Genomic DNA, 56,617 nt, shown 5'->3' with positions numbered 1-56,617 from the left:
CTGGCGCTGGGTAAAACTCAAGGCAATCGCCTTGTCGAAAATCACCAAGCCGGTATGACTGCGATTCATCATTGCCATGAAGGTATCACCCAGCTCATCGGCCAGATGCTGCAGCAGCTCGGTGGATAGCACATGACGGCCTTCCAGCACCGGCCAGCCTTCATCGAACTGGAGCGAGCGGTACTTGAGCAGCTCAGCCATGTCACCGGCATAACGGGCGGCGAAACGGCCTTCCTTCCAGCGTTGTTGTTCGTTGACGAGCCATTGCGCGGTGTCGCTTTCGTTTTCTTTCCAGGAGTGGTCCTGCTCTTCCTCGGTGGCCAGGTTAACGGAGCCAACCGCCGGGATCGCGGCTTCCGCTCGCCACCGCTCAGCCGTTCGGGGCGTGAAATGCGTCTTCAGGTAAGCCGCCATGCCCTCGAGCATGGCGCCAGGTCCGGTCAGGTAGATCGTCACTTCGCTCTGGGGGCGGACTCCATCGCTGTAGTAGGTAGCGGCGGCCTGAATCAGCAAAGACGTGGTCATTTCCACTTCCGGCGGCAACTCACGCAAAGCACCAAATACCTGGCTCGCCGCCTGTTTTGCAACATCGGCCATGGCGTCGACATCGATAAAAGCAATGTTCTGCTCATCGGCCAGGCAAGCGGTGGCATCGACGATTTCATAGTTGAGCCTGAAACGATCGAGCACGGCCTTGAGCATCGCCGACCCCGGGTGGGCCATCAGAAATGCATTGCTCAGCGAGTTCCGTACGACAAGGGCACGCAGCTCGTTGGGACGAGCCAGGCGTTCCACCGGCGTGCGAAAAACCCGATTCAACTCGGGTTTGCTGTCCGCAAAGGCCTTGAGTGCCTCACGGCTTTCCAATGGAATCTGCTCCAGGTAGTCCATGTACTTGCTACGCAACGCCTGCCGGCCTGGCATCCATTCGGGGTTGCGATCAAGCAGCAACTGCAGCGTGCCCAGGAGCGCGTCGGTCTTGAAACCGCGAATGTCCACTGGGCCCAGTTTTTCCAGCAAGGGTGGCAGACCGTCGATGTCGGAATAACCGCCACCTTCGGTGAACAACGCTTCGGCGCGCACCACATCGGAGGCTGAGGCAAAATTGCCACGCAGGCTGATCTCGCGCTGGTAGATATCCTTCAGTTGAAGCGCTTCACCCCGGGCCAGATCACGCAAGGCCAGATTCCCTTCGGCCAGTGCCTGGAGGCTACGTCGGTTATCGGCCTTCAGGGTTTCGAGCCGCGCCTTGTCCTGACCATAGGCCCGAACCAACAAGTCCACCCTCGCGTCATCGGCACTGCCGCCGTTTTCCACCGCTTTCCTGATATGGGCATACATCTGTTGTTTGAGAACAATGACACGCTCTTCATAACGATCACCCAACTCAGATGCTTGGGTACTGTTCTCCCCACCGTTGAGCATGGCATCCGCCTTGGCGGCTTCGACAATAATCCGGTTGGTTTCATAGGCCAACAGCGCATCACTGTCATACCAGAGATAAAGTTGATGCGCCTCGGCGCTCATCACGCGCTTCCAGATATTGAGGTAGTCACGCTGAATAGCGCCAATACCTCCGCCGAGCCAGGCAAAGTGCAATTTTTTCGGCACTTCCGTGGCCGGTACTTTCAACTGCTCAAGACTGTTTTGCAGACGCGTTTCAAAGTTCTCCACCTGGTTTTGAATGTGCGCCAGGTCCACAGCAGCGGAGCCACCATCTGCTGCACGGCGCCGACGGCTGCCCTGCAATGCCGCCAGCGCCTGCTTGAGTAGCCCCAGCGGTTCCAACAAGTACGAGGCATCCTGCACGGCGATACAGCCGGAGTAATATCGGAGCACCGCATCATATTGATCATCGCCCTTGTAGGGCACTAATGCCTGTTCAAGATCCTTCTGTTTCAGTACACCCTTGAAATCGACATAACCATCCGTCGATGAAGACCTGCTTTCACTCATAACAACACTTCCATTTATCGTATATGAATACCGGAGCCACTCTCAGGCGACGGCAGCCCACATGTGCATCCAGCACCTGGGCATTTAAACTTTAAAGAATGCAACGCTCTCTATAAGCGCGGACGAAAGTAACCTAGCGCCTGGGTGCAACTCAACCAATAAGCAAACCAATAAATTTCCAAATAAAAAACCAACTTCATGTTACAGGCATAGCACGCCCGCAACTTGATGTCATAGACCGGTTAAATATAACCAAACCAATAAATAGCTAGTAGATTCGAGAAACGACGGCAGCCCGAACGGGCTGCCGGGTTGCGTCAGAGCGGCTTGCTGCCATACCAGCGCGGCGTGTACACCCACTGGCCACCGTCGGCACGGGGAAACACGCAGGTGGTCGAAGATCCGATTAGCACCATGGTGCGCATGTCCACCTGGTCCGGGGTCAACTGCCCCAGCGTCGTGACGCGCAGGGTCTGGCCCGGACGGCCAATGTCACGCCCCAGGACCACGGGCGTCTGCGCGGTTCGATGCTGGGCGACGATCTCCAGCGCCCGCCCCAGTTGCCAGGGCCTGGAACGGGAGATGGGGTTGTAGAAAGCCAGCGCGAGATCCGCTTGTGCCGCCAGGTCCAGGCGCTTCTCGATGATCGACCAGGGCTTGAGGTTGTCCGACAGCGACAACACGCAGAAGTCATGGCCCAGCGGCGCACCGGCCTGGGCGGCCGTGGCCAGGGAAGCCGAGACCCCCGGCAGGATCTGCAGGTCGACAGCGTGCCAATGGGCGTTAGTCGACTCATGCAGCGCTTCCAGCACTGCAGCCGCCATGGCGAACACCCCCGGATCACCGGACGACACCACCACCACGGAGCGTCCCTGGGCGGCCAGTTCGAAGGCGTGGCGGGCGCGTTGCAGCTCTTCGCGGTTGTCGGTGCAGTGCTGCACCTGATCGGGCCGAAATGGCCCGGCCATGCGCACATAGGTTTCGTAGCCCAGCACGTCGTTGGCGCGGTCGAGTTCGGCACGCACCGCCGGCACCATCAACTCGGCCGCGCCCGGACCCAGGCCGATCACCGCCAGGCGCCCCCGTGGTCGGCCGATGCGGTGCGGATCCAGGGGCTGTTCGGCCACCGCGATGGCCAGGCTGCCCATGCGCCGAATCGAGGCCGGCTGACCGAGGGCCTCGCTCAACCACTGTGCGATATCACCGCCGGCGCAAGCAAAGCGCAGCGGCACGCCCAGGCTCGCAGCGGCTTCGTGCAATGCTGGACGCGTCATGTCGCTGTCCGCCGCCAACACGCAAGCCAGCGATTGCACCGCGAGGCCAGCCTGTGTCAAGGCATCGCCAATGGCGGCTATGTCCGTCGTCCCGGCGTTCAGCGCCACCACGACGTTACGTGGATAGATACGTAATTCATCGACTGCGGGCACACCAGCAGCGCTGTCGATACGGATGGCCAGGCGCGCCTGTTGGTCCTGGGGCAAGTGCGCTTGATCCAGCCAGGGCGCGGCCCCTTCGATGCGCACCGGCTCACCGGCCAGCAGATCGGAAACAAAGCGCTTGCCCTGCTCCAGATCGTCGAGACGGTAGCCGCTCGGTGGATTGAGCAGGCAGGTGCCGAAACGCAATTCGCCACTGGTGGTGATCGCCGGGGCGACTTGCAGGGTGCTCGCTATTTCCCGGGCCATGACGTTGACCCCGCCCAGGCCACCGAGCAATGGCACCACGGCGCTGCCGTCCTCGGCCACTGCCAGCACGGCGGGCTCCACGCCTTTTTCCAGCAGCAGCGGCGCCAGGGTACGGATGACGATGCCCGCCGCGCACAGGGCGATGATGGGCGTGTCCTGCTGATAGAGCTCGCGCAACGTCGCGCCGAATTCCAGGTACTGACGGTCCGCGCCCTCGACCCGCCCGGCCAGGCCGTGGATCAAGGCGCCGGGATAGCACTGCTGGATCCGCCGGGCCGTTGCGAGGCTGCCCGGGCCGAGGATGACGATTGCCGGTGCCTTAGAGATCATCCCTGCCACCGTTCACCCGGCACGATGATCAACGAAAAATACGGCGAGGACATCGGTTCGACCTCATCCAACGGCACGATTTTCTGATTGGCCATGGTCGCCCGTTCGACGTACAACGCCCGGCTATCCAGGCCCAGTTCCCCGAGCACCTGGCGGACCTTGGGAAAATTGCGCCCCAGCTTCATGATCACCGCCGCATCGGCATCGGCCAGTCGGCGTTTGAGTTCGTCATGGGGCAGCACGCCGGAGAGCACCGACAGGCTCTGGTTGCGATACACCAGCGGCGCGCCGAGCACCGAGGCACCGCCCAGCATCGAGCAGACGCCGGGAATGACTTCGGCGTCGTAGCGCTCGGCCAGACGATCGTGCAGGTACATGTAGGAACCGTAGAAGAACGGATCACCCTCGCAGATCACCGCCACGTCGCGACCGGCATCCAGATGCACGGCCACCTGTTCGGCGGCGGTGTCATAGAAGTCGGCGATCACCTGCTCATAGGACAGCGGCGCCGGCAACACTTCAGTGGTGACCGGGTAGACCAGCGGCATCAGCGTTTGCGCCTCTTGCAGGTGCATTTCGATGATCCCGAAGGCGTTGCCTTTCTTGCCCTTGGCGACGAAGTAAGCCACCACAGGAGACTCACGCAACAGGCGCAGGGCCTTGAGGGTAATCAGTTCCGGGTCACCGGGGCCCACACCGAGGCCGATCAGACGTCCACGCTGCTGCATCATTCAATCTCCGTAGCGAGGGCATTGACGGCGGCCGCAGCCATGGCGCTGCCACCGAGTCGGCCTTGCATGATCACGAACGGCACGCCACGGCTGTTGGCCGCCAACATTGCCTTGGATTCGGCGGCGCCGACGAACCCCACGGGAAAGCCCAGGATCAATGCGGGTTTCGGTGCGCCGGCGTCGAGCATTTCCAGCAGGTAGAACAGCGCGGTGGGCGCATTGCCGATCACCACGACACTGCCTTCCAGATGCGGACGCCACAACTCCAGGGCCGCTGCCGAACGGGTGTTGCCCAATTCACGGGCCAACTGCGGCACGCTCTCGTCGCGCAAGGTGCAGATCACCGGGTTGTTGGCCGGCAGGCGGGCACGGGTCACGCCTTCGCTGACCATTCGCGCATCACACAGGATCGGCGCACCGGCGGCGAGCGCCTGGCGCCCGGCCGTGCCCGCGCCCTGGGAAAACTGCAGCCCGTCGACGGCCTCGACCATGCCGCAGGCGTGGATCACCCGTACTGCGAGTTTTTCCAGATCGGCCGGAATGCGCGCCAGGTTGGCCTCGGCGCGAATGATCGCGAAGGAGTTGCGATAGATCTCCTGACCGTCGCGGATGTAATCAAGCATCAAGTGGGACTCCGGGGGCGAGCGTCGAGCCATTGGCCGACCGCTTCAATAGTCAGATTGTGCGCCTGCAACGCGCCGAAACCCGGCTGCGTGGCCTCGCGAAAATACAGGTCGTAACGACCGGGGGCGACCGCCAGCAAGGTGACGGGCGCGATATGGGCCGCCGCACAGGAACGCGGGCAGCCGGACAAATGGACTTTCAGCGCGCCGTCCTGATGCTGCAGCAGCCCAGCCAACCGCCGGGCATCGGCTTTGGTATCTGCCAGGGCTTTACCGCAACCGCTGGAGCCCGTGCAGGCAACAAGCTGCGCCAACGGCTGGTCGACCGAGCACAGCAGGCCCAGGCCTTCGAGCCGCGCCAGCACCTCGTTTGCATCTTTGCCGCTGACGTTGGGCAGCAACAGGCTTTGCCAGGGCGTGAAGCGCAGACTGCCGTCACCCTTCTCCCGCGCCAGTCGCGCCGCGCCTCGTAGCATACCGGCGTCGAGCCGGCCAAGGGGCGCCGCAGCGCCGACGTAGAACCGATCGTCGTGCTGGAGGTGAATGCCAAGGTGCAGCCCGTCGCCGGCCGCGCTGCGCTGCCAATCGAGGCAAGATTGCACCGGCATGCGGTGGGCCAGTTGTGCAATCAGTTCACTCTGGGGGATTTCGGCCAGCAGATGACGCATGCGGGTCTGGTCCGGACGGGCCAGGTCGAGAAACAGCTCCAGCACCGCCACCACCAGGGCATGCCCCTGGGCCAGCGGCACGCTGCCGGCCGGTTGATCCAGCGGGGTGCCGGCCAGGCCGAAGGCCAGCCAGGGTTCGCCTCGCTGGAAAAAAGCGGACAGCCACAGGTCATGGGGGTGTTCAAGCATCGCCATGGCCTCGCCGCCATCCAATTGCACGGCGAACTTGGCCGACAGCTCATGGAAGCGATCATGGGTTTGCAAAGTGAACAGAATCTGCTCGGCCAATGGCCGGGTATCGACCCGCATCTGCCGGTCGATACCTGCCGACGGGCTGAGCATCAGGTTGCGCACGTCATCGCCGGCCGGTTTGCGCGGGCCAAGCCCGGCGGCCAGCAATTGCTCGATCAACGCCCCATGCCCGGGGCCAATGCCACGGATCTGCAGGTTGCCGCGGTTGGTCGCCTCGATCACGCCACCGGCGAACCCCTCGGCCGCCGACGCCACGGCCTCGGCCTGATCCGCACGGATGGCACCGCCGTCGAGCTTGATCCGACAGATCCCGCCATCCAGCGCCTGGACAACACGCAACAACCCCGGACAACCCGAGGGGCGGATGACGTTGGAGGATAGACGTTCGTTCAAGGGCAGACCGAAAGATAGACACGCCATGACGGCGAAGGACCGCCATTATGCCTGCTTTGCCAGGGGGCATGAAAAGCTTGCTGGTCGGATTGAGGGCAGTTGGATGACAAATATGTCCGTGACGGGGTCATTGTGAGATGCATGAGGACGTAGGCTTTTCGGAGTTTTCTTGTAGGTATTTTTACCTTTAAAAACAGGTACATAACTTGAAACCAACGCGCATTTGAACAAACCGGGAAACACCGCTTTATTCAAAGGGCAAGCATTTACCTCAACCCCATTCTCGATAAGGAAATCCGGAATGTCACACGCACAGAGCTACACCTACACCCCGGCGCAGGTCACTGCCGCGTACGATGAAATCATTGCCACGCTATTGAACGGCGTCACGACCGAGACGGTTCCCAAGATGTTGATTACCGCCGGATCGCAGGGCTCGGGCAAGACCTATCTGCTGGAAAAAAGCCTGCTGCCCTCCAAGCGCTACGACAACTACGTACGCCTGTATCTGCCCGAGTACCGGGAAAAACATCCGCAATACTCGCAGATGATCAAACATGGCGTGCTGCACGCCTATGAACATACGGAGACGTTTGTCCGGGAAGTCGGCGCGAAAATCTTCGAGAAGGCGTTCAACGACAAGTACAACATCATCATGGAATGTGCGTTCGACAGCTTGGATTTTGCCGCATTTCCACCGACGGCGACCGCCGCCGGGTATCAGTTCGAGACTCACATCATTGCCTGCAAGAAAGAATTTGCGCACCTGTCGAGTATCAAGCGGGCACTCAAAAGCCTGGAGAACCAGGAAATGGAAAGGTTTGTCTCGCTGGCAGCGCTGAATACGAGCCTGAGTAACGCCCAGGCAACCATCCTCGCTTTCGAGACGGCAGCCAAAGCGGTCAGCGGCTCGCAGATTTTCCTGTATGAGCGGGGATTCGGTCAGTTGAAAGAACGGATCCTGCGCGCTCAAAGCACCTATACCCTGGATACAAATGGTTCTTTGATCATCACTGGCCCCAAGGTGGTGTATGCCAGTACTTTTGAGAGCATCGTCAATAATCGCCTGCATCTTATTGGCGACCGTGAAGAAATGGTTAAGGCGTGTCACTTGGCATTGCAGAAAGCCCAGGCGAATGCTGAGCATGTGCCGGATTCAGTCGTTAGCGATTTGTATGCGTATATTCTTAAGTATGTTTACCGGTAGATGAGCCCGGCCTGGGTGTTGTTGTACATATCCGTTGCTGCGGTAACGGCTGCTTAGGGTTCCGCCCTTACGGCGGCTCACTTTTTTTCAGACGCCAAAAAAAGTAAGCAAAAAAGGCTTCGCCCCACCACTGGGCACCTCGCCAAGGCTCGGTGTTCCCTCACTCCGGCATTGCTCCGTGGGCCCGCCGCGAAGGGCCATCCATGGCCCAGCGCGGCTATCCCGGCATCCATGCCGGGATGCCCACTGCGCAATGCCTGCGTTCGGCCCTTGTGGTTAATGGGGCGTCCAAAAGCAAAAGCAAAAGCAAAAGCAAAAGCAAAAGCAAAAACGAGGCGGCCTGATGCTCCCGGCTGTACTCCTATCCAATTGTGGGAGCGAGCCTGCTCGCGATGGCGGTCTGGCTGAACCGCCGATGCTGGATCGGACGAAGCCTTAACCAAACACTCAAGGTATGATGACCACCCGGTTCGCGGGCATCAGCCTGCCAATCACACAGATCCAGTCGAGGAACACAGATGACGCCCTGGTTGACCGTAGTGGGCATCGGCGAAGACGGCTTCAAGGGCCTGGGCCGCGCCGCCCGGCATGCTTTGCTGCGGGCGTCGCGGATTGTCGGCAGCGCCCGGCAGTTGGCGCTGTTGCCGCGGTGTATTCGCGGCGAACGGGAGCTGTGGCCCAGTCCGTTTTCCCTGGAGCCGCTGCTGACGCGCCGGGGCGAGGCAGTGTGCGTGTTGGCGAGCGGCGATCCGATGTTCTATGGCGTGGGCGCTAGCCTCGCTAAACAGATTCCGGGCGAGCAGATGCAGGTCATCCCGGCGCCCTCGTCCTGTTCGCTGGCAGCGGCACGCATGGGTTGGCCGTTGCAGGACGTGATGATCCTGTCGCTGGTGGCGCGCCCCTTGGCCGTGCTCAACGCCCACTTATCCACTGGCGTCAGGCTGCTGTTGCTGAGCAATGACCGCCACAGCCCGGCCGCCGTGGCGACGCTGCTGCGCGAGCGTGGGTTCGGCCCCAGCGCCATGACAGTTCTGGAGCATCTGGGCGGTGACGCAGAACGCCGGATCGAAGGGTGCGCCGCGCAATGGTCCGACCCGGCCGTTGCGGACCTGAACCTGATCGCCGTCGAGTGCCAGGCCGAACCCTCGGCGCCTCGCCTTTCTCGCCTGGCCGGCTTGCCGGACAGCGCATTCGAGCATGACGGTCAATTGACCAAGCGCGATGTGCGCGCCATCACCCTCGCCCGCCTCGCCCCGATGCCCGGCGAATTGCTCTGGGACGTCGGAGCCGGCAGCGGCGCCATCGGCATCGAATGGATGCGCGCGCACCCGACCTGCCGAGCCCTGGCCATCGAGGCCGATGAAGGCCGCCAAGGGTTGATCGAACGTAACCGCGATACGCTCGGCGTGCCCGGCCTGCAGCTGATTCGCGGACGAGCGCCGCAGGCTCTCGAGGGACTGGAGCGCCCGGACGCCGTGTTCATTGGCGGCGGCGTTACTCGTGAAGGCGTGCTGGAAGCCTGCTGGGACCGACTCAAGCCCGGCGGCCGGCTGGTCGCCAATGCCGTGACCCTGCAAAGCGAGATGACGCTCATGAACTGGCGCGAACTCCATGGCGGCGAACTGACGCGTATCCATATCGCCCAGGCCCAACCATTGGGCGAGTTCGACACCTGGCGCCAGGCGTTACCGATTACCCTGCTGGACCTGGCAAAGCCCCTCGATGCGTGACGAAACCGCCGAACAACCCGCGCCCCTGCGCAGCGGCCTCACCACTGGCAGCTGCGCCACGGCCACCAGCCTGGCGGCGGCGCGCCTGTTGCTGCAAGGCCATTGCGCCGATGCCGTGGAGATCGTTTTGCCCAAGGGCAAACAGGTGCAGATGCGCCTGGAGTTCTGCCGGTTGACCGGCCAGGGCGCCGAGGCCGGAACGATCAAGGACGCCGGCGACGACCCCGACGTGACCCACGGTGCGCTACTGTTTTCCCAGTTGCGGCTGACAGCCGAACCGGGGGTGCGTTTCGTGGCCGGGCGCGGCGTCGGCACGGTGACGCGACCGGGCCTGGTGCTGGCGGTCGGTGAACCGGCGATCAACCCGGTGCCGCGCAAGATGATCAGCGATCACCTGGAGCGGCTGGCCGAAGCAACCGGCTATACCGGCGGTTTCGAAGTCACGGTCAACGTCGAGGGTGGTGAAGCCCTGGCCTTGAAAACCATGAATCCACGCCTGGGCATCCTCGGCGGCCTGTCGATCCTCGGCACCAGCGGCATTGTCCGGCCCTTCTCCTGCGCGGCCTACATTGCCTCGATCCAGCAGGGCATCGACGTGGCGAAAACCAATGGCTACCTGCACATCGCAGCCTGCACCGGCAATGCCAGCGAAGACACCATGCGCCGGGTCTACAACCTGCCGGAAATCGCCTTGATCGAAATGGGCGACTTCGTCGGCGCCGTGCTCAAGCACGTGCGCAAGGTTCCGGTGGACAAACTCAGCCTCTGCGGTGGCTTTGGCAAAATCAGCAAACTCGCCGCTGGACACATGGACCTGCACAGCCGTCATTCGAGCATCGACCTGCCACAGCTGGCCGACTGGGCCGCCGCAATCGGCGCCGACGAGGCTTTGCAGCAAGGCATACGCGGCGCCAACACCAGCCAACAGGCCTTGGCGATGGCCAGCGCCGCCGGTATCGCCCTCGGCGACGCGGTGTGCGAGCACGCCCTGGCCTTCGCCCGAAGCATCGTGCCGTCCCAGGTTCAAGTCGAAGTCTTCGCCATCGACCGCCAGGGCGGAATCGTCGGCCGCGCCGGAGCCTTTACATGAAACGCATCCTGCTGCTGGGCGGCGTCACCGAAGCCCTGGCCATCGCTCGCACCCTGGGTCCCCAACACATCTACAGCCTGGCGGGTGTGGGCCGTGTCCCCACTGACCTGACCTGCCAGGTGCGGGTCCGCGGCTACGGCGGCGCTGAAGGCCTGGCGCAGTTCATCCGCGACCAGGGCATCAGCCTGCTCTTGGACGCCACCCACCCCTACGCCGCCCGGATCAGCCACAACGCCGCCCACGCAGCCCGCGCCTGTGGCATTCCCTGCTGGGCCCTGCGCCGCCCGGCATGGCAACCCCAGCCCGGTGATGACTGGCGCGAAGTCGCCGACTGGGCCGAACTGACCGAGGCCCTGAAACCCTTCCAGCGCCCCCTCTTCACCCTCGGCCGCGAACCGCTGCAACACCTGCACGAAATTCCCCCGGAGCAATTCTGGACCCTACGCGCCCTGGACGTTTACCCCGGCAACGAACGCTGCGAAGTCATCGGCGCGCGAGGACCGTTCCACCTCGACGGCGAACGGGCGCTGTTCGAGCGGCGGCAGATCGATGTGCTGGTCAGCAAGAACAGTGGCAGTACGGCAACCGAGCCGAAGCTGGAGGTGGCGCGGGAGCGTGGGGTGCCGGTGTTGGTGCTGAGGCGGCCGGTGTTGGCGGGAGTGGATCGGGAATTCTGGACGCTGGATGAGATGCTGTCGGCGCTGTCGACGTTTGCACCCTGAGCCCCCTGGTAATTTTTAGCGAGTGTCAGGTCGAGCCTGAACCTGTGGCGAGGGAGCTTGCTCCCGCTGGGCTGCGCAGCAGCCCCAAAAAATATGAACGAGGCTCTCCTGACACACCGCAACATCGGGTTTCAGGGTCACTTCGCGCCCCAGCGGGAGCAAGCTCCCTCGCCACAACAGCGCTCATCTGGCGATCTGTTGCTACTGTTAACCCAAGCCCTGCGACCCTACACCGCACATGGCCTTTTTACTTCTGCCCCCCGATCAGGCTAAATACCGCCACCTGATCGCCCAACCGAGCGGATTCGCCCATGTCCCGACAACGGCTTGCATTTGCCTGGATCGCCTGCTTCGCAGTGCTGTTCAACATGCTGGCCATGCCGCTTTCCGGCAGCGGGATGGTGCAGAAGAGCGCGCCGGCCGAGCAATTGTTGTGGGGCAGCTTCTGTTCCTCCAGTGGCACGAAGATGGTGGCGATTTCCCTGGGCAAGCTCGAACAGGGCACGCCCCGCAACGACGATCACTCGACCATGCAGCATTGCTGGTGCTGCGCAGGCTCGGCGTCGTTGGTGGCGCTCACGGGACAGGCTCCGCGGCTGTATCTGGCCCCACAGCCTGCCCATCTCGACCTTGTCCACTCAACGTTCGACAGCCCCACCCCACGCCAGCAATGGCCGAGTCTCAACCCCCGCGCCTCGCCTCTGGTCTGATTCCACCGCATAAAACAATTGCGTCCTGAATCGTTCCGGAGAATCAACCATGTTGAACAGACTCATCCTGCTGGCTGCCCTGCTGCTTCCCGTCGGCTTTGCCCATGCTCATCAATACAAGGTCGGTGACCTTGAGATTGCCCATCCCTGGTCCCAGGAACTGCCGCCCAACGCGCCCACCGTGGCCGCGTATTTCGTGATCCACAACACGGGCTCAGAGGCGGACCGGTTGCTCAGCGTTGACACGCCGATTGCCGGCAAAGCCGAGCTCCACGAGCACGTGAAGCAGGACGACCTGATGAAGATGCAACCCGTGCCCACGGTTGCGATTGCCCCCGGCGCCACCGTCACCTTCGCCCCCATGGCGTACCACGTCATGCTGCTGGAGCTTGAGGACCGCAACCTACTGAAAGACGGTAAGCGCTTTGCCATGACCCTGCATTTCGAGAAAGCCGGGGATGTCACGGTCGACGTTGCGGTGCAGAAAAAAGCCCCCGACGGCACCAAGACCGAAGGCCACATGCACTGACAGCGGCCCATGGGTCTTCCCCGCGCCAGGCCTGACATGCCCCGCCGCCAGCCAATGAGTCTGGCACCCGGCAGCTGGATCAGCCTGTTCGCCATGCTGATGATCTTCATCGGTCCACTGGTTTCCCAGTCGATGCCGATGGATCAGCACATGTCTTCATCCATGCCTATGAGCATGGATATGGACATGAGCATGGACATGTCCGTTGCTCACGCCGGACATGAAGCACCGACAGCCGAACACGGCACGCCTCGGAACGAGCACCACGCGCTGTGGGAAAAATGCGGCTATTGCAGCTTGCTGTTCAATTGCCCGGCCCTGCCCGGCGGGCAGCCTCTCGCCGTTTTCGACACCCCAACGGCCAACACCTACACCAGCCCTTCCCCACGCCTGGGCCATGCCCGGCCATCCTTCTTCCCGGGAGCCCGTACCCGCGCACCGCCCCTCGACGCGTAGATCCGACACTTACCAACCCGGTCGCACAAGACAGCTCCAGGCTGCCCGACCGTGTCGTCTACGTTTGTTCGATGGAATCATCATGTCCAGGTTTTCTGCCGGCATCGCTTTGGGTACAGCCCAAGCCAACTGCCCTCCAAATGAGGCACGGGTGCGCTTTCACCCTGCCATTGCCGCCCTGTGCGGTCTGCTACTGACGTCTCACACGCAGGCCGATGAACACGAGCATCATGAAGGCCAGGTCGAGGAACTGAGCCCGACGGTCATTACCGCCATTGCACCCAGCTCACCGCTGACCGTGGTCACCAATCCCAAGGACCCGCGCCAACCGGTCCCGGCCAGTGACGGCGGTGACTACCTCAAGACCATTCCCGGCTTCGCCCTGGTACGCAACGGCGGTACCAATGGTGACCCGGTGCTCCGTGGCATGTTCGGCTCACGGCTGAATATCCTCACTAACGGCAGCACGCTGCTGGGCGCCTGCCCCGGTCGGATGGACGCGCCAACCTCCTACATCTCGCCGGAAACCTACGATCAGCTCACCGTGATCAAGGGCCCGCAAAGCGTGTTGTGGGGCCCTGGCGCGTCGGCCGGGACCATCCTGTTCGACCGCAAGCCGGAACAGTTCGGTGAATTGGGCACAAGGGTCAATGCCAGTGTGCTCGCCGGCTCCAACGGTCGCTTCGACAAAGTGCTGGACGCCGCTGCCGGCGGGTCCCTGGGCTACGTACGGGTGATCGGCAACACCGCCCATTCGGACGATTACCGCGACGGCAACAACGACACCGTACCGTCGCGCTACGACAAGTGGAACGGCGACGTCACCCTTGGCTGGACGCCGGATGCCGATACGCTGCTGGAGCTGACCGCCGGCAAGGGCGACGGCGAGGCGCGCTACGCCGGGCGAGGTATGGACGGCTCGCAGTTCAAGCGTGAAAGCCTCGGGCTGCGTTTCGAACGGTCGAACCTCGGCGGTGTGCTGGATAAGATCGAGGCACAGGTCTACTACAACTACGCCGACCACGTGATGGACAACTACACGCTGCGCACGCCTTCAGGCACCGGAATGATGGCCGGCCCCATGGCGTCCAATGTCGACCGACGCACACTGGGCGCGCGCATCAAGGCCACCTGGCGCTGGGCCGATGTGCAGTTGATCAGCGGCCTGGATGCCCAGACCAACGAACATCGCCAACGCAGCAGCATGGGCGTCGACACCTACAAGGAACTGCCGCGCACCAAGGACGCCGACTTTCACAACTATGGCATCTTCGGCGAACTGACCTGGTACGCCGCCGACCGCGACAGGCTGGTCACCGGTGCTCGGCTCGACCGGGCCTCGGCCAAGGATTACCGGCAGAGCATCGGCTCCGGCATGATGGCCCGACCCAATCCCACTGCCGACGATACCCGCGCCGATACTCTGCCCAGCGGTTTCGTCCGCTACGAGCACGATCTGGCAGACAGCCCCACGACGGTTTATGCAGGCCTGGGCCACGCGCAACGCTTCCCCGACTACTGGGAGCTGTTCTCGCCGGATAACGGCCCCACCGGCTCGCTGAATGCCTTCGATTCGATCAAGCCGGAAAAAACCACCCAGCTCGACTTCGGCCTGCAGTACAAGACCGAAACCCTCGAAGCCTGGGCCTCCGGGTATATCGGGCAAGTGCGTGACTACATCCTGTTCGACTACACCCCCGGCATGATGGGCAGCACCTCCCGTGCCGAGAACATCGATGCGCGGATCATGGGCGGCGAACTGGGTGCGGCCTACCGGCTGACCGAACGCTGGAAGGCCGACGCGACCCTGGCCTATGCCTGGGGCAAAAACAGCAGCGACGGCAGTGCGCTGGCACAGATGCCGCCGCTGGATGCACGCCTGGGCCTGACCTACAGCGAAGACCGCTGGAGCGCCGGAGCCCTGTGGCGGGTGGTGGCGGCCCAGCACCGGGTCGACGAGAACAGGGGCAACGTGGTGGGCAAGGATTACGGCAAGAGCTCGGGCTTCGGGGTCTTCTCCCTCAATGGTGCCTACCGCATCAACACGCATTGGAAGGTCAGCAGCGGCGTCGACAACCTGTTCGGCAAAGCCTACGCCGAGCACCTGAATCTGGCCGGCAACGCCGGGTTCGGCTATCCGGCCAGTGACCCGCAAGCCATCAACGAACCGGGGCGTACGCTCTGGACCAAGGTGGACATGAGTTTCTAACACGTTGCAGGCAAGGCCTGACACCTGACTCTGTGGCGAGGGAGCTTGCTCCCGCTCGGTTGCATGGCAACCGCAAAAAACGAGGACTGCTGCGCAGCCCAACGGGAGCAAGCTCCCTCGCCACAGGTCGGTGTCCAGCCTCACAACATAACAACCACATTTGCCAAGCGGAGCGCTTTTCGATGAGCCAACCGAAACCGAACTTCTACAACCTGGCCTGGCGCTGGCATTTCTATGCCGGGCTGTTCGTCGCGCCATTCATGGTGATGCTGGCCCTGACCGGCATCATCTACCTGTTCAAACCGCAACTCGATCCATTGATGTACGGCAGCCTGCTGAACGTACCGGCCGGCCATCACACGATGGCTGCGGACGACCTGCTCCAACAGGTCCGCCAGGCGTACCCCGAAGCCCAGGTAAAACAGTACTTGCCACCGGCCGACGCCGAACGTAGCGCGCAGTTCGTGGTGATCGACAAGGGCCGGGAGCTGAACGTCTTCATCGACCCATACCACGGCGACGTCCTCGGCGAACAGGACGCCAAGAACAACCTGCAAGCCTTGGCCAGAGCCATCCATGGCGAACTGTTGATCGGCACCGTCGGTGATCGGCTGGTGGAAATGGCCGCCGGCTGGGGTGTGGTGCTGATAGTCTCGGGGTTGTACCTGTGGTGGCCCCGTGGGCAATCATCCGCCGGGGTCCTGTGGCCGCGCTGGAACGTTCGTGGCCGGCTGTTCTGGCGCGACCTGCACGTTGTCATCGGCTTCTGGGGCGCGGCGTTGCTGCTGGTGATGTTGCTCAGCGGCATGACCTGGACCGGCTTCTGGGGCAAACAGTACGCCAATCTCTGGAATCGCTTCCCCGCCGCGATGTGGAATGACGTGCCCAAGTCCGATGCCGACGCCGGCAGCCTCAACAGCGCCCATCGCCAGACCGTGCCCTGGGCCGTGGAAAACACGCCGATGCCGATGTCCGGCGATCATGCCGAGCACATGGCCCACGGTGGCATGCATGAGGGCCCTGCCGCGCCGGCCATCAGCCTGCAAGCGGTGCAGGACCTCGCCGCCGCTCACAAGGTCGCACCTGGCTACAGCATCACCCTGCCAACCACGACCACGGGAGTCTTCACCATTGCCGTGTTCGCCGACGATCCGCGCAACGACGCGACTCTCCACGTGGACCAGTACACCGGCAAGGTCCTGGCCGATGTGCGCTGGGCTCACTACAGCGTCGTCGCCCGCGCCACCGAAACCGGCGTCATGTTGCACGAAGGCAAGATGTTCGGCCCGGCGAACCAGATCGTGGTACTGCTGATCTGCCTGATGATCCTGCTCAGCGCCGTGAGCGGCGTGGTGATGTGGTGGAAGCGCCGACCGCAGGGCAAGCTCGGCGTACCGCCCATGCGTCACGACCTGCCGACGTGGAAGACCGGGGTGTTCATCATGCTGGCCCTGGCGGTGGTGTTTCCGTTGGTGGGGGCGTCGCTGGTGGTGGTATGGATGATCGACCGCCTGTGGATTTCGCGCAGGATCCAGGACATCCGCAGTGATGCAATCTCTTGAGCGACGGTCAAGGCCGGAACAGATCGCCACAAGATCCCGGCTGAAGGACACCATTGCAGACGTGGAGTTTTTCCACGTCGATAACCTTGATGTCTTCGATCTCGTTGGGCGTGCCGCCGCCGTAGTCATTCCTGCATGTCACAGCGATCCGGCACCGCTCGTTGGCCTGTGGCTCGATCATCGGGCGAGGCGGGCGGCCGGTGTCCATCGCACTCACCGTTTCCTTGCAACTGAAGCTGATCGGGTTCTTCGCCCATGCCTGCTCACACGGATGCCCGGAGGCTACGGCCAAGCGAATGGCGACACACTCGAAGACCAGTGCGCCAATGAAAGTCACAAATCTGGTCGTGGTCATGGCGTTTCTTCCCTTTTTTGGGGAATAAGCAAGCTAACCTGCCTCGATCCCGGGGGCTACTGTCAGGTCTGACAGGTCCGTGCCGGCTTGCCAGGGGAGGGCTGGATACGCCCTTTGAGAAGGTTTCATCTTCATGCTGAAGACAGTGCGTTAACGGAAGGCGGCGCGAAACCTCTACAATCGCGCCCGCTGTCCAGCTGTAAACACAGTTCTTTGTAGGAGCGGTGTTTCAACCGATAACTTGAGTACACGCATGACCTCGCTGACCCTCTCTCACCTCGCCTGGACTCCTCTGGGCCATGGTCACTGCCATCACCAGTTCCAACTGCGTGACGCCACGTTGCAGGTGGCGGCCGGGGAGTTTGTCGGGTTGATCGGGCCCAACGGCAGCGGCAAGACCAGCCTGTTGCGGTGCGCCTATCGGTTCAGCCCGCCGGAGAGCGGTGAAGTGAAACTCGACCACTACAACGTCTGGCGCCAGTCGTCACGCTGGTGCGCGCAACGTATCGCCGTGGTACTGCAGGAGTTTCCCGACGCCTTTGGCCTGACGGTCGAGGAAGTGGTCGCCATGGGCCGCACGCCTCATAAAGGCCTGTTCGATGGCGATAACCACGAGGACCGGCGCCTGGTCATCCAGGCCCTGGAGGCGGCAGGGCTGCAAGGCTTCGGCGAACATGCGTTCGCTACCCTCTCGGGCGGTGAAAAACAGCGGGTAATCCTGGCCCGCGCCCTGGTCCAGCAACCGCAACTGCTGATCCTCGACGAGCCGACCAATCACCTCGACCCGCGCTATCAACTCGAACTGCTGCAATTGATCAAGCGCCTGGGAATCGGCACCCTCGCCAGCATCCACGATTTGAACCTGGCGGCCGCCTTCTGTGACCGGCTCTACGTCATCGAACACGGCCGCATCGTCGCCAGCGGCACTCCCAAGGATGTGCTGACCGCCGCGCTGCTGCACGACGTCTTCGGCGTCAAAGCCCTGGTGGATGAACATCCCCTTGCCGGCTACCCACGAATCACCTGGATAACCCAACCATGACCCTGCGTTCCCTGCTGCTCCTGCCGCTGCTGCTGTGCAGCGCCCATGCCCTGGCCGAATCCACCCGCTATCCGTTGACGATCCAGAGCTGCGACCGTCAGGTGACGTTCAACGAAGCCCCGCGGCACGCCGTCAGCCACGACATCAACATGACCCAGATGATGCTCGCCCTCGGGCTCAAATCGCGCATGGTCGGCTACAGCGGCATCAGTGGCTGGAAATCGGTGACGCCCGAAATGGCGAAGATCCTCGATGGCCTGCCGGAACTGGCGGCCAAGTACCCCTCGGTGGAAACCCTGCTCAACGCCAATGTGGATTTCTTCTTCGCCGGGTGGGACTACGGCATGCGGGTGGGCGGCGACCTGACGCCGCAGACCCTGCAACCGCTGGGCATCAACGTGTACGAATTGACCGAGTCCTGCGCGTTCGTGATGAAACGTCCGGCGGCTTCGCTGGAAGATACCTACAACGACCTGCGCAATCTTGGGAAGATTTTCGACGTCCAGGACCGCGCCGATGCGCTGATCGCCACGATGCAGGCCCAGGTGGCCGACGTCCGCAAACACCTGCCGACCGACCGGCCCCGAGTGTTCCTCTACGACAGCGGTGAAGACCGGGCCATGACCTCCGGCCGACTGGGCATGCCCCAGGCTCTGATCGACGCGGCGGGCGGGCGCAATATCCTTGATGGTCTGGAAACCAGCTGGACCCGGGTGAACTGGGAAAACGTGGTCGAGCAGAACCCCGAGGTCATCGTGATCGTCGATTACGGCGAAGTCAGCGCCGCGCAGAAACAACAATTCCTGCTGGACCATCCGGCCTTGCAGTCGGTGGATGCGATCAAGCACCGGCGCTTCATCGTGATTCCCTACGTCCAGGCCACGCCAGGCATCGACAACGTGGTGGCGGTGCAGACTCTGGCGAAGGGTTTCCACGACCGATGAACCCTCGTCGCTATGCCGGACTGCTGATTTTCCTCGGCGCGCTGATGCTGGTGTCGTGCGTGGTGTCCCTGGGCTTCGGGCCGGCGCGGGTGCCGGTGGCCGTGGTCTGGGACATCCTGCTGAACAAGGCCTTCGGCATGGGGGAGGTCTATTGGACGGCCGGCCAGGAACACATCGTCTGGCTGATCCGCGTGCCGCGCCTGCTGCTCGGTGCGCTGGTGGGCGCGGGGCTGGCATTGATCGGCGCGGTGCTGCAAGCGGTCACCCGCAACCCGCTGGCCGACCCGCACCTGCTCGGGGTTACCTCCGGCGCGACCCTCGGGGCGGTCATCGTGGTCCTGCATGTCGGGGAAATCGTCGGCCTGCTGACCCTGCCCCTCGCCGCGTTCATCGGCGCGCTGTTGAGCATGCTCTTGGTGCTGGCGATTGCCAGCCGTCAGGGTCGCCTGGAAAGCGATCGCCTGTTGCTGTGCGGCGTGGCGGTGTCATTCGTGATGATGGCGGCGGCCAACCTGCTGCTGTTCCTGGGTGACCATCGCGCCAGCTCCGCGGTGATGTTCTGGATGCTCGGCGGCCTGGGCCTGGCGCGCTGGGAACTGCTGGCGGTGCCCGCCGCCAGCGTCCTGTTGGGACTGGCTCTGTTGCTGGGCATGGCTCGGCCGTTGAATGCCCTGATGGCTGGCGAACAGACCGCCGTGACCCTGGGCCTGAACGCGGCGAAGGTGCGGTTGTGGATCTTCCTGATCGCGTCGCTGATGACCGGCGTACTGGTGTCCATCAGCGGCTCGATCGGATTTGTCGGGCTGATGGTGCCGCATATCGCCCGGCGCCTGGTGGGCGCCGAGCATCGTCGCTTGCTGCCGGCCTGCGTACTGCTGGGCAGCCTGTTCCTGGTATGGGTAGATGTGGCCGCGCGGACCCTGATCGCACCGGAGGACTTGCCGATTGGCGTGGCGACGGCGGCCATTGGCGGGCTGTTTTTCATCGGCCTGATGCGGCGGCGCTGAGCTTCAAGGCCTGCACATAACCCCATTGTGGGAGCGGGCTTGCTCGCGAATGCGGTGTGTCATCCGATGCATGTGTTGAATGACACACCGCTTTCGCGAGCAAGCCCGCTCCCACAGGGGGATCTTCAGTGGCCGCGACGCCCCAATGTGGCGCGCCAGGTCGCACCAGCCACCGCATGACGAGCACTCATGGTGCGCCACCCTGTCCAGCCTCTGCGCCACCCCTTGTTTCCGAGCCTCCCCCCAACCGGGCACATCCCTTGCAAAAGCCCCTTCAGCGTCCGCATCTGCCAACCAAGAAAAACTCATAAAGTCCACGGAGATCGCACAATGAAACGTCGTAGCTTGATCAAGGCTTTTACACTCTCGGCCAGCATTGCCGCGATGGGCATGGCCTGGACCGTCCAGGCCGCCGAAACCATCAAGGTCGGCATCCTGCATTCACTGTCCGGAACCATGGCGATTTCCGAGACGTCCCTCAAGGACATGGCGCTGATGACCATCGACGAAATCAATGCCAAGGGTGGTGTGAACGGCAAGCAGCTCGAAGCGGTGGTCGTGGACCCGGCCTCGAACTGGCCACTGTTTGCGGAAAAAGGCCGCCAGTTGCTGACCCAGGACAAGGTCGCCGTGGTGTTCGGCTGCTGGACGTCGGTGTCGCGCAAATCCGTGCTGCCGGTGTTCGAAGAGCTCAATGGCCTGCTGTTCTATCCGGTGCAATACGAAGGCGAAGAGATGTCGCCGAACGTGTTCTACACCGGCGCAGCGCCGAACCAGCAGGCGATTCCGGCGGTGGAATACCTGATGAGCGAAGAAGGTGGCAGCGCCAAGCGCTATTTCCTGCTGGGCACCGACTACGTCTACCCGCGCACCACCAACAAGATCCTACGGGCGTTCCTGCACTCCAAGGGTGTGGCGGACAAGGACATCGAAGAGGTCTATACCCCGTTCGGCCACAGCGACTACCAGACCATCGTGGCGAGCATCAAGAAGTTCTCGGCTGGCGGCAAGACCGCAGTCATATCCACAGTCAACGGCGACTCCAACGTGCCGTTCTACAAGGAACTGGCCAACCAGGGCCTGAAAGCCACCGACGTACCGGTGGTGGCGTTCTCGGTGGGCGAAGAGGAGTTGCGCGGCATCGACACCAAGCCACTGGTGGGCAACCTGGCGGCATGGAACTACTTCGAATCCGTGGATAACCCGGCGAACAAGAAATTTGTCGATGCCTGGAAAGCGTATGCCAAGGCCAAGAACCTACCGGGCGCCGACAAGGCCGTGACCAACGACCCGATGGAGGCTACCTACGTCGGTATCCACATGTGGGCCCAAGCGGTCGAGAAAGCCAAGTCCACCGACGTCGACAAAGTCCGCGAAGCCCTCGCCGGCCAGACCTTCGCCGCGCCATCGGGCTACACCCTGACCATGGACAAGACCAACCACCACCTGCACAAGCCAGTGATGATCGGCGAGATCCAGGCCGACGGTCAGTTCAACGTGGTCTGGCAGACCGAAGGCCCGATCCGCGCGCAACCGTGGAGCCCGTTCATCGCCGGCAACGACAAGAAGCCCGACTATGCGGTGAAGGGTAACTGAGCCCATGGGTGTTGGCCCGAGCATCGAACTCTGACCGACACAAATCCCTTGTGGGAGCGGGCTTGCTCGCGAATGCGGTAGATCATCCAGAGCAAATGTGACTGACCCACCGCATTCGCGAGCAAGCCCGCTCCCACAAAGCAAGACTGCGCAAGGCCGAGCATATGCCCACTGCCCTTTACCATCTGATTATCGCCCTGGTGATGTTACTGCCGCTGGGAGCCCACGCCGGCGACGCCGAAGATTTCGTCGCCGCCAACCCGACCCAGCAGGCCAAACTGCTGGAAACCTGGGCTGCGCAGCCCGAGCCCGGACGTGTCGAACTGCTCAACGCCTTGCAACAAGGGCAGTTGACCGTCGACGGCCAACCCAAGACCCTGCGCCTGAACAACCGCTTGCGCGGGCTGGTCGAAACCGCCCTCGCCAGTCACCAATTGCTCGCCAGTGATCCCGGCATGCGCCTGGGCGCCGCGCAGCAACTGCAAAAAAGTGCCCGCCCCACGCAACTGGCCTTTCTCGACCGGCAGTTGGCCGGTGAGCAAGACGAAGATGTTCACGCCGCCCTGAGCCTGGCCCTGGCGAACCTGCAACTGGTGGACGCCAACCCGAACGTGCGCATGGCCGCCGTCCGCCTGCTGGGGGAAACCGGCGATCCACTGGCCCGCACCCGCCTGGAAGGGCTGCTCGAACCCGGCGTCGAAACCGATGCCGCTGTGCGCACCGCCGCCGAAACCAGCCTGGGCCAGGTCAAGCGCAAGCTCCTGGTGGGCGAGTTGCTGGGCCAGGCGTTCAGCGGCATGTCCCTGGGCTCGATCCTGCTGCTAGCCGCCCTCGGCCTGGCGATTACCTTCGGCCTGCTGGGGGTGATCAATATGGCCCACGGCGAGATGCTGATGCTCGGCGCGTACTCCACATACGTCGTGCAGATGCTGTTCCAGCGCTTCGCCCCGAGCGCCATCGAGTTCTATCCGCTGATTGCCCTGCCGGTGGCATTTTTCATCACCGCCGCCATCGGCATGGCCCTGGAGCGCACGGTGATCCGGCATCTTTACGGACGGCCACTGGAAACCCTGCTCGCCACCTGGGGCATCAGCCTGATGCTGATCCAACTGGTGCGCCTGGTGTTCGGTGCGCAGAACGTCGAAGTCGCCAACCCGGCCTGGCTCTCGGGCGGAATCCAGGTGTTGCCGAACCTGGTGCTGCCGTACAACCGCATCGTGATCATCGCCTTCGCCTTGTTCGTGGTGGTGCTGACCTGGTTGTTGCTGAACAAGACCCGCCTGGGCCTGAACGTGCGCGCAGTGACCCAGAACCGCAACATGGCCGCCTGCTGCGGCGTGCCCACCGGCCGCGTGGACATGCTCGCCTTCGGTCTCGGCTCGGGCATCGCCGGGCTCGGCGGCGTGGCCCTGAGCCAGATCGGCAACGTCGGCCCGGACCTGGGCCAGAGCTACATCATCGATTCGTTCCTGGTGGTGGTGCTCGGCGGCGTCGGACAGTTGGCCGGCAGCGTATCCGCCGCGTTCGGCCTGGGCATCGCCAACAAAATTCTCGAACCGCAGATCGGCGCCGTGCTCGGAAAGATCCTGATCCTCGCGCTGATCATTCTGTTCATCCAGAAGCGTCCGCAAGGCCTCTTCGCGCTCAAAGGACGGGTAATCGACTGATGAACCAGCCCCTGATGCTCACGGCCACGCAAAAGGCCGGTCCCAAAGTCACTCTCGTCGTCGGCGCGCTGATCCTGGCCGTGCTGCTGAGCCTGCCGTTGCTGTCGCTGCTGGCGGCGGATAATCCGCTGCACGTCTCGGCCTACACCCTGACCCTGGTGGGTAAGATTCTCTGCTACGCCATCGTCGCCCTGGCACTGGACCTGGTCTGGGGCTACGCCGGTTTGCTCTCCCTGGGCCACGGCCTGTTCTTCGCCCTGGGCGGCTACGCCATGGGCATGTACTTGATGCGCCAGGCCGCCGGAGATGGCTTGCCGGCGTTCATGACCTTCTTGTCGTGGACCGAGTTGCCCTGGTACTGGGCCGGTACCGACAACTTTCTCTGGGCCTTGTGCCTGGTGGTCCTGGCGCCGGGGCTACTGGCGTTGCTGTTCGGTTTCTTCGCCTTTCGTTCGCGGATCAAGGGCGTGTATTTCTCGATCATGACCCAGGCCCTGACCTTCGCCGGAATGTTGCTGTTCTTCCGCAACGAAACCGGGTTCGGTGGCAACAACGGCTTCACCAGTTTCCGCTCGATCCTGGGCTTCGGCATCACCGAGCCAGGCACCCGGGCGGCGCTGTTCCTGGCCACCGTGCTGTTGCTGGTGACGAGCCTGTTCATCGGCTGGCGGCTGGCCCGCAGCAAGTTCGGCCGGGTGCTGACCGCCCTGCGGGACGCGGAAAACCGCCTGATGTTCTGCGGTTACGATCCCCGGGGTTTCAAGCTGTTCGTCTGGGTCTTGAGCGCGGTCCTGTGCGGTCTGGCCGGGGCGTTGTATGTGCCACAGGTGGGCATTATCAACCCCAGCGAAATGTCACCGACCAACTCCATCGAGGCTGCCGTGTGGGTGGCGCTCGGCGGGCGCGGCACACTGATCGGGCCGCTGCTGGGCGCCGGCGTGGTCAACGGCATGAAGAGCTGGTTCACCGTGGCCTTCCCGGAGTACTGGCTGTTTTTCCTGGGTGCGCTGTTCATCGTGGTGACTCTATACCTGCCCAAGGGCGTGGTGGGCCTGCTGAAGAAACGAGGCGAACAATGAGAATCACAGCGAGTGCCGAATTCATGCTCGAACCGGTTTTCTTTCCAACCGACCCCAACAAGGACGCCGGCAGTAGCCGCGACGCCATCGGCCTCGGCCAGGCCGCGGGCGAAGGCCTGAATACCCGTCACGGCACGATCCTGACCCTGGAAGACATCAGCGTCAGCTTCGACGGTTTCAAGGCCCTGAACGATCTGAACCTGTACATCGGTGTCGGCGAACTGCGTTGCATCATCGGTCCCAATGGCGCGGGCAAGACCACGCTGATGGACGTCATCACCGGCAAGACCCGTCCGAGTCATGGCAAGGCCTGGTTTGGCGAAACCCTCGACCTGACCGGCATGAGCGAAGTGCAGATCGCCCAGGCCGGTATCGGCCGCAAGTTCCAGAAACCCACGGTGTTCGAAGCCCTGAGCGTGTTCGAGAACCTGGAGTTGGCGTTGAAAACCGATAAGTCAGTATGGGCCAGCCTGCGGGCGAAGCTGACCGGCGAGCAGCACGACCGTATCAATGAAGTGCTGGAGACCATTCGCCTCACGCCATCGGTCAGCCGCGCCGCCGGGCTGCTGTCCCACGGACAGAAGCAGTTCCTGGAGATCGGCATGCTGCTGGTCCAGGACCCACAATTGCTATTGCTCGACGAACCCGTGGCGGGCATGACCGACGCCGAAACCGACTTCACCGCCGAGCTGTTCAAATCCCTGGCGGGCAAACATTCGCTGATGGTGGTGGAACATGACATGGGCTTCGTCGGCACCATCGCCGACCACGTTACCGTGCTGCATCAGGGCAGCGTGCTGGCCGAAGGATCGCTGGAACAGGTCCAGGCCGATGAACGGGTCGTTGAAGTTTATTTGGGAAGATGAATCGGCCAGCTTCGAGCTACAAGCTTCAAGCTTCAAGCTTCAAGCTTCAAGCTTCAAGCGGCAAGTGAAGCAAGCCCTACACAGTCCCGCTCTTACTTGTCGCTTGAAGCTTGCCGCTTGAAGCCCTACGAACGGAGTTCAAATGTTACAGGTCCAACACCTTCATCAATACTACGGCGGCAGCCACATCCTGCGGGGCCTGTCTTTCGACGCCAAGGTCGGCGAAGTGACGTGCCTGCTGGGCCGCAACGGCGTGGGCAAGACCACCCTGCTCAAATGCCTGATGGGCCTGTTGCCGGCCAAGGAAGGCGCGGTGAGTTGGGAAGGCAAGGCCATCACCGCGTTCAAACCGCACCAACGGGTGCAGGCCGGCATCGCCTACGTGCCCCAGGGCCGGGAAATTTTCGGACGGCTGACGGTGGAAGAAAACCTGCTGATGGGCCTGTCGCGCTTTCCCGGCGCCGAAGCCAAGGAAGTGCCGGCATTCATCTACGAATTGTTCCCGGTATTGCTGCAGATGAAACAACGTCGTGGCGGGGACCTGTCCGGCGGCCAGCAACAGCAGCTCGCCATTGGCCGGGCCCTGGCCAGTCGTCCACGACTGCTGATTCTCGACGAGCCCACCGAAGGCATCCAGCCCTCGGTGATCAAGGAAATCTGCGTGGTGATCAAGAAGCTGGCGGCCCGGGGCGACATGGCAATTTTGCTGGTGGAGCAGTTCTACGACTTCGCCGCCGAGTTGGCCGATCAGTACCTGGTGATGTCCCGGGGCGAGATCGTGCAGCAGGGGCGCGGAGAAAACATGGAAGCCGAGGGTGTGCGCGGGCTGGTTACGATCTAGTCTGTAGCGTCCGGACAATAATCAGAAATCATGAATCTACCTCTCTCTGTACCTGCCCTGTTCACGCCCTGCTGGCACGCCGAGCTGGAATTGGCTTATGCCCGCTTCAGCGACAGCACGCGCCCGGTACAGCGCCGCCATAAAGGCCCGCTGCGGGTGCAAAAGCATTTGTACGCCGAAGGGCCCGAGGTGTGCCAACACATCATCGTCCACCCGCCCGGTGGCATTGCTGGCGGTGACCGGTTGGCGATCTCGGCTCACGTCGGTTCCGGCGCCTGGGCACAACTGACCAGCCCCGGCGCGGCCAAGTGGTACCGCGCTGCCGGCCCGGCGTACCAACAGCTGACCCTGAGCGTGGCACCCGGCGCGACCCTGGAATGGCTGCCACAGGAAACCATCGTCTTCAGCGCGGCCCAGGCCGAACTCAGCACCAGCATCGACCTGCACGGCGATGGCCGGCTCTTCTACTGGGACGTGGTTGCCCTGGGCCGGCCCGCCAGCGGCGAGCGCTTTGACCTGGGACACTTTCAATCGCGGCTGGATATTCGCCGCGACGGCCAACTGCTGTGGCATGAGCGCCAGCGCATTGTCGGCGACGACGGACTGCTCGACTCGCCAATCGGCCTGGGCGGCGACCCGGTATTCGCAACGCTGCTGGTGACCGGCGAGATCGACAGCGCGCTGCTGGAACGGTGTCGTTCCCTGGGCCATGCCGTGCGTGGGGACCTGACGCAGTTGCCTGGTCTGGTGGTGGCGCGGTGTCTGGCGAGCGAGGCGTTGCTGGCGCGGGGATGGTTGATTGAATTGTGGCGACTGCTGCGCCCGGCGGTGCTGGGGCGAGAAGCGGTGCCACCTCGGATCTGGAGTACCTGAATTGCTTTTCTGTGGGAGCGGGCTTGCTCGCGAATACGGGCTCACATCAAACAGTTGAGTTGGCTGACACACCGTCTTCGCGAGCAAGCCCGCTCCCACAGAGGTACATGTTTTTAGCCCAATTTATTTATCTGCCCTTTATGGATGACACATGGACCTGACCCCACGCGAAAAAGACAAACTGCTGATCTTCACCGCCGGCCTCGTCGCCGAACGACGGTTGGCCCGTGGCTTGAAACTCAATTACCCGGAGGCCATGGCCTACATTTCCGCGGCCCTGCTCGAAGGCGCCCGGGACGGTCAGACCGTGGCCGAGTTGATGCATTACGGCACCACCCTACTGAGTCGCGAACAGGTGATGGAAGGCATCCCGGAAATGATCCCGGAGATTCAGGTCGAAGCGACATTTCCCGACGGCACCAAACTGGTCACCGTCCATCAACCCATCGCCTGAGGCCACGCCATGACTGCCCACGTTCGTGATGCCCACGCCACAGACTTGCCGGCGATCCGCGAGATCTACAACGACGCCGTCCTCAACACCACGGCGATCTGGAACGAACAAGCCGTGGACCTGGGCAATCGCCAAACCTGGTTCAGCGCCCGGCAGACCCAGGGCTACCCGGTGCTGGTGGCCGTCGACGCCGAAGACAACGTGCTGGGCTACGCTTCGTTCGGCGACTGGCGGCCGTTCGACGGCTTCCGCCACACCGTGGAGCATTCGGTGTACGTGCGCAGCGATCAACGCGGCAATGGCCTTGGTCCGCTGCTGATGGCCGCGCTGATCGAACGTGCCAGGGCCTGCGATAAACACGTCATGGTCGCGGCCATCGAAAGTGGCAACGCGGCCTCGATTCGCCTGCACGAGCGGGCCGGTTTCGTGATCACCGGGCAGATGCCCGAGGTGGGGACCAAGTTCGGCCGCTGGCTGGACCTGACCTTCATGCAGTTGAACCTCAACCCCGGGGCCTTGCCGCCTGCCATCAACCAGGAGTGAAAAGCCAATGAACGCTGCCCAGTTGCGTCGAGTCCACGCCGAAAGCTTTGCGCATTACCGCCAGGGCCTGATCGATCTGTTGCTCGACGCCGTGGGGTACGGCGCCAGCGTCGGTTTCATGGCCGATCTGGATGCGGTCCAGGCCCGCGCCTATTTCGACGAAGTCCAGGCCAGCCTCAACCAGGGCCACCTGCTGCTGTGGGTGGTGGTCAAGGATGAACAGGTACTGGCCAGCGTCCAGCTTGCCCTGTGCCAGAAACCCAACGGCCTCAACCGCGCCGAAGTGCAGAAGCTGTTGGTGCGGGGCGACGCCCGCCGACGGGGCCTGGGCCAGCAATTGATGAGCGCCCTGGAGCTCGGCGCCCGCCACCACAAGCGTGGCCTGTTGTACCTCGACACCGAGGCCGGTTCCGAGGCCGAGGCCTTCTACCGCGCCATGGGCTACACCCGCGTCGGTGAACTGCCCGACTACTGCCAGAGCCCGGACGGGACCTACACCCCGACCGCCATCTACTACAAGCTTTTGGGACAACCACAATGACTCCAGGGCAATACCAGGTCCAGCCCGGCGACATCGAACTCAACGTCGGTCGCCGCACGCTCACGCTGAACGTCGCCAACAGCGGCGACCGGCCGATCCAGGTCGGCTCGCACTATCACTTCTTCGAAACCAACGACGCCCTGACCTTCGACCGCGTCGCCAGCCGCGGCATGCGCCTGAACATCCCGGCCGGCACCGCCGTGCGCTTCGAACCGGGGCAGAGCCGGGAAGTCGAGCTTGTCGAACTGGCTGGGTTGCGGCGGGTGTTCGGGTTTGCCGGGCGGGTGATGGGCGATCTTTAAGTCATAGGGTGTCTGCACTGACCCTTTCGCGAGCAAGCCCGCTCCCACAGGTGCCCACATTCCAGTGTGGGAGCGGGCTTGCTCGCGAACTGTGAGCGACAGCGAACAGCCTCAAACTCAATTGAATTCCAAGGCGAGCACATGAAGATTTCAAGACAAGCCTACGCCGACATGTTCGGCCCCACCGTCGGCGACAAGGTCCGCCTGGCCGATACCGAGCTGTGGCTCGAAGTGGAAAAGGACTTCACCACCTACGGTGAAGAAGTGAAATTCGGCGGCGGCAAGGTGATTCGCGACGGCATGGGCCAGGGCCAACTGTTGGCCGCCGAGGTCGTCGACACCTTGATCACCAACGCGCTGATCATCGACCACTGGGGCATCGTCAAGGCCGATGTCGGCCTCAAGGACGGGCGCATCGCCGCCATCGGCAAGGCCGGCAACCCGGACATCCAACCCGATGTGACCATCGCCATCGGCGCCAGCACCGAAGTGATTGCCGGCGAAGGCATGATCCTAACGGCTGGCGGTGTCGACACCCACATCCACTTCATCTGCCCACAGCAGATCGAAGAGGCCTTGATGAGCGGCGTCACCACCATGATCGGTGGCGGCACGGGGCCGGCTACCGGGACCAACGCCACCACCTGCACCTCCGGCCCGTGGCACCTGGCGCGCATGCTCCAGGCCGCCGACGCCTTCCCGATGAACATCGGCCTCACCGGCAAGGGCAACGCCAGCCTGCCGGAGCCCTTGATCGAACAGGTCAAGGCCGGCGCCATCGGTCTGAAGCTGCACGAAGACTGGGGCACCACCCCGGCAGCCATCGACAACTGCCTGAACGTGGCCGACCAGTACGACGTGCAGGTGGCGATCCACACCGACACCCTCAACGAATCCGGCTTCGTGGAAACCACCCTGGGCGCCTTCAAGGGGCGCACCATCCATACCTATCACACCGAAGGCGCCGGTGGCGGTCATGCGCCGGACATCATCAAGGCCTGTGGTTTCCCTAACGTGTTACCCAGCTCCACCAACCCGACCCGACCGTTCACCCGCAACACCATCGACGAACACCTGGACATGCTGATGGTCTGTCACCACCTGGACCCGAGCATCGCCGAAGACGTGGCGTTCGCCGAAAGCCGTATCCGCCGCGAAACCATCGCGGCCGAAGACATCCTCCATGACCTCGGCGCGTTTTCGATGATCAGTTCCGACAGCCAGGCCATGGGCCGCGTCGGTGAGGTCATCCTCCGCACTTGGCAAACCGCAGACAAGATGAAGAAACAACGCGGCGCCCTGCCCGGCGACGGCGAAGGCAACGACAACTTCCGCATCAAGCGCTACATCGCCAAATACACCATCAACCCGGCGATCACCCATGGCATCAGCCATGAAGTGGGCTCCATCGAAGTAGGCAAGTGGGCCGACCTGGTGCTGTGGCGCCCGGCGTTCTTCGGCGTCAAGCCGACGCTGATCCTCAAGGGCGGAGCGATTGCCGCGAGCCTGATGGGCGACGCCAACGCCTCGATTCCGACACCGCAACCGGTGCACTACCGACCGATGTTCGCAAGTTTCGGCGGCTCGCGGCATGCCACCAGCCTGACCTTCATCAGCCAGGCGGCCGCCGAGGCGGGGTTGCCGGAACAACTGGGGCTTAAGAAACGAGTCGCCGTGGTCAAAGGCTGCCGCGACGTGCGCAAGACCGACCTGATCCACAACGACTACCTGCCGAGCATCGACGTCGATCCGCAGACTTACCAGGTCAAGGCCGATGGCGTGTTGCTGTGGTGCGAACCGGCCGACGTGCTGCCGATGGCACAACGTTATTTCCTGTTTTGAACCGGTGCAGTTCTTGTGCTGTTCCCGTGGCGAAGGAGCTTGCGCCCTCGCCACGGGTTTTCATTGCCTGAGCTGACCCGGCCGGGTCAGCTCACAGGTCGGTACTTCCCGGCAACTGCTCCAGCTCGGTTCGCGTCAACGACTGGACCAGCTCCGCTTCCTTGATCCGGTGTTGCAGGCCCAACGCCTCTGACTGGCTGACGTAGTCGGCTTCCTTCAGGGTCCCGGCCGCCTTCGCTTCATCCAGCTCGATCTGGTGGGCGATAAGGGTGTCGTTCAGCGCCTGGAAGGATGGCCCGTGCTGTTGCTTCAAATAATCGATCCAGAAATCCCGGCCCACCAGCGACTGGAACTGCCGGGATGAATCGTCCAGATCCAGGATCTGATTGGCGGCGGCCTCGAGCATTTCAGGCGTGACATCCGCCAGCGCGAGAAAAGCCCCACCCTCGGGTTGCCCCGGTAGTTCCAGTCGATCCTTGAGCCCCACCCGGTAAGCCAGACGGACCTCGACCTCTTCTATCAGTACCAGGTTTTCGCGCTTTTCATCCTCGGTCAGGTCGGTGCGGGCATTGATCGCGTCACGGCGCCGCTGGATATCCTGCAGGGCAATACGCTCTACCTCATCGAGGCGAAACAGCCCCTTGGCCAGGTGGACCAGTGCTGCTGCCTCATCCTTTCCAACCGCCAAGGCCCTCGCGTTGTGGATCATCAAGCGGATTTCCAGATAGCTGAACGACAAGGCTGCGCGATCTTCACAGGCCGGTTGGCCGGCCAGGTCGAACAGTTCATGACGCAAGTCGGTGGCGTTGCCCATCGCCTCGAGCATCTGCCAGACGCGGGCCTGGAGGTCCGGATAATCTTCCAGCCCCTGGTAAGAATTAGCCAACCGATGCAACAACTCAAAAAACTCTCCCGAGTGCTGCTCATCCGCCAGGCTTTGCCACAAGGCTCTTTTGTCCGCCAGTTGGCTCTCAGGCATGTCGCGCAGCCATTGCTGCATATTCGACGACTCAATCGGCGCTGAAAACCCAAACGCATCGGGCAAACGCAGGACGACCCATTCAGGACGCGTTCGCAAGACCATCGCCCAATAATCACGCATGCGCTGCTGGACCCCCTCGCTCAACGGGTTGCCCTGCAACAACGTCACGCGATTCAGACGTGCAGTGGCATGGGCACGCTCGGCGGGCGGGTCGAGCAGGTGGTCCGGTACCTGGGTCAAGCCGTTGTCGCGCAAGTCGATCAGCTCCAGCGGTTGATCGCGCAGGCCAGAGGGCCAGGCAGTGATCCCGGTGTTCTTCAGGTGCAATCGTTCCAGCTCAGGCAGCCTGCTGAAGTCCGGCAGGCGCAGCAGCAAGTTGTTATCCAGGTCGAGGGTTTTCAGCCGGCCAAGGCTTTGCAGGACTTCAACGCCACGCCGTGTCAGGCCGATCTGGTTATTCGCCAGCCTAAGCGTCTCCAGATTTTCCATCCCCTCCAGGGATCCGGGAATATTCATCAGCCTGTTCCTGGACATTTCCAAGCGTTTGAGGGAGGAGAATGCGCTGAGGAAGCTGTCGCAATAGTCCAGCGTCAAGCCCATGTCAGACATCTTGAGCACACCCACATGACTGAAGTCCGCCATCAGTTGCGGCAATGCGCCGATGTTCAATCCGCTCAAATCAAGCTCATACCCAAGCCTGCGGCCATCGGCCCCTACAACGACCCGGGTCTGACGCCGCCAGCATCGCTCGATGTGTTCGGCCGCTATCTCTCTGACCCCCGTCGGTACTTGCCCACGTTGATTACCCTCGTAACGCCATCCAAAGCTAGCAACCCAGCGGGCCAGATCCTGACGTAGCATTTTCAACTCGACTTTACGTCGCTTGAGTTCCCTCACCGCGCCATTGCCCAATGATCTCAGCAGCGCCTCGGTCTGCTGCGCCGTGTAGCTCGGGTACAGCTCCAGCACCCGACTCTCCGGCGACCGGCCCAGGCGCAACCAATCCCGCAATCCACCCAAGGGGTAACCGACTTTGCCCGAAGCCAGGCGCATCGGCGATTGGAAGGCCGGCTTGAGCGCCGGCATCTTCAAGCGGCTCGCCAGCGTATCCCGGTCCACTGGCGAAGCACCGATGGCTTTTTTCAACAGGTCGCCGTGATGGACCGAGGGGCGAGCCATGGCCCGGCGTTCGGCATCCGGCAGGGCGTGCTGTAAGGCATCGAAGACACTGCCCCAATGGCTCAACTCGTTGCCGCTGTCGTCAAAGGCCTGGTAGACGTCATCGTCCTTGACCACGACCTTGGTCTGCGTCGCATTTTGTGGCCCGATACTATCGATCAAGGCGCCGGACACACCGGCCTCGCGCAACTCGATGCGCACCGTGTCGCTCCACCCAGGCAAGGTTTTCAGGGTCGCTAACACCAATCGCGGCGTGTCCGCCGTGGCCAACGCATCCTGATACAGCCCCTCGTAGGCTCGGTTCAAACGCACCCTGCGCTGATAGTGGCGCAGCTCTTCGGCGATGCGCAGCGGGATGGGCTTGGTCTGGCTGGCCTCGTCGAAATCCCAGGCGGCCATTTGCTGCAACTCCTCGGTACAGGCCAGGGTGATGATCTGCTCGATCGCTTTTACCGGAACCGAGGGGAAACGGGACTTGATCAGCGTGACATGGGGGTCACCTCTCGTCTCGCCCGAGGCGTAATAATCGTTGAGCAACTGCACCTTTTCATTGACCGCCGCTTCGGCGAGTGCCCGACGCAGGTGCCGGACGCGAGCATCCATATTGGTTTTCGCAATCGACGGGCTCGCCGTGGCCAACAGATCGGCACCTGCGGCATCCACCGCTTCGATCAGGTTTTTCAACAGCGAAGACGTGCGGATCTTCTCCTCGGTAAGGCTGGCTTCCTGAAAGGGGGTCTCGCCTTCCGAGGGCCGGATGTACTCCCAGCGTGTCCCGCCGGCGCCGTCGACGACCTTCAGCTTCAGCCCTCTTGGCCACGGGCCGTATTGGGTCAGCAGGTGCAATGTCGGCTCGGCCAGCTCCTGGCGCAGCGGCTCCTCGCTTTGCAGTTGCCCGATGAACGTGTCGATTTGTCGGCAGAGGCCGAAGCGCTCCAGGGTGTCGGCCAGCAACGCCGGCACCGGCTCGCCCTCGACATGCACCCGTCGTAGCACGTCCTGTGGGGTCGCGCTGGCCAGGCGGATCTGCTCCAGTTCGGTATCGCTGAAGTCCTTGACGCTATGGCCCAGGCGTCTCATCAGCCTCGGGCCTTCCCAGGTACGCGGCTGCTCCAGTTCATGGTGCCAGGCGCCATTGCCGTTATGCGTCAACTCGGGCTGGTAGGCCTGCGCACGGGAAGGATGACGAATGCGATAGCGAAGGGTCTGAGGGTCCTGCTGCACTTCGTAATGCTGATCACCCAGCGGCAGGACCTGCCGGGTACCGACCCGATACAGGCCTTGGGTATCCGGGGTCGAAGCCTCGGGAGGCGTCAGTTCGCTCTGGTAGACACTCAGGTCGGGACGCCATAGACGCGGTTCGCCGTTGGCCAATTGAACCGGCTCCAACTGATCCACCGCGCCCGACCAGCGAATGTGCGGCAACACCGCCGCGCCGGTGGCGACGAAGGCCGTGTTGAGGGCCACGCTGGAAAAATGCGCCCACATTTCCCGGGTCTCGCCGCGCTCGAACGCTTCAATGCCCTCGAAGGCCTCGTTGAACATCTGCACGGCGCCGACCGTCAACATCAGCGGACCCAGCCCCGGCACGACAAACGCCGCCAGGTTGAATACATCGACCACCGCGTCCAGGTAACTGTCCAGGCGTGCCAGGCGGGCTTTACGGTCTTCATCGCCGGTAGGCACCGCCACCGCACGCGCGTCAGCCTGGATCTTCTCGATCTGCCGCAGGCTTAGCGAGCGCCACAGATCGCCGGGAATCGGCACCGTACCCATGGGCAGGTTGCGCAGCGACGATTTGAGTGGGTAATCGGCCTGGTCATCGGCCGTCGGGGAGATTTGATAGAGGTGTTTGAACTGCCGGAAAAACACCCCTTGCTGACGCAGCGGCACGAAACGGCTGAAGAAACGGCGGTAGGCGCTACCGTGCAGGCGTCGCCGCAGTTCAGCCATGAAGTCGGCGCTGGAGGCATAGGCCTTCAGGGGATGCTCGGGATCACCCGGAAGGTAGGCCACGACCGGTACCACCCGGCGACTGTTCTCAAGGTCGGGGCCGATCAACAGCGGGCCGACCAGGTCGATGTCGAACACTTTCAAGGAGCTGAAGGTCACGGCCTGACCATCGAGGGTGACATTTCTGGCCCCCTCGATCACCTGCTGCAACATCGAGTAAACCGCCGGGCTGATGTCGGCCTTGGCTCGGGCGATCTGGATGTTCAGCGCCAGGCCCTGTCTGTGATGCTCCTCCAGTGAATGATCCAGCGGGTTGGGCGCCTTGCTGTCGTCGGAACGCAAGACCGTGTTGATGTGCTCCTGATACTGGCGCCCCAGATCCAGGGTACGGCACAACTTGACGAAGGCATGCGGGGCAATCGGCAACGCCCCTGCGCGAACGGCATCGATGGAAGGCATCACTGCGCCGCCCTGGGACGACAGCACCGTAGTAATGAGGCTGCAATCGGCACAGGCGGACTTGCGCGCTTCCTCTGGCGCGAAATTGGCCAGCGCCGCCTCCAGCAATGACGTGCCGCGGTACTCGTAGCGATCAAAGTAGCCGCCCTCGCTGTCCAGGACCAGCGCCCCAAAAAAGTCATCGCGGGTCTTGCGCCCGTATTTGCGGACGAAATACACCTCGTTGACGTTCAACGCGAGCTTGAACTCATCCAGAATCGCCTGCTTGAGCAAGGGTTCGGCAAAGGCGCGGATGTCCTGGATATTGCCCAGCCGGTTGTCGACCTGGTTCAGACGCTCGCGGTAGCGCGAATGGCTGTCCTTGAGGCTGCGCCAAAGCTCGGGGGAGGCTTTGGCATACCAGTCCGGAGTTCCAGCGGGTGGTCGCTCAGCTCCTGCTGACGTTGCACGATGGCCCCGCTGTACCAGCCGGGAATACGGGTTTTGAGCAGGTCCAGATGCTCGCCTTGGGGAATGGCGAGACGAGGGGTGAAGCCTGGCATATCGGGTCATCCTTGACGATGAAAAACCCGAGCCTAACCAGTGTGCCGTCGAGACGTGCGGTAACTATTTATTGCCTTTTCGACAAGACATTACGGATACGAAGCGCCACGATCAGTCCACCCAACGGCCCAATTGCTGGCGCAGCCGACGATTCTCGGCCCGCAGTTGCTGGACTTCTTCCAGCAGGTCCAGCGCCAGGGCGACGCCTTCCCATTCCAGCTCCAGCTCGCGGCGCAGCTTGTCGGCGCGACGGGCCAGGAGCAGTTCGTAGTCGGTGAAACGCCAGTCCGTCGGGGCGGCGCCGTGGGGCTCGAGGATGCCATGGGCGACGATTTCGATCACATGGACATCCTGCAGCGCGGCGGCCTCGCAGAACTCCGTCAGGTTCAGTTCAATGATCGGGTTGTTCATGATCTGCTTCTCCCAATGCCTTGACAGTGCAGGGCTGGCAAAGGCCCCGCCGTCAGAAATTCTCCCGTGGATCGAAGGCAGCTTTCTTCGCCAGCTCCGCCCACAATGCCTTGACCGCCTCGTCGCTGGACTTGGGCATCACGGCCTTGAGTTGAACGAACAGATAGCCGCGCTCACCGGCCTTGTTGCGCAGGCCATGGCCCTTGGCGCGCATGCGCTGGCCGTTCTGGCTGCCGGCCGGGACCTTGAGGTTGATCTTGCCGGTGAGGGTCGGGACGGCCACCTCGGTGCCCAGTGCCAACTCCCAGGGTGCCAGCGGCAGGGTGATGATCAGGTCCTGGCCTTCGACATCGAACTTGGGGTGGGGGGCAAAGCGAATGGTCAGGTACAAGTCACCATTGGCCCCGCCACCGATACCCGGCGCGCCCTGGCCCTTGAGGCGGATCCGCTCGCCGTCGGTCACGCCAAGGGGGATCTTCACGTTCAGGCTTTTGCTGGTGTTGCTGACGTGCTGGCCCGCGCCGTTGTATTGCGGCACTTGGTAGCTGACTTTTTTCGACTCGGTCGAGAGGGTTTCTTCCAGGAAGATCGGTAATTCCAGTTCCACGTCCTGCCCCCGCCGGCCGGCGCTGCGACCTGAATGTCCGCCGCCGAAACCCGGCCCGCGATTGCCGAAGATCGAACTGAAGAAGTCCGAAAAGTCCCCGGTGTCCTGACCGCCGAAACCGCCGCGGCTCTGCCAGCCCGGTGGCCCCTGGAACGGCTGGCCGTGCTGGCCATATCGACGCAGATCGTCGTATTCGGCGCGTTTGTCGGCGCTTTTCAGCGCTTCATAGGCTTCGGAGACATCCTTGAATTTGGTCTCGGCGTCCTTTTCCTTGCTGACATCCGGGTGGTATTTGCGCGCCAGTTTGCGATAGGCGGCCTTGATCGTGCTGTCGTCAGCCGTCGGCTCCACACCCAGGATCTTGTAATAGTCTTTGAAGTCCATCTAAGCATCACCATCCGTTATCGATGTCGCACCGCCGTTCACAGCATGCCCGGTTGACCGGGCACCGGGTTGATCCATCTCATGATTGGGACCGGGCGGCGCTTCAGAAGTTTATCGGCAACCGATGGCGGTTCTTGTGTCCGCCCTGTGGCTGCCAGTCTCATGCCGACAAGTTTGGGGGTCCAATGGTGTCTTTCAAGGCCGACGAGTACGAATTAGCGGATAACCGGCCTTCGAATCCGCGCCGCACTGGCATACACTGCGCGGCCGTTTTTTCGACCGGAACCTGAACGACATGAAAAACGCATCCCCGGCCCGTGCCTGCGGCATCGACTTCGGCACGTCCAACTCCACCGTCGGCTGGCTGCGCCCCGGCATGGAAACGCTGATCGCGCTGGAGGACGACAAGATCACCCTGCCCTCGGTGGTTTTTTTCAATCTGGAGGAACGCCGTCCGGTCTACGGCCGACTGGCCCTGCACGAGTACCTGGAAGGCTACGAAGGCCGGCTGATGCGCTCGCTCAAGAGCCTGCTGGGCTCCAAGCTGATCAAGCACGACACCAGCGTGTTGGGCACGGCCATGCCCTTCAAGGATCTGCTGGGGTTGTTCATCGGCCAGTTGAAGAAACGCGCCGAAGCCACCGCCGGTCGGGAATTCGAAGAAGTGGTATTGGGGCGCCCGGTGTTTTTCGTCGACGACGATGAAATGGCCGACCAGGAAGCGGAAAACACCCTGGTGGACGTCGCCCGCGCCATCGGCTTCAAGGAAGTTTCGTTCCAGTACGAGCCCATCGCGGCGGCCTTCGATTATGAATCGACCATCGAGAAAGAAGAGCTGGTGCTGATCGTCGACATTGGCGGCGGTACTTCGGACTTCTCCCTGGTGCGCCTCTCCCCCGAGCGCCGCACCCATGACAACCGCCACGCCGACATCCTCGCCACGGGCGGCGTGCACATCGGCGGGACGGACTTCGACAAGCAACTGAGCCTGCAGGGGCTGATGCCGCTGTTCGGCTATGGCAGCCGTATGAAAAGCGGCGCCTACATGCCCACCAGCCACCACATGAACCTGGCGACCTGGCACACCATCAACGCGGTGTACGCGCAGAAATCCACCCTGGCGCTGAGCAGCATGCGCTACGACATCGAAGACACCGGCGGCATCGACCGGCTGTTCAAGTTGATCGAACAACGTGCCGGTCATTGGCTGGCGATGGAAGTGGAAGAAACCAAGATCCAGCTGACCCACGCCGACCAGCGCCATGTGGCCCTGGACCGGATCGAGCCGGGCTTGAGCGTGGACCTGAGCCGGGCATTGTTCGAATCAGCTATCGACGGCCTGCTGGAGCGGGTCCGCGCCAGCGTCACGCAACTGCTCGGTGACGCCAACGTCGGCGTCGATCAGGTCGACACCGTGTTCTTCACCGGCGGTTCCAGTGGCATCCCGGCCCTGCGCAACAGCGTCTCGGCCATGCTGCCCCAGGCGCGGCATGTGGAAGGCAACATCTTCGGGAGCATCGGCAGCGGGTTGGCGATCGAGGCGATGAAGCGCTATGGCTGATGCCCGGAGTCGCTTCGTGACCTGCCACGAGGCGACTCCCCGCCCTCATGTTCAGGCAAGTTCTTCGACCCAGGTCTTGAAGACGCCTTCGTATTTATAAAAGCCGACAACCGTGCGTTCCAATTCACCGTCCTTGAAGAACAACGTCGTGGGTGCGGACTGGACATCGTAGTCCGGGTTTTTTTCGACGCTGCCCTCCTTTTCGAAAGCTTTCTCGAGAAAGGTAATCCGGCCGGCGTTTGACCTGGCGGCCTCCTCCAGGCTTTCGGTCATGCTGTCGGAGCTTTTCTTGCCTTTCGTGCCAAACAGCACGATCACCGGTAGCGTTGATTTGAGGACCAGTTCTTCGAAATTGGTCGTGACGACAGTTTTCAAAGTCATGATGCAGCTCCCAGAGGCTCGCTGCGAAGCGGATTCTTCGCTCAAAGAGCTAAGCAATCCCGGTGTCCGCCATCTACTGTCAGAAATAACAGTGCGGATAAACGGACATGACGTTCAAACCATCCCGATCTGTTTCAGCTCACTCTTGAGATACGCATAGTAAATCGGCCCCGCCACCACTCCCGGCAACCCGAATGCGGCTTCGAATACCAGCATCGCCATGAGCAGCTCCCAGGACTTGGCGCTGATCTGTCCACCGACGATGCGGGCGTTGAGGAAGTATTCGAGCTTATGGATCACGATCAGGTACCCCAGCGCCGCCACGGCCACCCAGATCGACAGCGACAGGCCGACGATGGTAATCAGGGTGTTGGACATCAGGTTGCCGATGACCGGCAGCAACCCCAGCAGGAAGGTCATCACGATCAGGGTCTTGGTCAGCGGCAGCTTGATGCCGAACAGCGGCAGCACCACCGCCAGGAAAATCCCGGTGAAGAAGGTGTTGAGCAGGGAAATCTTGATCTGCGCAAAGACGATGTTGCGAAACGCCTTGACCAACAGGTTCAGGCGATCGAACAGTGCAGCGGCCAGGGGCTTGCGCTTGGTCAGGTCGGGAACGCGCTGCAAGGCAATGATTGCCCCCAGCACCATGCCGATCAGCAATGTCACGAACATGTGGGCCGCGTCCTTGCCCACCAGTTGCAGGTCGCTCAGGTGCTTGCTCATCCAGTCGCCGATGGCCACCCGGAATTCCGCGGCGCTGGCCGGCAGGTAAGCGTCGATGAAAGGGGGCAACTGCCCACGGGCGCGGTCGACCACGGCCATGAACTTGTCCAGGGATGCACCGGGGTTCTCCGCCTCATGCAGCAGGAAACTGATTGCTCCGGCGAAGATCAGCGACAGGACACTCACCACCAGGGTGCCGAGCAACGCCACCGCGAGCCAACGGGCACGTCGGCCCTCGATCAATCGCTGCAATTGCGGAGTGAGCATGTTGACCAGCTCGAACACCAGCAGCCCGGCCAGCAGGCTTGGCAACAGGCGCAGCGGCAATACCAGCAACAACCCACCAAAAATGATCACCCAACTGATCACCAACAACACATGACGCTGAGAAAACGTTGGCATACAGCCTCAGAGCAAAAACGGCGTGAAAGGATCGGCAGTCTGCCAGCCTTCCGCTGGCAGCACTAGGGATAGTATCGGCCGACTTTCGTCGGGGTTCAGGGGGTTTTGCACAAGCTCGCGACAGGCACAGCCCTTATTTGTTCTTCAGGCAATCACTCATGAACGCTTTACGCTCATCGCCCTTGAGCGCCTTGGTGGTCGCGTCGGCATTGCAGGTCTTCATACGCTCCTGCGGCGTTCCCCCCCGCACTTCTGGCGGCTTGGTCCGCAGGCACGTGCTCATGAAGGCCTTGCGCTCATCGCCCTTGAGTGACTTGGCGGTGGCGTCGGCGTTGCAGGTGGTCATCTTGGTCTGTTGCGCCGTCGCAGCGAAGCCTTGGGAGCACGCCAGCAAACCGATCAGCAACAACGGGACACGCAGCATTTTCATGGGGTTTCTCCTGATTACCGCCCGAAGGTATGGCGATGTGTTGCAGTGTAGACAAACCCTGTTACACCTTCCTCAGCTGAAAAAAAGACTGTTCCCAAGGCAGGTTTTTTTAGCGCCGTGCAGATTGCTTTCGCGAGCAAGCCCGCTCCCACAGTCGACCTGATTGTGCCAGGAAGAACTCGGTCGACTGTGGGACCGGCTTGTTCGCGAAGAACGATTACGCGGTGTTCCTGGATGACCTAAACCCCAGCCACCTTCAAGCGCTGCGCATGCTCGACAAACAACCGGATCGGCTCGGCCCCCTTGCCCACCAGCCCCAGGGACTGATTGACGATGTCGAAGTGGTCAAGCGGATAGTCATCGCCGATGACCGTACCCAAGTGGGAACTGAAGCGTCCGACCATGCCATCGCACTGTCCCGCCTCGCGCAGGAACGTCCGGGCGAACAGGCGGCAGCTGCGATTCGTGCCGTCGAAGAGGTTGCGCCCCTTGTCGGTCTTGCCGGGTTGCAGGATCCCGGACCAGGAGTAATAACGCACGCCGTCGACCTCTTCAGCCCCCTGCCCGCCCCAGGTTTCAGGCAGCCCCTGTGGATAACGCTCATTGAAGCGCGCCACCCCGGCAGTAGTGAGGGATTCATGGGAAGCATGGAGGTCCACCGGCAGCTTCGGCCCGCGATAGCCGGTTTCGAGCAGGCTCATCACCACGTTGATCAACCGCAGCACGGCGCTGAGCATGCGCCCCTTGGCACTGTTCGGCGGGTAGTGGGCCAGCAGGTAGTCGGCCAGTTCGGAACCGTGGTTGGGGCCGGCCACCGACGTGACGGAAGCCACCAGATCCGGGCGCATGGCAGCCGCATAGCGGGCGCTGAGGGCACCCTGGCTATGACCGATCAGGTTGACCTTCGGCGCGCCGGTCTCGCGCAGGACCTCCTCGATCCGCGCCAGCAGTTGCTCGCCGCGCACCTCGGACGAATGCAGCGGCGAAACCTTCACCGCCACCACCACCGCGCCCCCCCGGCGCAGCGCCGAAACAATCCCATACCAGTATGGATACAGCACCAGGCGGATGAACCCGAGCATGCCCGGGACCAGCACCAGCGGGTAACGAGTGGCGCAGCGTTGCGACATACGGACGTCCTTGTGATCGATGATGGGGTTGAGAACCAGTCTAGGCGACCTTCATGACGCCTGATCACCCGTGTAGGAGCGGGCACATTCCATAAAACTTTTGCCTCGCTCATCACTCCCAACCTTGTAAGCGATCGCGCCTAGAGAGCGTGACGCCCCCAACCGGATCAGCCTCCAGGAGAACGAGATGAGCGACATGCACTTATCCGATGTGACGACCCTGCGCGAACGGGCGCGGCAGAACGTACAGAACGGCGCGGTGACCGAGGGCTACAACGCCGATCGACAGGAAGTCGTGCGCCTGCTCAACGAAGCACTGGCCACGGAGCTGGTGTGCGTGCTGCGCTACAAGCGCCACTACTTCATGGCCACCGGCCTCAAAGCCAGCGTGGCGGCCAGCGAATTCCTCGAACATGCCAACCAGGAGGCCGAACATGCCGACAAACTGGCCGAGCGCATCGTGCAATTGGGCGGCGAGCCGGAATTCAACCCCGACCTGTTGACTCGTAACTCCCACGCCCAGTACGTGGCAGGAAACACCCTCAAGGAAATGGTTTACGAAGACCTGGTGGCCGAGCGGATCGCCATCGACAGCTACCGGGAAATCATCCAGTACATAGGTGATAAAGACCCGACCACCCGGCGTATCTTCGAGGACATCCTGGCCCAGGAAGAAGAGCATGCCGATGACATGGCCGATATCCTCGCTGATTTGTAGCCCTTAACGACCCCTTCGCGAGCAAGCCCGCTCCCACAGGTGACCGCGTTCCTTCTGAATGAACGCGGTCACCTGTGGGAGCGGGCTTGCTCGCGAATAGGCCTTAGGCCCCACCACCAAATCCCCGAATCAGCGCGTTGGCTTGACCGTCACCGGTGCCTTGCCCGACTTCATCTGCTCCAGCAACGGCGCGCACTGGTTCGGCTCGCCACCGCTGGGAGCCACCAGGGCCAGCAAGCCTGCCGCCGGCGCAGCGATCACACCCAGTGCCACCATGCCGGCGCCGCGCAGCATCAGCGGCACGGCCTTGACCCCGGCCGAAGGCTTGGCGAACTTGCCCCGTACATACAAGGGCGAGCGCAGGGAAATCAGCCGCCAGCCCTTGGATTCCGGAGAAATGGTCAGGTCCAGTTGTTCCGTGGCCATGTTCGCCGTGCCGTCGATGTAGATGATCGCGTTTTCGGTATCGAAAACGAACAGGCGGGTGGTTGCCAGGCCGGTCTTGATGTCGAAATCCGCCGCGGCACAGTTGATCTTCACTTCCTTGTCGCCAAAGATTTTCCCCATCACGTAGTTGCCCACGTTCAACCCTGCCAGCTCCATCAGCTCGCGGCTGATAGCACCGTCGTTGATGAGCATTTTCAGCGTACCGTTGGACGTACCGAGCAACGCCGCGACCGAGTTGCCGCGACCGCTGATGTCGGCGTCGCCGTTGAGCTCGCCGAAACTGGTTTTCATCGGTTCGAAACCGGGGAATAGCTGTTTGAGCTTGAATCCTCGCGCCGTCAGCTTCGCCTGGCCCTCCAGCGGATGGGCTTGACCGTTGAGGCGGATCTGCGCATCGAGCCGGCCACCGGCGACGCCGAAACGCACGGGCTCAAGGCTCAGTTGACCGTCGTTGAGCACCAGGTGCGTGTAGAGGTCGGTGAACGGCAACTGCGCACTGTGGACGATGCGCTTACCGGTGAACTCCACGTCGGCATCCATCGCATTCCAGCGCTCGGTGCGGAACTCTTCCACGGGCAGCACTTTGTCCGACGGCTGTTTGCTGGCACTGCCACGGGCCTTCTGCTCGGTGTTGGAATCTGCACCGATCAGCGGCGCCAGGTCGCTGAACAACAGTTGATTGGACACCAGCGTGCCACTGAGTTTTGGCCGTGGCTGGCTGGCGACGTAGGCCAGGTCACCATGGATGTCGCTGTCGCCGATCTTTCCATTGAATGCCTCGTAGCGAAACAGCGCCCCACCCGGCTCATGGAGCTTGGCGATCAGATGGCCGTCGGTTTCATAGGGCGATGAGTCCGGCAAGGTCACGCCGGTCAGCGGATACAGGTGAGCGAGGCTGGTGCCGGCCAGTTTCAGGCGCAGGTCCAAGGCGCCGAGATTCATCGGGTCGGTGAGGGTGCCGGCCAGTTCGACACGGGTATCGGCGGTCTTTACCTGAGCCTGCAAGGGAAAGGGTTGAAATGCATTCTGCAAGGCCAGCAGGCCGCCGACCTTGCCGGAACCACTGAGGTTCTGTCCGTGATATTGCCCGTCGACCTTGAAGGCGAACCCATAATCCTGAGGCGTCGCCCCCTGATCCTGGACCTTTTTCGCAGCTTTTTCGCCGACGATATCCTTGAACGGAATGGACTTGCCCAGTGGGTCGATCAGCAGGTCGAGTCGGGTTCTCAAGGTCTGGTCGTCAAGCGTGACGTGGCCCTTATCGAAGCCGATGGCCCCGATGTCGACTACCCAGCTCGACGGTTCGGCGTCCGGGTCCTTCGGGTCGAACTTGAAGGTCCAGTTGGCGCGTCCGTCAGCCAGGCGTTGCAGGTTGGCGTCGGGTTCGGTCAGGTCGATTCTAGGGATCGTCACGCGCCGGGCCAGCAAGGCCAGGGGGGAGATGCGCAACTCCACACGCCTGAGCGTTGCCATCTGCGTTTTTTTCGACCATTCGGGGTTACCCAGGCTCAAATCCTCGGCCACTACGTGGGGCCACGGCAACCAGGCCCGCCAGCCACCCTCTTCGGGTTCACGTTGCCAGACCACGGCCAGGTTGCCGTTAATGGCGAATGGGCGATGCAGTTCCTCGGACACCTTGGCATTGAGCGTCGGCTTGATCCGGTTCCAATCGAAGAACGCGATGACCAGCACCAACACGGCCAGCAAGACAGCAAGGCAGGCCAAGCTCCAGGCAAGGATTTTTGAAGTGCGTGTCATGCACAAGGCTCCTGATGACAAATCGGCGTCCGTACCGCAACACCTGAAAAAACCGAACCTGTAGTCGGCTCGTTATATGAGTGAGACTGACGGAACGCCCAACAGGTTTACCACCTGGGGTGAAAAACCTGACCGATCCGCCAGCCAGCTGTTACCGCCAGCGCACACTCGCGTGGCGAAAGTGGGTACCAAATACCCACCGTGGTGCAAAACCGCCCCCCGGAAACGCCCGTTCTAGAGCCTTTCCACAGAACAATCAATTCCGTTGATTATTACCATTGCGTTTATGAACTTTTATATCGACTTATCGAGAGTAGCATTGCCCTCGTACCCACTTTTTAGCCCTCCCGAGGAGCAACGACCATGAAACGCCAATTACTGATGAGCCTGTCCCTTTCACTGCTGGCCTCCACTGCTTTCGCCCTGCCAGCTTCCGAACAGGCTACACCACAGGTCAAGGACAGCCACTCCGTGTATAGCCAGACTGTTGCCGAAGACGGCTTTAACCAAACCCGTCAAGGCCAACTCGCTGAAGATGGCTACAACAACACCCCTCAGGGCCAACTCGCCGAAGACGGCTATAACAACACCCCTCAGGGCCAGCTCGCCGAAGACGGCTATAACAACACCCCTCAGGGCCAGCTCGCCGAAGACGGCTACAACAACACCCCTCAGGGCCAGCTCGCCGAAGACGGCTACAACAACACCCCTCAGGGCCAGCTCGCCGAAGACGGCTACAACAACACCCCTCAAGGCCAACTCGCCGAAGGTGGTAGTGAACGCCTCAACGAACGCAACGGCAAAGTGAGCTGAGCCCATGGTGGCCGTGAAAAAGCCCGATTTCCTGCAATCGGGCTTTTGACTTTTCAGGCCTCGCTTCCCCCGCGTAATCCCCTCTACCGTTCGACGTCGGCAAAGCCGATTTGCTAAAGTGCCTCGCTCCCATGACTCGGAAGTCAGGCCTGCGATGTTGCCCCGCGCCGAACAGAAACAACAGACCCGAATTGCCCTGATGGACGCGGCCCGTCATTTGATGGAGTGCGGCCGGGGGTTCGGCAGCCTGAGCCTGCGCGAAGTGGCCAAAACGGCGGGCATTGTACCCACCGGTTTCTACCGGCACTTCGACGATATGGATCAATTGGGCCTGGCGCTGGTCAGCGAAGTGGGCCAGACCTTCCGCGAAACCATCCGGCTGGTGCGTCACAACGAATTCGTCATGGGCGGCATCATTGATGCGTCGGTACGGATCTTCCTCGACGTGGTGCAAGCCAACCGATCGCAGTTCCTGTTTCTTGCTCGCGAACAGTACGGCGGCTCCCTGCCGGTACGGCAGGCCATTGCACAACTGCGTGAAGCCATCAGCTCGGACCTGGCCGCCGACCTGGCGTTGATGCCGAAACTGCAGCATCTGGATCTTGCCGGGCTGAGCGTGATGGCCGACCTCATCGTCAAAAGCGTGTTCGCCACCCTGCCCGACATCATCGACCCTCCCACCAAAGCGCCCCCCGACCACCTCACGCCCCAGGCGAAGATCACCCAGCAACTGCGGTTTATCTTTATCGGCCTCAAGCATTGGCAAGGCTTGGGCAGCACTGAATAACCTCCTGTGGGAGCGGGCTTGCTCGCGAAGACGGTGGATCAAATACATGGATTTCCACTGATCCACCGCCTTCGCGAGCAAGCCCGCTCCCACAGGTTCGCCGCGCGCCACAAAACAGTGCAAAAACCTCACAGCGCGCACCAACCCGGAACGAAATACATCCTGCGTGGAAAGCCCGCTCCAGCGTCCCACGCCCATTTCCTACGCCATATTCAATTGGCAAGCCACTTGCTCTAAACACAGCACCGTTCATTGCTGGAAGCACTCCGATGCTGGTGATTCATCGCAGAATCGACACTCAACCCCGCTGGGATGCGGAGCTTCATCTGACTTTCGATGCCCGCAGCAAAAGTCGCCTGCGCTGTTTCAGTGCCGAGGGCGAGGACGTGGGATTGTTTTTGGAGCGGGGCCAGCCGCCGCTCCATGACGGCGAATGCCTCCAGGCCGAAGACGGCCGTATCGTACGGGTCTGCGCCCGTCCCGAACAATTGCTGCACGTCACCTGCGCCAATGGCTTCGAGCTGACGCGTGCGGCGTACCACCTTGGCAATCGCCATGTGGCCCTGCAAGTGGGCGATGGCTGGTTGCGCTTGCTGGACGATTACGTGCTCAAGGCGATGCTCGAACAACTGGGCGCCAGCGTCGCCGCTATCGAAGCCCCCTTCCAACCGGAACACGGCGCCTATGGCGGCGGCCATCACCATTCGCGGCAAGGCGAGGAAGACTTCAACTACGCACCGCGTCTGCATCAATTCGGCGTGCGCACATGAACCCGGCCTGGGCGCTGTTGCGTCTGGCCAGCCCGCAGTTGCCCATCGGCGGCTACAGCTATTCCCAAGGGCTGGAGATGGCGGTGGATAACGGCCTGATCAAGACAGCCGACGACGCGCACCGATGGATTGGCGATCAATTGCTGCTGAACCTGGCACGCTTCGAAGCGCCCCTGTTGCTCGCTCATTGCACCGCCGCCGCGGCCGATGATTGGAACGCCTTGGGGCAACACTGCGAAGCACACCGCGCCAGCCGGGAAACCCGCGAGCTGTATCAGGAAAGCCGGCAGATGGGCTATTCACTGCAGCAACTGCTCGGCGGCCTGCCGGAACTCGACGGGGCCGCCCGGCGCTTTCTCGAACAACGCAGCGAACCCCACCTGGCCCTGGGCTGGGCCCTGGCCGCCCGCGCCTGGGACATCATTCCCCAGGACGCGCTCGCCGCGTGGCTGTGGAGCTGGTTGGAAAACCAACTGGCGGTGCTGATGAAAACCCTTCCCCTCGGCCAGCAAGCCGCCCAGCGCCTGACCAGCGAGCTGATGCCGTTGCTGCAACAGGCCCAGCACAACGCTTCGAACATTGACCCCGAGCATTACGGCAGCGCCGCGTTTGGCCTGTCCCTGGCGTGTATGGCCCATGAGCGCCAGTACAGCCGTCTGTTCCGTTCCTAGGAGACCAACAATGAATGCACAACCCCTGCGCGTCGGCATCGGCGGCCCGGTGGGCTCCGGCAAGACCGCCCTGACCCTGGCCCTGTGCCTGGCCCTGCGCGAGCGCTACAACCTGGCGGTGGTCACCAACGATATCTACACCCGTGAAGACGCCGACTTCCTGGTCCGCAACGAAGCCCTCGCGCCGGAGCGGATCATTGGTGTCGAAACCGGCGGCTGCCCCCACACGGCCATTCGCGAAGACGCCTCGATCAATCTCGAAGCGGTGGACCAGTTGAACCGCCGCTTCCCGGGGCTGGATCTGATCCTGGTGGAGTCCGGCGGCGACAACCTCTCGGCGACCTTCAGCCCGGAGCTGTCGGATCTGACCCTATACGTGATCGACGTATCGGCCGGGGACAAGTTGCCACGCAAAGGTGGACCGGGCATCTGTAAGTCCGACTTGCTGGTGATCAATAAAATCGACCTGGCACCGCTGGTAGGCGCCTCGCTGGAGATGATGGACAGCGACACCCGGCGGATGCGCAACGGCAAGCCATTCGTCTTCAGCAACCAGAAAACCGGCCAGGGCCTGGACGAAATCATCGCTTTCATCGAGCGCCAGGGCCTGCTGACTGCTGCCTGACTTTTCGAATTCTCAACAAGGAAGCTTTTTCATGACCCCCAAACGCATTCTCGGCACCCTCGTCCTGCTGCTGGTCCCGCCCCTGGCCTTCGCCCATCCCGGCCATGGTGACAATGGTCTGATCGCCGGCCTCGGGCACCCCATCGGCGGCCTGGATCACCTGCTCGCCATGCTTGCGGTCGGCTTGTGGGCAGCGCAACAACAAGGCTCCGCACGCTGGGCGTTGCCCTGCACCTTCATCGGCACGATGCTGATCGGCGGTTTGTTCGGTTTCGCAGGGCTGCAGTTGCCGGCATTGGAAAGCGGGATCGCCGCCTCGGTGCTGGCTCTGGGCTTGGCGGTGGCGCTGGCCGTGCGTCCGCCATTGAGCCTGGCGGTTGCCGCAACGGCATTGTTTGCGTTGTTCCATGGCGTGGCCCATGGACTGGAGCTGCCGGACATGTCGAGCCCTTGGGCGTATGCGGCCGGATTCGTCGCGGCAACGGCGGCGCTGCATGGCGCAGGCTTTGCCCTGGTTCGCGTATTGCCGCGAGCGGCTGCGCCTTTGGTGCGGCTGGCGGGGGCGGCTTCGGCGGGGGTCGGGGTCTGGTTGTTGGCAGGTTGATTGGCAGCGCCGTCAAGGCTGCCTTCGCGAGCAAGCCCGCTCCCACAACTTGATCGGCATACACCGGTCCTGTGGGAGCGGGCTTGCCCGCGAAGGGGCCCTTGAAGGCACTGCATCTCTCGCCCCTGCCACTCTGCTACCATGTCGCGCAATCGCCCCCTGCCGTGACGACGTCCGCCCATGCCCGATGCTTCCCGCCCCGCTCCTTCGCCTGAGTTGATTGCCCTGTTCGCAACAGCGCGCCAGCACTTTCACGAGGTGATCGTGCCCATGTGGCAAGGCCCGGGTTGGAATGCCGAACTGGCATTGCCCTACGAATCCCTGGATGCCACCCACACGCCGTTGCCACCCCAACGCTACCGCGCGATGGCCTGCGCAAGACAGCTGTACGTGTTCGCCAGCCTGATCGGCGAGGTGGCAGGGGCCGAAGAACGGGCCGCGGCGCTGTTCCGCTCGCTACAGCGACACTTTCACGATGGCGAACACGGCGGCTGGTTCTACAGCATCGACCCGCAAGGCGCCCCGCTGGACACCGGCAAGGATCTTTATACCCATGCCTTCATCCTGTTCGCCTGCGCCCATTACTGGGGCAAGGTTCGCGAACCGCTGGTGGAATCGGTGCTCAACGCCGCCCTGGAAGTCATTGCCCGGCGCTTTGCCACCGGCGACGGTCTCTACGAGGCCAGCCTCAAGCGCGATTGGTCAACGCTCGGATCCGGTCCGCTGCAAAACCCCTTGATGCACCTGGCCGAAGCCTTCCTCGCCACCCTCTCGGTCCGTGAGGACGCCAACGTTCGCCAGGCATTGTTGAGTCTGTGTGACGGGATGTCCAAGCGCTTCATTGAGCCGAAGCTGGGCGTGATGATGGAGAAACCGCTCAAAGCTGTGGATAACTGGTTCGAGCCGGGACACCAGTTCGAGTGGTATTTCCTGCTGGCCTCGTCGCCCCTGCTGCAAGACGGCAAGTTGCGCATGGCCCTGCAGCAGAGCTTTGGCTATACCGAGCGACAAGGCGTGGACCCGCAGTCCGGTGCGGTGTGCGCCATGCTGAACCCGATGCCGGAGGCTGTCGCACGTGACGCCACCCAGCGCATCTGGGCCCAGGCCGAGTACCTGCGCGCTCTCACCCTGCGCCCGGGAAGCCAGGACGTGTTGCTGCGTCAGCTACAGGCTCTGCAACAGCATTTCCTGCATGCCAAGGGATGGAACGAATGCCTGGATGCCGATGGCCTCGTCAGTCGTCGGGACATGCCCTCGACTACCCCGTATCACCTGATGACCTGCTACCGCGGATTGGCCGATTACCTGGGCTGACGCTGTTTGTGTCGAGGGGATTGCCGTCAGGTCTTGTTGCGCTCAATGGCAAACCCGGCCCAGGTCTGGCTCACCGGCATCAGCTCCAGGCTGTTGATGTTGATGTGCGCTGGCGTGTTGAGCACCCAGTAGATCGTTTCGGCAATGTCCTGCGGCTGGATCGGCTCGGCCCCGGCATAGGTCGCGTTGTAGCGCTCCTGATCACCGCCGAAACGCACCAGTGAGAACTCGCTCTCACATAAGCCGGGCTCGATGTTGCTGACCCGTACGCCGGTACCTTGCAGATCGCAGCGCAGGTTCAGCGAGAACTGTTTGACGAACGCCTTGCTCGCGCCATACACGTGGCTACCGGGATACGGGTAATTGCCGGCGATGGAACCCAGATTGATGATCCCCGCGCCGCGGCCATGGGCAATCAGGCGCGGCAGCAGCAGGCGCGTGCTGTAGAGCAGCCCCTTGACGTTGGTGTCGACCATCGTGTCCCAGTCATCGAGGTCGCACTTGGGTGCCGGATCGACTCCCAAGGCCAATCCGGCGTTGTTGATCAAGCCACGCAGTGTGGCAAAGGACGGCGGCAGATTGGCGATGGCCTCCTCCATGGCCTTGCGGTCGCGCACATCCAATACCAGGCCATGGACTTCGGTCTGTTTCGACAGCTCGGCGCAGAGGGCATTGAGGCGCTCTTCACGGCGCCCGGTCAGCACAAGTTTCCAACCGGCCTCGGCAAAACGACGGGCACAGGCTTCACCGAATCCGGACGTCGCCCCGGTGATAAACAGGGTATTGGACATCATGTTCTCCTTGATTGGGCTTGAGGCAGCCATTGAACGGGATCGCCCCACAGCATGCCCGGCCCGGCAGCGAGCGGCAACTGCCCGCCACGGATGTTGACCCAGGCCAGACTGATCATAAAACGATCAAACGGCGCCATCCCTTGCAGGACAAGGGATGCAGCCTGTTGCACGCACCTTATCCACAGGCACGTCCACAGTAATCGGGGGCAACTGAAAACGCTGCAAGCCGCCGCGCTTAAGGCTTTGCGAGGTTTGAGGAAACTTTTTTCCCTTGACCCTGCATATGAGGTTGTGCAGAACAGATTCTCTGCTATAAGCCGAAGGTGAAAGGGACGATGGCTCGGAGCTAGCAACCACGGCCCTCGGAGCGGTCTTTCCAGAGTTTAGTCACAGACTTATCCACAGGCTTGCCCACAGATTCCGAAGACTGTTCCAGCGTTCGGAAAAGGGTTGACAGCCTGCATTCATGCACGCCAGAAAATGCCTGTTCAAAAAACGATCACAACCCTGCAAGCCACGTATTCAAAGGCGTCCAGCCAGCTATTCCCACGTTACCCACAGCCGGCTCCACAGCAAACGGGGACAACTCAAAACCGTGGCAAAACAACTGTTTGCGGCGACTTTATGTCGCGGTTTGGCAAGGGCTGTGGATTGTTGTCCACAATTATTCCGCCCATATCAATTTCCCCTGTGGGAGAGAGCTTGCTCGCGATAGCGGTGGGTCAGGCCATGGATGTCGACAGGTCTATCGCTATCGCGAGCAGGCTCCCCCACAGGGTTGGGCGGTGTTCTGAAGAGATAAAAAAACCGGCGATCACTCGCCGGTTTTTTTTGCCGCATCAGTGTCGTCAGTGCCCGCCCAGATACGCGTTGCGCACTTCTTCGTTGGCGAGCAGCTCCTTGCCTGTGCCGGTCAGGCGGATTTCGCCGTTGACCATCACGTAGGCCCGATCCGACAACCTGAGGGCGTGGTTGGCGTTCTGTTCCACCAGGAAGATGGTCATCCCGGTGGACGCCAGTTCCCGCAAGGTGGCGAAGATCTGTTTCACCACGATCGGCGCCAGCCCCAGGCTCGGCTCATCGAGCAGCAACAACTTCGGCCGGCTCATCAACGCCCGGGCAATGGCGAGCATTTGCTGCTCGCCACCGGACATGGTCATGGCCCGTTGGTTGCGCCGCTCCTTGAGCCGCGGAAACAGTTCGAACATGCGCTGCATGTCTTCGCTGGCATATTTGTCACCGATGGGGATGGTGCCCATCAGCAGGTTCTCCTCGACGGTCATGTCGGGGAACACCCGCCGCCCTTCCGGCGACTGCGCAATGCCGTTGGACGCGATGTAGTGGGATGACTTGTGGGTAATGTCCACACCCTGGTAGATGATCTGCCCACTGGCCGCGCGCGGCTGGCCGAAGATCGACATCAGCAGCGTGGACTTGCCGGCACCGTTGGAGCCGATCAGGCTCACGGTCTCGCCTTCACCAATCTGCATCGAGACTTTCTTCAGCGCCTGGATCGGCCCGTAGAACACGTCCAGTTCCTTGAGTTCGAGGATCGGTCCGCTCATACCAGTTCCTCTTCATCGGCACCCAGGTAGGCCGCGATCACCTTCGGATCGTTGCGAATCGCCTCCGGACCGCCTTCGGCGATCACGTTGCCGTGGTCCAGCACCACGATGTGGTCGGAAATGCTCATTACCATGCCCATGTCGTGTTCGATCAGCACCACGGTCAGATCGTGCTCGTCGCGCAGCAGCCGGATCATCGCGCTCAGCGCTTCGGTTTCCTGAGGGTTGAGGCCGGCGGCCGGTTCGTCGAGGCAGATGACCTGTGGACGGGTGCACATGGCCCGGGCAATTTCCAGGCGACGCTGTTGACCATAGGAAAGCTCACCCGCCAGGCGGTTGGCACAATCCACCAGGTCCACGACTTCGAGCCAGTAGAAGGCGTGGTCCAGCGCGTCGCTTTCAGCCTTGCGATAGCCCTTGGTGTTGAGGATGCCGGCCACCAGGCTGCGGTTGACCCACATGTGCTGGGCCACCAGCAGGTTTTCCAACACCGACATTTCCCGGAACAGGCGGATGTTCTGGAAGGTCCGCGCCAGGCCGGCACGGTTCACCAGGTGGGTACCGCCGAACATCTTGTAATACAGCCGGCTGGCAAAGGATTTCGGCGAGACGAAATCGCTGGGACGAAACGCTTCGCCCAGCAGCTTGATGACGTTGGTTCGCTCGCCGCGCACGTTGAGCTCGATCTTGCCACCCGAGGCCTTGTAGAAACCGGTCAGGCAGTTGAACACCGTGGTCTTGCCCGCGCCATTGGGGCCGATCAGGGCGAAGATCGAGTTGCGCTTGACCTGCAGGCTGACGTCGCTGAGGGCCTTGATGCCACCGAATTGCATCATCAGGTTTTCGACTTGAAGTACGACTTCACTCATGGCGCTGCCCTCCGTCATGCGCTATGGCACCTTTACGCGGCGTCACACCGGTACGGCTGATGCGGATCAGGCCGCGAGGTCGCCAGATCATCATCAACACCATCAATACGCCGAACAGCAGCACGCGGTATTCGGAGAAACTGCGCAGCAGTTCCGGCGCCACGGTGAGCACGAATGCCGCGATCACCACGCCCACGGTCGAGCCCATGCCGCCCAGGACCACGATCGCCAGGATCAGCGCCGACTCGAAGAACGTGAACGACGACGGGTTGACGAACCCCTGGTAGCTGGCGAAGAACACTCCGGCCAGACCGGCCGTGGAAGCACCGAGGGTGAACGCCGAAAGCTTGACCAGCACGTGGTTCAGGCCCATGGAACGGCAGGCGATCTCGTCTTCGCGCAGGGCTTCCCAGGCGCGTCCGACCGGCATGCGGGTCAGCCTGTGCTTGATGTAGAGCACCAGCAGCACAACGATGAACAACACGATGTAGATGAACAGGAATTTCAGGTTCGGGTTGTAGTCGATGCCGAAGAACTCGTGGAACGGCACCCCTCCTTCCTTGGCCTTGCGGCCGAACTCCAGGCCGAGAAAGGTCGGCGACGGCACGGGCATGCCGTTCGGCCCGCCAGTGAATGACAGCCAGTTATTGAGCACCAGCCGGATGATTTCACCGAAGCCCAGGGTCACGATCGCCAGGTAGTCACCGTGCATTCGCAACACGGGGAAACCCAATATGCAACCCGCCATCGCCGCCGCGATCGCCGCCAGCGGCAGTACGGTCCAGAAACCCAGACCCAGGTACTGGTAACCCAGCGCCAGGCCATAGGCGCCGATGGCGTAGAACGCCACGTAACCCAGGTCGAGCAGGCCCGCCAGGCCGACCACGATGTTCAGGCCCAGGCCGAGCAACACGTAGATCAGCCCGAGGATGACCACCGTGAGCACGTACTTGTTGGCGAAAAACGGAAAGACGATGGCAATCACGATCAACGCCGGGATGATCCAGCGCAGGCGCGACTTGTAGTCCGGTGGCAGGACGTGCACGCCGGAACCGGGGCTTTCGAAACCCTGGAGTACCTTCAGGCCCTTGGGCGTTTGCAGGAACAGGCTCAAGGCGAAACGCCCGATCATCACGACCCCCACCAGCCAGCCGACACGGGCCGGTTGCAGGTTGAAGCTGTAGCCTTCGAGCACTACGCCGACAATCGGCCCGAACACGATCAGCGAAATCAGGCCCGCCAGGATCGCGTCGATGACGCTCTGTTTGATATCAATCGGTTTATTGGCAGCAGACATACTTATACCTTCGCCACGAGTGGGCGACCCAGCAGGCCTTGGGGACGGAAAATCAGAATCATCACCAGCAGCGAGAAACTGAACACGTCTTTGTAGTCGGAGTTGATCAGACCGGAGAACAGCGACTCGGAGATCCCGAGGATGATCCCGCCGAGCATCGCCCCAGGCAGGGAGCCGATGCCACCGAGGACCGCCGCGGTGAACGCCTTGATGCCGATAATGAAGCCGGCATAGAAGTCGAACGTGCCGTAGTTCATGGTGATCAGCACACCGGCCAGGGCCGCCATGGCCGCGCCGATGATGAACACATAGGAAATCACCCGGTCGGTGTTGATCCCCAGGATCGAGGCCATCTTGCGATCCTGCTGGGTGGCACGGCACATGCGCCCCAGCTTGGTGTACTTGATGATGTAGGTCAGCAAGGCCATCCCGGCGAATGCGGCGACCAGGATGAAGATCTTGGTGTAGGTGAGCTGGACGAAGCCAGTGCCGATTTCGACGCGCATGGCGCCTTCAAGCAGTGTCGGCACACCCTGTTGGCGGGCGCCCTGGCTGATCTGTGCATAGTTCTGCAGGATCAGCGAAATGCCGATGGCACTGATCAGCGGTGCCAGGCGGGTGGAGTTTCGCAACGGTTTGTAGGCGATGCGTTCGATGACCCAGCCATAGACCCCGGTGACCACGACCGTGAACACGAGGGTGCCGAGGATCATTAGCGGAAAGGATTCAATACCGAAGTAAGCCAGCAGAGCCAGACTGATTGCCGCGAGGTACGCGGAAATCATGTAAACCTCGCCGTGGGCGAAGTTGATCATGCCGATGATGCCGTAGACCATTGTGTAGCCGATGGCGATCAGACCATAGACCGACCCGAGGGTCAGGCCATTGATCAGTTGCTGCAGGAAAATACCATCCATAACGCAATCTCACGCATTTGAAAGACTGCACGCACACCGCAGCGACGGACCGGGGTTCAGCCGCCGAGGCCACACGGTGGGCGCACAGCTTTCGGGAGAAAAGACAGGTGGGTCTTGGCCCGGGAAGGATGATCACGGGTTGCGTGGCGAGGGAGCTTGCTCCCGCTGGACTGCGCAGCAGTCCTGTTTTCAGGGCCGCCAAGCGCCCCAGCGGGAGCCAGCTGCCTCGCCACAAGCCGTTATCCCTTCAAATCACTTCTGTTTTTCCAACTGATGGTATTTGCCGTCCTTGTCCCACTGGTAGACCACGTAGTCGGAGATTTTCAGGTCGCCCTTCTTGTCCCACTCCTTCTTGCCCATCACGGTCTGGACCGGGTTGGCCTTGAGCCATTCGGCCGCGGCGTCGGTCTTGTTCGACTTGGCACCATTGAAAGCGGCAGCCAGGGTCTGGACGGAAGCGTAGGCATACAGGGTGTAGCCTTCCGGCTCGGTGCCCTTGGCACGGAATGCGTCTACCACCGACTTGCTGTCTGGCAGCAGGCGTGGGTCGGCACCGAAAGTCATGTACACGCCATCGACGTATTGCGCGCCGCCGGCGGTGGTCACCAGTTCGTCGGTCACGATGCCGTCGTCGGACATGAATTTCACGTCCTTGAGGCCTTGTTCACGCAGTTGGCGAACCAGCGGGCCGGCTTCCGGGTGCAGGCCACCGAAA

Annotated in this window: 53 protein-coding genes (2 of these 53 only partly in view); 32 read left to right on the top strand and 21 right to left on the bottom strand. The window is 62.1% G+C overall.

The window, feature by feature from the left end; translation table 11 throughout:
* The 5 genes from FBY02_RS14175 to cobG form a co-directional block, all read right to left on the bottom strand.
* Positions 1-1,956, bottom strand: partial view of a TcdA/TcdB pore-forming domain-containing protein gene (locus FBY02_RS14175; protein WP_144928541.1) — the start only. Its footprint begins 5,091 nt before the window's first position; the window shows 1,956 of its 7,047 coding nt (coding positions 1-1,956); the start codon lies at positions 1,954-1,956; its stop codon lies beyond the left edge, outside the window.
* Between the two features lie 317 nt (positions 1,957-2,273).
* A complete protein-coding gene (gene cobJ, locus FBY02_RS14170) occupies positions 2,274-3,971 on the bottom strand; it encodes a precorrin-3B C(17)-methyltransferase (RefSeq protein WP_144928538.1) in 1,698 nt (565 codons plus the stop codon).
* Positions 3,968-4,699 (bottom strand): precorrin-2 C(20)-methyltransferase, encoded by a 732-nt coding sequence (locus FBY02_RS14165; protein WP_144928571.1) that lies wholly within the window; start codon positions 4,697-4,699, stop codon positions 3,968-3,970. The genes cobJ and FBY02_RS14165 overlap by 4 nt, the downstream gene beginning before the upstream one ends.
* On the bottom strand, positions 4,699-5,325 hold the full coding sequence (locus FBY02_RS14160) for a precorrin-8X methylmutase (protein ID WP_144928536.1): 627 nt from the start codon (positions 5,323-5,325) through the stop codon (positions 4,699-4,701). The genes FBY02_RS14165 and FBY02_RS14160 overlap by 1 nt, the downstream gene beginning before the upstream one ends.
* Positions 5,325-6,638: a precorrin-3B synthase gene (cobG, locus tag FBY02_RS14155; RefSeq protein WP_306085251.1), complete on the bottom strand. Its 1,314-nt coding sequence runs from the start codon at positions 6,636-6,638 to the stop codon at positions 5,325-5,327. Before cobG ends, FBY02_RS14160 begins: the two co-directional genes overlap by 1 nt.
* A 301-nt stretch (positions 6,639-6,939) precedes the next feature.
* Here cobG and FBY02_RS14150 point away from each other — a divergent pair, with 301 nt between their 5' ends.
* From FBY02_RS14150 to FBY02_RS14110, 9 genes are all read left to right on the top strand, one after another.
* The gene (locus tag FBY02_RS14150; RefSeq protein ID WP_144928532.1) at positions 6,940-7,845 is read left to right on the top strand and encodes a zeta toxin family protein; all 906 of its coding nucleotides are present in this window, start codon (positions 6,940-6,942) and stop codon (positions 7,843-7,845) included.
* 518 nt (positions 7,846-8,363) lie between these two features.
* Positions 8,364-9,575, top strand: a complete 1,212-nt coding sequence (cbiE, locus tag FBY02_RS14145; RefSeq protein WP_144928530.1) for a precorrin-6y C5,15-methyltransferase (decarboxylating) subunit CbiE — start codon at positions 8,364-8,366, stop codon at positions 9,573-9,575.
* On the top strand, positions 9,568-10,665 hold the full coding sequence (locus FBY02_RS14140; RefSeq protein ID WP_144928528.1) for a cobalt-precorrin-5B (C(1))-methyltransferase: 1,098 nt from the start codon (positions 9,568-9,570) through the stop codon (positions 10,663-10,665). The genes cbiE and FBY02_RS14140 overlap by 8 nt, the downstream gene beginning before the upstream one ends.
* Positions 10,662-11,387, top strand: a complete 726-nt coding sequence (locus FBY02_RS14135; protein WP_144928526.1) for a cobalt-precorrin-6A reductase — start codon at positions 10,662-10,664, stop codon at positions 11,385-11,387. Before FBY02_RS14140 ends, FBY02_RS14135 begins: the two co-directional genes overlap by 4 nt.
* Positions 11,388-11,698: 311 nt before the next feature.
* Positions 11,699-12,097: a DUF2946 domain-containing protein gene (locus FBY02_RS14130; RefSeq protein ID WP_144928524.1), complete on the top strand. Its 399-nt coding sequence runs from the start codon at positions 11,699-11,701 to the stop codon at positions 12,095-12,097.
* A 49-nt stretch (positions 12,098-12,146) separates the two neighbouring features.
* Positions 12,147-12,626 (top strand): copper chaperone PCu(A)C, encoded by a 480-nt coding sequence (locus tag FBY02_RS14125; RefSeq protein ID WP_144928522.1) that lies wholly within the window; start codon positions 12,147-12,149, stop codon positions 12,624-12,626.
* Positions 12,627-12,680: 54 nt separating this feature from the next.
* Positions 12,681-13,082, top strand: a complete 402-nt coding sequence (locus tag FBY02_RS14120; RefSeq protein ID WP_144928569.1) for a DUF2946 domain-containing protein — start codon at positions 12,681-12,683, stop codon at positions 13,080-13,082.
* 82 nt (positions 13,083-13,164) lie between these two features.
* On the top strand, positions 13,165-15,291 hold the full coding sequence (locus tag FBY02_RS14115) for a TonB-dependent copper receptor (protein WP_144928520.1): 2,127 nt from the start codon (positions 13,165-13,167) through the stop codon (positions 15,289-15,291).
* A 182-nt stretch (positions 15,292-15,473) separates the two neighbouring features.
* On the top strand, positions 15,474-16,853 hold the full coding sequence (locus FBY02_RS14110; protein WP_144928518.1) for a PepSY domain-containing protein: 1,380 nt from the start codon (positions 15,474-15,476) through the stop codon (positions 16,851-16,853).
* Between the two features lie 7 nt (positions 16,854-16,860).
* On the opposite strand, the gene FBY02_RS14105 is transcribed toward FBY02_RS14110, so the two are convergent.
* Positions 16,861-17,208 carry a hypothetical protein gene (locus FBY02_RS14105; RefSeq protein WP_144928516.1) on the bottom strand — a complete coding sequence of 116 codons (348 nt, stop codon included), beginning with the start codon at positions 17,206-17,208 and terminating at the stop codon, positions 16,861-16,863.
* A gap of 253 nt (positions 17,209-17,461) precedes the next feature.
* Between FBY02_RS14105 and FBY02_RS14100 the strand changes: the two genes are divergently transcribed.
* From FBY02_RS14100 to ureC, 14 genes are all read left to right on the top strand, one after another.
* Complete coding sequence (locus FBY02_RS14100; protein ID WP_144928514.1) at positions 17,462-18,250, top strand: ABC transporter ATP-binding protein; 789 nt, start codon at positions 17,462-17,464, stop codon at positions 18,248-18,250.
* Positions 18,247-19,194, top strand: a complete 948-nt coding sequence (locus FBY02_RS14095; RefSeq protein WP_144928512.1) for an ABC transporter substrate-binding protein — start codon at positions 18,247-18,249, stop codon at positions 19,192-19,194. The genes FBY02_RS14100 and FBY02_RS14095 overlap by 4 nt, the downstream gene beginning before the upstream one ends.
* Positions 19,191-20,201: an iron ABC transporter permease gene (locus FBY02_RS14090; RefSeq protein WP_144928510.1), complete on the top strand. Its 1,011-nt coding sequence runs from the start codon at positions 19,191-19,193 to the stop codon at positions 20,199-20,201. Before FBY02_RS14095 ends, FBY02_RS14090 begins: the two co-directional genes overlap by 4 nt.
* A 330-nt stretch (positions 20,202-20,531) precedes the next feature.
* Positions 20,532-21,797: an urea ABC transporter substrate-binding protein gene (urtA, locus tag FBY02_RS14080; RefSeq protein WP_144928506.1), complete on the top strand. Its 1,266-nt coding sequence runs from the start codon at positions 20,532-20,534 to the stop codon at positions 21,795-21,797.
* A 164-nt stretch (positions 21,798-21,961) separates the two neighbouring features.
* Entirely contained in the window at positions 21,962-23,464 is a 1,503-nt protein-coding gene (gene urtB / locus FBY02_RS14075; protein WP_144928504.1) for an urea ABC transporter permease subunit UrtB, read from the top strand.
* Positions 23,464-24,543 carry an urea ABC transporter permease subunit UrtC gene (gene urtC / locus FBY02_RS14070; RefSeq protein WP_144928502.1) on the top strand — a complete coding sequence of 360 codons (1,080 nt, stop codon included), beginning with the start codon at positions 23,464-23,466 and terminating at the stop codon, positions 24,541-24,543. The genes urtB and urtC overlap by 1 nt, the downstream gene beginning before the upstream one ends.
* Complete coding sequence (urtD, locus tag FBY02_RS14065; protein WP_144928500.1) at positions 24,540-25,409, top strand: urea ABC transporter ATP-binding protein UrtD; 870 nt, start codon at positions 24,540-24,542, stop codon at positions 25,407-25,409. Before urtC ends, urtD begins: the two co-directional genes overlap by 4 nt.
* Positions 25,410-25,551: 142 nt before the next feature.
* Positions 25,552-26,250: an urea ABC transporter ATP-binding subunit UrtE gene (gene urtE / locus FBY02_RS14060; protein WP_144928498.1), complete on the top strand. Its 699-nt coding sequence runs from the start codon at positions 25,552-25,554 to the stop codon at positions 26,248-26,250.
* Between the two features lie 30 nt (positions 26,251-26,280).
* Positions 26,281-27,123: an urease accessory protein UreD gene (locus FBY02_RS14055; RefSeq protein ID WP_144928496.1), complete on the top strand. Its 843-nt coding sequence runs from the start codon at positions 26,281-26,283 to the stop codon at positions 27,121-27,123.
* 151 nt (positions 27,124-27,274) lie between these two features.
* On the top strand, positions 27,275-27,577 hold the full coding sequence (ureA, locus tag FBY02_RS14050) for an urease subunit gamma (protein WP_003197350.1): 303 nt from the start codon (positions 27,275-27,277) through the stop codon (positions 27,575-27,577).
* Between the two features lie 9 nt (positions 27,578-27,586).
* Entirely contained in the window at positions 27,587-28,120 is a 534-nt protein-coding gene (locus tag FBY02_RS14045) for a GNAT family N-acetyltransferase (protein WP_144928494.1), read from the top strand.
* Positions 28,121-28,127: 7 nt separating this feature from the next.
* Positions 28,128-28,661: an N-acetyltransferase gene (locus FBY02_RS14040; RefSeq protein WP_144928492.1), complete on the top strand. Its 534-nt coding sequence runs from the start codon at positions 28,128-28,130 to the stop codon at positions 28,659-28,661.
* On the top strand, positions 28,658-28,963 hold the full coding sequence (locus tag FBY02_RS14035) for an urease subunit beta (RefSeq protein ID WP_144928490.1): 306 nt from the start codon (positions 28,658-28,660) through the stop codon (positions 28,961-28,963). The genes FBY02_RS14040 and FBY02_RS14035 overlap by 4 nt, the downstream gene beginning before the upstream one ends.
* 141 nt (positions 28,964-29,104) lie before the next feature.
* Positions 29,105-30,805 (top strand): urease subunit alpha, encoded by a 1,701-nt coding sequence (ureC, locus tag FBY02_RS14030; protein WP_144928489.1) that lies wholly within the window; start codon positions 29,105-29,107, stop codon positions 30,803-30,805.
* Between the two features lie 91 nt (positions 30,806-30,896).
* On the opposite strand, the gene FBY02_RS14025 is transcribed toward ureC, so the two are convergent.
* The 3 genes from FBY02_RS14025 to FBY02_RS14015 form a co-directional block, all read right to left on the bottom strand.
* Positions 30,897-35,930 carry an NEL-type E3 ubiquitin ligase domain-containing protein gene (locus FBY02_RS14025; protein WP_256662539.1) on the bottom strand — a complete coding sequence of 1,678 codons (5,034 nt, stop codon included), beginning with the start codon at positions 35,928-35,930 and terminating at the stop codon, positions 30,897-30,899.
* 102 nt (positions 35,931-36,032) lie between these two features.
* Entirely contained in the window at positions 36,033-36,332 is a 300-nt protein-coding gene (locus FBY02_RS14020; protein WP_144928487.1) for a chaperone modulator CbpM, read from the bottom strand.
* 52 nt (positions 36,333-36,384) lie between these two features.
* Positions 36,385-37,323, bottom strand: coding sequence for a DnaJ C-terminal domain-containing protein (locus FBY02_RS14015; RefSeq protein ID WP_144928485.1), 939 nt, complete (start codon positions 37,321-37,323; stop codon positions 36,385-36,387).
* A gap of 295 nt (positions 37,324-37,618) precedes the next feature.
* Between FBY02_RS14015 and FBY02_RS14010 the strand changes: the two genes are divergently transcribed.
* Positions 37,619-38,884, top strand: a complete 1,266-nt coding sequence (locus tag FBY02_RS14010; RefSeq protein ID WP_144928483.1) for an Hsp70 family protein — start codon at positions 37,619-37,621, stop codon at positions 38,882-38,884.
* A 51-nt stretch (positions 38,885-38,935) separates the two neighbouring features.
* On the opposite strand, the gene FBY02_RS14005 is transcribed toward FBY02_RS14010, so the two are convergent.
* The 4 genes from FBY02_RS14005 to FBY02_RS13990 form a co-directional block, all read right to left on the bottom strand.
* Positions 38,936-39,265: a co-chaperone YbbN gene (locus tag FBY02_RS14005; RefSeq protein WP_144928481.1), complete on the bottom strand. Its 330-nt coding sequence runs from the start codon at positions 39,263-39,265 to the stop codon at positions 38,936-38,938.
* Positions 39,266-39,379: 114 nt separating this feature from the next.
* A complete protein-coding gene (locus tag FBY02_RS14000; RefSeq protein WP_144928479.1) occupies positions 39,380-40,393 on the bottom strand; it encodes an AI-2E family transporter in 1,014 nt (337 codons plus the stop codon).
* A 133-nt stretch (positions 40,394-40,526) separates the two neighbouring features.
* Positions 40,527-40,823 carry a PsiF family protein gene (locus FBY02_RS13995; RefSeq protein WP_144928477.1) on the bottom strand — a complete coding sequence of 99 codons (297 nt, stop codon included), beginning with the start codon at positions 40,821-40,823 and terminating at the stop codon, positions 40,527-40,529.
* Positions 40,824-41,062: 239 nt separating this feature from the next.
* Positions 41,063-41,953, bottom strand: coding sequence for a triacylglycerol lipase (locus tag FBY02_RS13990; protein WP_144928475.1), 891 nt, complete (start codon positions 41,951-41,953; stop codon positions 41,063-41,065).
* A gap of 187 nt (positions 41,954-42,140) precedes the next feature.
* On the opposite strand from FBY02_RS13990, the gene FBY02_RS13985 reads away from it, so the two are divergent.
* Positions 42,141-42,671 (top strand): bacterioferritin, encoded by a 531-nt coding sequence (locus FBY02_RS13985; RefSeq protein WP_144928473.1) that lies wholly within the window; start codon positions 42,141-42,143, stop codon positions 42,669-42,671.
* A gap of 129 nt (positions 42,672-42,800) precedes the next feature.
* Here the strand turns inward: FBY02_RS13985 and FBY02_RS13980 are convergent, their stop codons facing one another.
* On the bottom strand, positions 42,801-44,876 hold the full coding sequence (locus FBY02_RS13980) for an AsmA family protein (protein WP_144928471.1): 2,076 nt from the start codon (positions 44,874-44,876) through the stop codon (positions 42,801-42,803).
* A gap of 363 nt (positions 44,877-45,239) precedes the next feature.
* On the opposite strand from FBY02_RS13980, the gene FBY02_RS13975 reads away from it, so the two are divergent.
* The 7 genes from FBY02_RS13975 (at position 45,240) to FBY02_RS13945 (ending at position 50,460) form a co-directional block, all read left to right on the top strand.
* On the top strand, positions 45,240-45,689 hold the full coding sequence (locus tag FBY02_RS13975; protein WP_144928468.1) for a hypothetical protein: 450 nt from the start codon (positions 45,240-45,242) through the stop codon (positions 45,687-45,689).
* Positions 45,690-45,843: 154 nt separating this feature from the next.
* Entirely contained in the window at positions 45,844-46,476 is a 633-nt protein-coding gene (locus FBY02_RS13970; protein WP_144928466.1) for a TetR family transcriptional regulator, read from the top strand.
* 269 nt (positions 46,477-46,745) lie between these two features.
* The gene (ureE, locus tag FBY02_RS13965) at positions 46,746-47,246 is read left to right on the top strand and encodes an urease accessory protein UreE (RefSeq protein ID WP_144928464.1); all 501 of its coding nucleotides are present in this window, start codon (positions 46,746-46,748) and stop codon (positions 47,244-47,246) included.
* Positions 47,243-47,917 carry an urease accessory protein UreF gene (locus tag FBY02_RS13960; RefSeq protein ID WP_144928462.1) on the top strand — a complete coding sequence of 225 codons (675 nt, stop codon included), beginning with the start codon at positions 47,243-47,245 and terminating at the stop codon, positions 47,915-47,917. The genes ureE and FBY02_RS13960 overlap by 4 nt, the downstream gene beginning before the upstream one ends.
* A gap of 10 nt (positions 47,918-47,927) precedes the next feature.
* Positions 47,928-48,542, top strand: coding sequence for an urease accessory protein UreG (ureG, locus tag FBY02_RS13955; RefSeq protein ID WP_144928460.1), 615 nt, complete (start codon positions 47,928-47,930; stop codon positions 48,540-48,542).
* Between the two features lie 31 nt (positions 48,543-48,573).
* Positions 48,574-49,146 (top strand): HupE/UreJ family protein, encoded by a 573-nt coding sequence (locus FBY02_RS13950; protein ID WP_144928458.1) that lies wholly within the window; start codon positions 48,574-48,576, stop codon positions 49,144-49,146.
* 180 nt (positions 49,147-49,326) lie between these two features.
* Positions 49,327-50,460: an AGE family epimerase/isomerase gene (locus tag FBY02_RS13945; protein ID WP_144928456.1), complete on the top strand. Its 1,134-nt coding sequence runs from the start codon at positions 49,327-49,329 to the stop codon at positions 50,458-50,460.
* 26 nt (positions 50,461-50,486) lie between these two features.
* Here the strand turns inward: FBY02_RS13945 and FBY02_RS13940 are convergent, their stop codons facing one another.
* From FBY02_RS13940 to FBY02_RS13910, 7 genes are all read right to left on the bottom strand, one after another.
* Positions 50,487-51,251, bottom strand: a complete 765-nt coding sequence (locus FBY02_RS13940) for an SDR family oxidoreductase (protein WP_144928454.1) — start codon at positions 51,249-51,251, stop codon at positions 50,487-50,489.
* Positions 51,251-51,424 (bottom strand): hypothetical protein, encoded by a 174-nt coding sequence (locus tag FBY02_RS28110; RefSeq protein WP_178111839.1) that lies wholly within the window; start codon positions 51,422-51,424, stop codon positions 51,251-51,253. Before FBY02_RS28110 ends, FBY02_RS13940 begins: the two co-directional genes overlap by 1 nt.
* A 678-nt stretch (positions 51,425-52,102) precedes the next feature.
* Positions 52,103-52,819, bottom strand: coding sequence for an ABC transporter ATP-binding protein (locus tag FBY02_RS13930; protein ID WP_041023532.1), 717 nt, complete (start codon positions 52,817-52,819; stop codon positions 52,103-52,105).
* Complete coding sequence (locus FBY02_RS13925; RefSeq protein WP_144928452.1) at positions 52,816-53,688, bottom strand: ABC transporter ATP-binding protein; 873 nt, start codon at positions 53,686-53,688, stop codon at positions 52,816-52,818. Before FBY02_RS13925 ends, FBY02_RS13930 begins: the two co-directional genes overlap by 4 nt.
* Complete coding sequence (gene livM / locus FBY02_RS13920; protein ID WP_144928450.1) at positions 53,681-54,985, bottom strand: high-affinity branched-chain amino acid ABC transporter permease LivM; 1,305 nt, start codon at positions 54,983-54,985, stop codon at positions 53,681-53,683. Before livM ends, FBY02_RS13925 begins: the two co-directional genes overlap by 8 nt.
* Before the next feature lie 2 nt (positions 54,986-54,987).
* Positions 54,988-55,902 carry a branched-chain amino acid ABC transporter permease LivH gene (locus FBY02_RS13915; protein WP_144928448.1) on the bottom strand — a complete coding sequence of 305 codons (915 nt, stop codon included), beginning with the start codon at positions 55,900-55,902 and terminating at the stop codon, positions 54,988-54,990.
* A gap of 252 nt (positions 55,903-56,154) precedes the next feature.
* Positions 56,155-56,617, bottom strand: the final stretch of a protein-coding gene (locus FBY02_RS13910) for an ABC transporter substrate-binding protein (RefSeq protein ID WP_047700307.1). Its footprint extends 674 nt past the window's final position; the window shows 463 of its 1,137 coding nt (coding positions 675-1,137); the start codon falls outside the window, past its right edge — the gene reads right to left on this strand; it ends in the stop codon at positions 56,155-56,157.

This window comes from Pseudomonas sp. SJZ078, assembly GCF_007828255.1.
In the GTDB taxonomy this organism is placed as follows: Bacteria; Pseudomonadota; Gammaproteobacteria; order Pseudomonadales; family Pseudomonadaceae; genus Aquipseudomonas.
This window is presented reverse-complemented; position numbering and strand designations above follow the sequence as displayed.

What these genes read in the sequence shown, in the direction of transcription:
- FBY02_RS14120 (WP_144928569.1), top strand. Translation starts at nt 12,681, where the DNA reads ATGAGTCTGGCACCCGGCAGCTGGATCAGCCTGTTCGCCATGCTGATG.
- urtD (WP_144928500.1), top strand. Translation starts at nt 24,540, where the DNA reads ATGAGAATCACAGCGAGTGCCGAATTCATGCTCGAACCGGTTTTCTTT.
- FBY02_RS13960 (WP_144928462.1), top strand. Translation starts at nt 47,243, where the DNA reads ATGAACCCGGCCTGGGCGCTGTTGCGTCTGGCCAGCCCGCAGTTGCCC.
- FBY02_RS13985 (WP_144928473.1), top strand. Translation starts at nt 42,141, where the DNA reads ATGAGCGACATGCACTTATCCGATGTGACGACCCTGCGCGAACGGGCG.
- FBY02_RS14005 (WP_144928481.1), bottom strand. Translation starts at nt 39,265, where the DNA reads ATGACTTTGAAAACTGTCGTCACGACCAATTTCGAAGAACTGGTCCTC.
- FBY02_RS13930 (WP_041023532.1), bottom strand. Translation starts at nt 52,819, where the DNA reads ATGAGCGGACCGATCCTCGAACTCAAGGAACTGGACGTGTTCTACGGG.
- FBY02_RS14025 (WP_256662539.1), bottom strand. Translation starts at nt 35,930, where the DNA reads ATGACCCGATATGCCAGGCTTCACCCCTCGTCTCGCCATTCCCCAAGG.
- FBY02_RS14010 (WP_144928483.1), top strand. Translation starts at nt 37,619, where the DNA reads ATGAAAAACGCATCCCCGGCCCGTGCCTGCGGCATCGACTTCGGCACG.
- FBY02_RS14090 (WP_144928510.1), top strand. Translation starts at nt 19,191, where the DNA reads ATGAACCCTCGTCGCTATGCCGGACTGCTGATTTTCCTCGGCGCGCTG.
- ureC (WP_144928489.1), top strand. Translation starts at nt 29,105, where the DNA reads ATGAAGATTTCAAGACAAGCCTACGCCGACATGTTCGGCCCCACCGTC.
- FBY02_RS14035 (WP_144928490.1), top strand. Translation starts at nt 28,658, where the DNA reads ATGACTCCAGGGCAATACCAGGTCCAGCCCGGCGACATCGAACTCAAC.
- FBY02_RS13915 (WP_144928448.1), bottom strand. Translation starts at nt 55,902, where the DNA reads ATGGATGGTATTTTCCTGCAGCAACTGATCAATGGCCTGACCCTCGGG.
- FBY02_RS13925 (WP_144928452.1), bottom strand. Translation starts at nt 53,688, where the DNA reads ATGAGTGAAGTCGTACTTCAAGTCGAAAACCTGATGATGCAATTCGGT.
- ureE (WP_144928464.1), top strand. Translation starts at nt 46,746, where the DNA reads ATGCTGGTGATTCATCGCAGAATCGACACTCAACCCCGCTGGGATGCG.
- FBY02_RS14105 (WP_144928516.1), bottom strand. Translation starts at nt 17,208, where the DNA reads ATGACCACGACCAGATTTGTGACTTTCATTGGCGCACTGGTCTTCGAG.
- FBY02_RS14000 (WP_144928479.1), bottom strand. Translation starts at nt 40,393, where the DNA reads ATGCCAACGTTTTCTCAGCGTCATGTGTTGTTGGTGATCAGTTGGGTG.
- FBY02_RS14055 (WP_144928496.1), top strand. Translation starts at nt 26,281, where the DNA reads ATGAATCTACCTCTCTCTGTACCTGCCCTGTTCACGCCCTGCTGGCAC.
- livM (WP_144928450.1), bottom strand. Translation starts at nt 54,985, where the DNA reads ATGTCTGCTGCCAATAAACCGATTGATATCAAACAGAGCGTCATCGAC.
- FBY02_RS14160 (WP_144928536.1), bottom strand. Translation starts at nt 5,325, where the DNA reads ATGCTTGATTACATCCGCGACGGTCAGGAGATCTATCGCAACTCCTTC.
- FBY02_RS14045 (WP_144928494.1), top strand. Translation starts at nt 27,587, where the DNA reads ATGACTGCCCACGTTCGTGATGCCCACGCCACAGACTTGCCGGCGATC.
- urtE (WP_144928498.1), top strand. Translation starts at nt 25,552, where the DNA reads ATGTTACAGGTCCAACACCTTCATCAATACTACGGCGGCAGCCACATC.
- FBY02_RS13945 (WP_144928456.1), top strand. Translation starts at nt 49,327, where the DNA reads ATGCCCGATGCTTCCCGCCCCGCTCCTTCGCCTGAGTTGATTGCCCTG.
- FBY02_RS14020 (WP_144928487.1), bottom strand. Translation starts at nt 36,332, where the DNA reads ATGAACAACCCGATCATTGAACTGAACCTGACGGAGTTCTGCGAGGCC.
- urtA (WP_144928506.1), top strand. Translation starts at nt 20,532, where the DNA reads ATGAAACGTCGTAGCTTGATCAAGGCTTTTACACTCTCGGCCAGCATT.
- FBY02_RS13940 (WP_144928454.1), bottom strand. Translation starts at nt 51,251, where the DNA reads ATGTCCAATACCCTGTTTATCACCGGGGCGACGTCCGGATTCGGTGAA.
- FBY02_RS14115 (WP_144928520.1), top strand. Translation starts at nt 13,165, where the DNA reads ATGTCCAGGTTTTCTGCCGGCATCGCTTTGGGTACAGCCCAAGCCAAC.
- FBY02_RS14165 (WP_144928571.1), bottom strand. Translation starts at nt 4,699, where the DNA reads ATGCAGCAGCGTGGACGTCTGATCGGCCTCGGTGTGGGCCCCGGTGAC.
- FBY02_RS13990 (WP_144928475.1), bottom strand. Translation starts at nt 41,953, where the DNA reads ATGTCGCAACGCTGCGCCACTCGTTACCCGCTGGTGCTGGTCCCGGGC.
- FBY02_RS14135 (WP_144928526.1), top strand. Translation starts at nt 10,662, where the DNA reads ATGAAACGCATCCTGCTGCTGGGCGGCGTCACCGAAGCCCTGGCCATC.
- cbiE (WP_144928530.1), top strand. Translation starts at nt 8,364, where the DNA reads ATGACGCCCTGGTTGACCGTAGTGGGCATCGGCGAAGACGGCTTCAAG.
- cobJ (WP_144928538.1), bottom strand. Translation starts at nt 3,971, where the DNA reads ATGATCTCTAAGGCACCGGCAATCGTCATCCTCGGCCCGGGCAGCCTC.
- FBY02_RS13980 (WP_144928471.1), bottom strand. Translation starts at nt 44,876, where the DNA reads ATGACACGCACTTCAAAAATCCTTGCCTGGAGCTTGGCCTGCCTTGCT.
- FBY02_RS13970 (WP_144928466.1), top strand. Translation starts at nt 45,844, where the DNA reads ATGTTGCCCCGCGCCGAACAGAAACAACAGACCCGAATTGCCCTGATG.
- FBY02_RS14125 (WP_144928522.1), top strand. Translation starts at nt 12,147, where the DNA reads ATGTTGAACAGACTCATCCTGCTGGCTGCCCTGCTGCTTCCCGTCGGC.
- FBY02_RS14140 (WP_144928528.1), top strand. Translation starts at nt 9,568, where the DNA reads ATGCGTGACGAAACCGCCGAACAACCCGCGCCCCTGCGCAGCGGCCTC.
- FBY02_RS13995 (WP_144928477.1), bottom strand. Translation starts at nt 40,823, where the DNA reads ATGAAAATGCTGCGTGTCCCGTTGTTGCTGATCGGTTTGCTGGCGTGC.
- FBY02_RS14100 (WP_144928514.1), top strand. Translation starts at nt 17,462, where the DNA reads ATGACCTCGCTGACCCTCTCTCACCTCGCCTGGACTCCTCTGGGCCAT.
- FBY02_RS14110 (WP_144928518.1), top strand. Translation starts at nt 15,474, where the DNA reads ATGAGCCAACCGAAACCGAACTTCTACAACCTGGCCTGGCGCTGGCAT.
- FBY02_RS13950 (WP_144928458.1), top strand. Translation starts at nt 48,574, where the DNA reads ATGACCCCCAAACGCATTCTCGGCACCCTCGTCCTGCTGCTGGTCCCG.
- FBY02_RS14095 (WP_144928512.1), top strand. Translation starts at nt 18,247, where the DNA reads ATGACCCTGCGTTCCCTGCTGCTCCTGCCGCTGCTGCTGTGCAGCGCC.
- ureG (WP_144928460.1), top strand. Translation starts at nt 47,928, where the DNA reads ATGAATGCACAACCCCTGCGCGTCGGCATCGGCGGCCCGGTGGGCTCC.
- FBY02_RS14015 (WP_144928485.1), bottom strand. Translation starts at nt 37,323, where the DNA reads ATGGACTTCAAAGACTATTACAAGATCCTGGGTGTGGAGCCGACGGCT.
- urtC (WP_144928502.1), top strand. Translation starts at nt 23,464, where the DNA reads ATGAACCAGCCCCTGATGCTCACGGCCACGCAAAAGGCCGGTCCCAAA.
- urtB (WP_144928504.1), top strand. Translation starts at nt 21,962, where the DNA reads ATGCCCACTGCCCTTTACCATCTGATTATCGCCCTGGTGATGTTACTG.
- FBY02_RS14130 (WP_144928524.1), top strand. Translation starts at nt 11,699, where the DNA reads ATGTCCCGACAACGGCTTGCATTTGCCTGGATCGCCTGCTTCGCAGTG.
- FBY02_RS14150 (WP_144928532.1), top strand. Translation starts at nt 6,940, where the DNA reads ATGTCACACGCACAGAGCTACACCTACACCCCGGCGCAGGTCACTGCC.
- ureA (WP_003197350.1), top strand. Translation starts at nt 27,275, where the DNA reads ATGGACCTGACCCCACGCGAAAAAGACAAACTGCTGATCTTCACCGCC.
- FBY02_RS13975 (WP_144928468.1), top strand. Translation starts at nt 45,240, where the DNA reads ATGAAACGCCAATTACTGATGAGCCTGTCCCTTTCACTGCTGGCCTCC.
- FBY02_RS14040 (WP_144928492.1), top strand. Translation starts at nt 28,128, where the DNA reads ATGAACGCTGCCCAGTTGCGTCGAGTCCACGCCGAAAGCTTTGCGCAT.